The organism is Agromyces sp. Leaf222, from assembly GCF_001421565.1.
Classification (GTDB): domain Bacteria; phylum Actinomycetota; class Actinomycetes; order Actinomycetales; family Microbacteriaceae; genus Agromyces.
Genome location: NZ_LMKQ01000001.1, coordinates 1,650,550 through 1,708,220, shown reverse-complemented (window position 1 = coordinate 1,708,220; position 57,671 = coordinate 1,650,550). Strand labels below are relative to the sequence as shown.

At 71.4% G+C, this 57,671-nt stretch carries 44 protein-coding genes and 2 tRNA genes (2 of these 46 only partly in view); 21 read left to right on the top strand and 25 right to left on the bottom strand.

All coding sequences use genetic code 11. The annotated features are described in order from the left end of the window. A protein-coding gene (locus ASE68_RS07500; RefSeq protein WP_055856911.1) for an AI-2E family transporter crosses the window boundary here: on the top strand, window positions 1-405 show its end. It extends 756 nt beyond the left edge of the window; the window shows 405 of its 1,161 coding nt (coding positions 757-1,161); its start codon lies off the left edge, out of view; its stop codon occupies window positions 403-405. Between the two features lie 119 nt (window positions 406-524). After that, window positions 525-1,256 (top strand): alpha/beta fold hydrolase, encoded by a 732-nt coding sequence (locus tag ASE68_RS07495; protein WP_055856908.1) that lies wholly within the window; start codon window positions 525-527, stop codon window positions 1,254-1,256. 37 nt (window positions 1,257-1,293) lie between these two features. Here the strand turns inward: ASE68_RS07495 and ASE68_RS07490 are convergent, their stop codons facing one another. The 4 genes from ASE68_RS07490 to ASE68_RS07475 all read right to left on the bottom strand — a co-directional run bounded on the left by ASE68_RS07490 (window position 1,294) and on the right by ASE68_RS07475 (window position 6,322). Then, window positions 1,294-2,706: an alanine--tRNA ligase-related protein gene (locus ASE68_RS07490; protein ID WP_200921679.1), complete on the bottom strand. Its 1,413-nt coding sequence runs from the start codon at window positions 2,704-2,706 to the stop codon at window positions 1,294-1,296. A gap of 73 nt (window positions 2,707-2,779) precedes the next feature. Then, window positions 2,780-4,294: an MFS transporter gene (locus tag ASE68_RS07485; protein WP_055860918.1), complete on the bottom strand. Its 1,515-nt coding sequence runs from the start codon at window positions 4,292-4,294 to the stop codon at window positions 2,780-2,782. Between the two features lie 74 nt (window positions 4,295-4,368). Then, entirely contained in the window at window positions 4,369-5,397 is a 1,029-nt protein-coding gene (locus ASE68_RS07480; protein ID WP_055856906.1) for a zinc-binding dehydrogenase, read from the bottom strand. A 4-nt stretch (window positions 5,398-5,401) separates the two neighbouring features. Next, on the bottom strand, window positions 5,402-6,322 hold the full coding sequence (locus ASE68_RS07475; RefSeq protein WP_055856903.1) for an SMP-30/gluconolactonase/LRE family protein: 921 nt from the start codon (window positions 6,320-6,322) through the stop codon (window positions 5,402-5,404). 128 nt (window positions 6,323-6,450) lie between these two features. Between ASE68_RS07475 and ASE68_RS07470 the strand changes: the two genes are divergently transcribed. Then, window positions 6,451-8,166, top strand: coding sequence for a dihydroxy-acid dehydratase (locus ASE68_RS07470; protein WP_055856901.1), 1,716 nt, complete (start codon window positions 6,451-6,453; stop codon window positions 8,164-8,166). A gap of 189 nt (window positions 8,167-8,355) precedes the next feature. Here ASE68_RS07470 and ASE68_RS07465 read toward each other — a convergent pair. Both ASE68_RS07465 and ASE68_RS07460 read right to left on the bottom strand, forming a co-directional pair. Further along, window positions 8,356-8,432, bottom strand: a tRNA-Met gene (locus tag ASE68_RS07465). Window positions 8,433-8,709: 277 nt separating this feature from the next. Next, window positions 8,710-8,783 (bottom strand) — tRNA-Met (locus ASE68_RS07460). Between the two features lie 336 nt (window positions 8,784-9,119). Here ASE68_RS07460 and ASE68_RS07455 point away from each other — a divergent pair. Then, a complete protein-coding gene (locus ASE68_RS07455; protein ID WP_055856896.1) occupies window positions 9,120-10,535 on the top strand; it encodes a glycoside hydrolase family 18 protein in 1,416 nt (471 codons plus the stop codon). Window positions 10,536-10,620: 85 nt separating this feature from the next. Here the strand turns inward: ASE68_RS07455 and ASE68_RS07450 are convergent, their stop codons facing one another. Both ASE68_RS07450 and ASE68_RS07445 read right to left on the bottom strand, forming a co-directional pair. Next, window positions 10,621-13,554 carry a UPF0182 family protein gene (locus ASE68_RS07450; protein ID WP_200921678.1) on the bottom strand — a complete coding sequence of 978 codons (2,934 nt, stop codon included), beginning with the start codon at window positions 13,552-13,554 and terminating at the stop codon, window positions 10,621-10,623. 143 nt (window positions 13,555-13,697) lie between these two features. After that, a complete protein-coding gene (locus ASE68_RS07445; protein WP_055856891.1) occupies window positions 13,698-14,822 on the bottom strand; it encodes a PDZ domain-containing protein in 1,125 nt (374 codons plus the stop codon). Between the two features lie 158 nt (window positions 14,823-14,980). Between ASE68_RS07445 and ASE68_RS07440 the strand changes: the two genes are divergently transcribed. Continuing rightward, complete coding sequence (locus tag ASE68_RS07440) at window positions 14,981-16,411, top strand: zinc-dependent metalloprotease (RefSeq protein ID WP_055856889.1); 1,431 nt, start codon at window positions 14,981-14,983, stop codon at window positions 16,409-16,411. 1,171 nt (window positions 16,412-17,582) lie between these two features. Here ASE68_RS07440 and ASE68_RS07430 read toward each other — a convergent pair. Together ASE68_RS07430 and nudC are read right to left on the bottom strand one after the other, a co-directional pair. After that, complete coding sequence (locus ASE68_RS07430; RefSeq protein WP_082462104.1) at window positions 17,583-19,442, bottom strand: ATP-dependent helicase; 1,860 nt, start codon at window positions 19,440-19,442, stop codon at window positions 17,583-17,585. Further along, window positions 19,439-20,431, bottom strand: coding sequence for an NAD(+) diphosphatase (gene nudC / locus ASE68_RS07425; protein WP_055856881.1), 993 nt, complete (start codon window positions 20,429-20,431; stop codon window positions 19,439-19,441). The genes ASE68_RS07430 and nudC overlap by 4 nt, the downstream gene beginning before the upstream one ends. Window positions 20,432-20,518: 87 nt before the next feature. Here nudC and ASE68_RS07420 point away from each other — a divergent pair, with 87 nt between their 5' ends. Beyond that, a complete protein-coding gene (locus ASE68_RS07420; RefSeq protein WP_082462103.1) occupies window positions 20,519-21,802 on the top strand; it encodes a phosphotransferase in 1,284 nt (427 codons plus the stop codon). A 15-nt stretch (window positions 21,803-21,817) separates the two neighbouring features. Here the strand turns inward: ASE68_RS07420 and ASE68_RS07415 are convergent, their stop codons facing one another. Further along, window positions 21,818-25,267, bottom strand: coding sequence for an ATP-dependent DNA helicase (locus ASE68_RS07415; protein WP_055856879.1), 3,450 nt, complete (start codon window positions 25,265-25,267; stop codon window positions 21,818-21,820). Next, window positions 25,264-28,428 (bottom strand): UrvD/REP family ATP-dependent DNA helicase, encoded by a 3,165-nt coding sequence (locus ASE68_RS07410; protein ID WP_055860913.1) that lies wholly within the window; start codon window positions 28,426-28,428, stop codon window positions 25,264-25,266. Before ASE68_RS07410 ends, ASE68_RS07415 begins: the two co-directional genes overlap by 4 nt. 92 nt (window positions 28,429-28,520) lie before the next feature. Here ASE68_RS07410 and ASE68_RS07405 point away from each other — a divergent pair, with 92 nt between their 5' ends. Together ASE68_RS07405 and ASE68_RS07400 are read left to right on the top strand one after the other, a co-directional pair. Then, window positions 28,521-28,745: a DUF3107 domain-containing protein gene (locus tag ASE68_RS07405; RefSeq protein ID WP_055856876.1), complete on the top strand. Its 225-nt coding sequence runs from the start codon at window positions 28,521-28,523 to the stop codon at window positions 28,743-28,745. A 1-nt stretch (window position 28,746) separates the two neighbouring features. Next, on the top strand, window positions 28,747-29,073 hold the full coding sequence (locus ASE68_RS07400; protein ID WP_055856872.1) for a hypothetical protein: 327 nt from the start codon (window positions 28,747-28,749) through the stop codon (window positions 29,071-29,073). A 97-nt stretch (window positions 29,074-29,170) separates the two neighbouring features. On the opposite strand, the gene ASE68_RS07395 is transcribed toward ASE68_RS07400, so the two are convergent. Further along, window positions 29,171-29,884: a ferritin-like fold-containing protein gene (locus tag ASE68_RS07395; protein ID WP_235480784.1), complete on the bottom strand. Its 714-nt coding sequence runs from the start codon at window positions 29,882-29,884 to the stop codon at window positions 29,171-29,173. Between the two features lie 131 nt (window positions 29,885-30,015). Between ASE68_RS07395 and ASE68_RS07390 the strand changes: the two genes are divergently transcribed. Continuing rightward, window positions 30,016-31,572 carry a DEAD/DEAH box helicase gene (locus ASE68_RS07390; RefSeq protein ID WP_055856866.1) on the top strand — a complete coding sequence of 519 codons (1,557 nt, stop codon included), beginning with the start codon at window positions 30,016-30,018 and terminating at the stop codon, window positions 31,570-31,572. Window positions 31,573-31,692: 120 nt separating this feature from the next. Here the strand turns inward: ASE68_RS07390 and ASE68_RS07385 are convergent, their stop codons facing one another. Further along, complete coding sequence (locus ASE68_RS07385; RefSeq protein ID WP_055856864.1) at window positions 31,693-32,565, bottom strand: PHP domain-containing protein; 873 nt, start codon at window positions 32,563-32,565, stop codon at window positions 31,693-31,695. A 115-nt stretch (window positions 32,566-32,680) separates the two neighbouring features. Here ASE68_RS07385 and ASE68_RS07380 point away from each other — a divergent pair, with 115 nt between their 5' ends. From ASE68_RS07380 to ASE68_RS07365, 4 genes are all read left to right on the top strand, one after another. Next, window positions 32,681-33,706 (top strand): endonuclease/exonuclease/phosphatase family protein, encoded by a 1,026-nt coding sequence (locus tag ASE68_RS07380; protein ID WP_055856861.1) that lies wholly within the window; start codon window positions 32,681-32,683, stop codon window positions 33,704-33,706. A 62-nt stretch (window positions 33,707-33,768) separates the two neighbouring features. Next, a complete protein-coding gene (locus tag ASE68_RS07375; RefSeq protein ID WP_055856858.1) occupies window positions 33,769-35,340 on the top strand; it encodes an aminopeptidase P family protein in 1,572 nt (523 codons plus the stop codon). 187 nt (window positions 35,341-35,527) lie between these two features. Further along, complete coding sequence (locus tag ASE68_RS07370; RefSeq protein WP_055856855.1) at window positions 35,528-36,193, top strand: DUF6636 domain-containing protein; 666 nt, start codon at window positions 35,528-35,530, stop codon at window positions 36,191-36,193. Window positions 36,194-36,400: 207 nt separating this feature from the next. Next, window positions 36,401-37,063 carry a hypothetical protein gene (locus ASE68_RS07365; protein WP_055856852.1) on the top strand — a complete coding sequence of 221 codons (663 nt, stop codon included), beginning with the start codon at window positions 36,401-36,403 and terminating at the stop codon, window positions 37,061-37,063. A gap of 18 nt (window positions 37,064-37,081) precedes the next feature. Here the strand turns inward: ASE68_RS07365 and ASE68_RS07360 are convergent, their stop codons facing one another. Both ASE68_RS07360 and ASE68_RS20520 read right to left on the bottom strand, forming a co-directional pair. Then, window positions 37,082-37,444 carry a TIGR02611 family protein gene (locus tag ASE68_RS07360; RefSeq protein WP_055856849.1) on the bottom strand — a complete coding sequence of 121 codons (363 nt, stop codon included), beginning with the start codon at window positions 37,442-37,444 and terminating at the stop codon, window positions 37,082-37,084. 73 nt (window positions 37,445-37,517) lie between these two features. Then, window positions 37,518-38,312, bottom strand: a complete 795-nt coding sequence (locus tag ASE68_RS20520) for a general stress protein (RefSeq protein ID WP_200921676.1) — start codon at window positions 38,310-38,312, stop codon at window positions 37,518-37,520. Window positions 38,313-38,344: 32 nt separating this feature from the next. Between ASE68_RS20520 and ASE68_RS07350 the strand changes: the two genes are divergently transcribed. From ASE68_RS07350 to ASE68_RS07335, 4 genes are read left to right on the top strand one after another with little or no spacing between them, the layout of a single operon-like run. Next, complete coding sequence (locus ASE68_RS07350; RefSeq protein WP_055856846.1) at window positions 38,345-39,679, top strand: magnesium transporter MgtE N-terminal domain-containing protein; 1,335 nt, start codon at window positions 38,345-38,347, stop codon at window positions 39,677-39,679. Beyond that, a complete protein-coding gene (locus tag ASE68_RS07345) occupies window positions 39,666-40,196 on the top strand; it encodes a DUF1003 domain-containing protein (RefSeq protein WP_055856843.1) in 531 nt (176 codons plus the stop codon). Before ASE68_RS07350 ends, ASE68_RS07345 begins: the two co-directional genes overlap by 14 nt. Beyond that, entirely contained in the window at window positions 40,177-41,367 is a 1,191-nt protein-coding gene (locus ASE68_RS07340) for an Mrp/NBP35 family ATP-binding protein (RefSeq protein WP_055856841.1), read from the top strand. Before ASE68_RS07345 ends, ASE68_RS07340 begins: the two co-directional genes overlap by 20 nt. Before the next feature lie 5 nt (window positions 41,368-41,372). Further along, the gene (locus tag ASE68_RS07335; protein ID WP_157421579.1) at window positions 41,373-42,284 is read left to right on the top strand and encodes a hypothetical protein; all 912 of its coding nucleotides are present in this window, start codon (window positions 41,373-41,375) and stop codon (window positions 42,282-42,284) included. Between the two features lie 33 nt (window positions 42,285-42,317). Here the strand turns inward: ASE68_RS07335 and ASE68_RS07330 are convergent, their stop codons facing one another. Then, on the bottom strand, window positions 42,318-43,841 hold the full coding sequence (locus ASE68_RS07330) for an aspartate aminotransferase family protein (RefSeq protein ID WP_055856834.1): 1,524 nt from the start codon (window positions 43,839-43,841) through the stop codon (window positions 42,318-42,320). A 2-nt stretch (window positions 43,842-43,843) separates the two neighbouring features. Further along, window positions 43,844-45,277: an MFS transporter gene (locus ASE68_RS07325; RefSeq protein ID WP_082462101.1), complete on the bottom strand. Its 1,434-nt coding sequence runs from the start codon at window positions 45,275-45,277 to the stop codon at window positions 43,844-43,846. Between the two features lie 69 nt (window positions 45,278-45,346). On the opposite strand from ASE68_RS07325, the gene ASE68_RS07320 reads away from it, so the two are divergent. Beyond that, on the top strand, window positions 45,347-46,897 hold the full coding sequence (locus ASE68_RS07320; RefSeq protein WP_055856831.1) for a succinic semialdehyde dehydrogenase: 1,551 nt from the start codon (window positions 45,347-45,349) through the stop codon (window positions 46,895-46,897). A gap of 94 nt (window positions 46,898-46,991) precedes the next feature. Here the strand turns inward: ASE68_RS07320 and ASE68_RS07315 are convergent, their stop codons facing one another. Then, on the bottom strand, window positions 46,992-47,381 hold the full coding sequence (locus ASE68_RS07315; protein WP_055856828.1) for a sec-independent translocase: 390 nt from the start codon (window positions 47,379-47,381) through the stop codon (window positions 46,992-46,994). Between the two features lie 89 nt (window positions 47,382-47,470). Between ASE68_RS07315 and ASE68_RS07310 the strand changes: the two genes are divergently transcribed. After that, window positions 47,471-48,103 carry an O-methyltransferase gene (locus tag ASE68_RS07310; RefSeq protein ID WP_055856825.1) on the top strand — a complete coding sequence of 211 codons (633 nt, stop codon included), beginning with the start codon at window positions 47,471-47,473 and terminating at the stop codon, window positions 48,101-48,103. Window positions 48,104-48,333: 230 nt separating this feature from the next. Here the strand turns inward: ASE68_RS07310 and ASE68_RS19820 are convergent, their stop codons facing one another. The 3 genes from ASE68_RS19820 to dapE form a co-directional block, all read right to left on the bottom strand. Beyond that, the gene (locus ASE68_RS19820; RefSeq protein ID WP_067875042.1) at window positions 48,334-48,507 is read right to left on the bottom strand and encodes a DUF3117 domain-containing protein; all 174 of its coding nucleotides are present in this window, start codon (window positions 48,505-48,507) and stop codon (window positions 48,334-48,336) included. Between the two features lie 183 nt (window positions 48,508-48,690). Further along, a complete protein-coding gene (locus tag ASE68_RS07305) occupies window positions 48,691-49,998 on the bottom strand; it encodes a hypothetical protein (RefSeq protein ID WP_235480783.1) in 1,308 nt (435 codons plus the stop codon). A gap of 7 nt (window positions 49,999-50,005) precedes the next feature. Next, window positions 50,006-51,106, bottom strand: a complete 1,101-nt coding sequence (dapE, locus tag ASE68_RS07300) for a succinyl-diaminopimelate desuccinylase (RefSeq protein WP_055856824.1) — start codon at window positions 51,104-51,106, stop codon at window positions 50,006-50,008. A 63-nt stretch (window positions 51,107-51,169) separates the two neighbouring features. Between dapE and dapD the strand changes: the two genes are divergently transcribed. Further along, window positions 51,170-52,117, top strand: a complete 948-nt coding sequence (gene dapD, locus ASE68_RS07295) for a 2,3,4,5-tetrahydropyridine-2,6-dicarboxylate N-succinyltransferase (RefSeq protein ID WP_055856820.1) — start codon at window positions 51,170-51,172, stop codon at window positions 52,115-52,117. Window positions 52,118-52,216: 99 nt separating this feature from the next. Next, window positions 52,217-54,835 carry a penicillin acylase family protein gene (locus ASE68_RS07290; protein WP_200921675.1) on the top strand — a complete coding sequence of 873 codons (2,619 nt, stop codon included), beginning with the start codon at window positions 52,217-52,219 and terminating at the stop codon, window positions 54,833-54,835. A gap of 120 nt (window positions 54,836-54,955) precedes the next feature. On the opposite strand, the gene ASE68_RS07285 is transcribed toward ASE68_RS07290, so the two are convergent. The 3 genes from ASE68_RS07285 to ASE68_RS07275 all read right to left on the bottom strand — a co-directional run. Then, window positions 54,956-56,275: a citrate synthase gene (locus ASE68_RS07285; protein ID WP_082462100.1), complete on the bottom strand. Its 1,320-nt coding sequence runs from the start codon at window positions 56,273-56,275 to the stop codon at window positions 54,956-54,958. Window positions 56,276-56,511: 236 nt separating this feature from the next. Next, window positions 56,512-57,630, bottom strand: a complete 1,119-nt coding sequence (gene dapC / locus ASE68_RS07280; RefSeq protein WP_055856818.1) for a succinyldiaminopimelate transaminase — start codon at window positions 57,628-57,630, stop codon at window positions 56,512-56,514. 1 nt (window position 57,631) lies between these two features. Beyond that, window positions 57,632-57,671 carry the end of a 4Fe-4S binding protein gene (locus ASE68_RS07275; RefSeq protein ID WP_055856815.1) on the bottom strand. It continues 347 nt past the right edge of the window, so the window shows 40 of its 387 coding nt (coding positions 348-387); its start codon lies beyond the right edge, outside the window; the stop codon is at window positions 57,632-57,634.

Here is a 57,671-nt window from a genome sequence, read left to right as displayed (position 1 = left end):
CTCGTGATCCTGCAGGTGCCCCTCGCGATCCCGCTCGCGGTGCTCGTGTTCGTGCTCGCGTTCATCCCGATCGTGGGTGCCACGCTCGCCGGCATCCTCGCCGCCCTCGTCGCCCTCGTCGCCAACGACTGGATCAACGCGCTCTTCGTGGTCGGCGTCGTCGTGCTCGTCAACCAGCTCGAGGGCAACTTCCTGCAGCCGGTGCTCATGGGCCGCACGATGAAGCTGCACGCCTTCGTGATCCTCGTCGCCCTGACCGTCGGCACGGCACTCGGCGGCGTGCTCGGCGCCGTGCTCGCCGTGCCGATCACGGCCGTCGCGTGGGGCGTGATCCAGGTCTGGGACGGCCCGGGGCTGCCCGCCCGCTGGGCACGGGCGAAACGGCAGCCGCAACTCGTCGACTGATCTGCGGGTTCGCATCGCCGGCACGAGCACCCGAAATTACACCCGGCGTCGCAGAAACGTGCTGGCGCTGCGCCGACGCGCAGGCGTAGTGTGCCTCCGAGACGAGCATTGGGGATGCCATGACGGATGCCGCGACGAAGCCGACGATCGTGCTGGTGCACGGGGCGTGGGCCGACGGGTCGAGTTGGGACGCGGTCACGCGTGCCCTGCAGGCGAAGGGGTTCACGGTGCTCGTCCCGCCGAACCTGCTGCGGGGGCTCACTGAAGACAGCGCCTATGTGGCGTCGTTCCTCGCGCAGCGCACCAGCGGTCCGGTCGTGCTCGTCGGACACTCGTACGGCGGCGCCGTGATCACGAACGCCGGCACCGCGGGCGACGTGCGCGCGCTCGTCTACGTCAACGCGTTCATGCCCGACGAGGGTGAGACGGTCGTGCAGCTGCTCGAGGGCTCGAGTTCGGCCCTCGGCGTCGCGGATCCGACGACCATCTTCGACATCGCCGGGTACCCCGGCGCTCCTGAAGGAGCCGCCGAGGTGTTCCTGAAGCCCGAGGTCGTGCACGCATCGTTCGCGCCGGATCTCGACGAGGCGACCCGCTGGACCATCGCCGCCAGCCAGCGCCCGGCCTCGCTCGTCGCCAACGTGACGCCGTCGGGGCCTCCGGCCTGGAAGTCGATTCGCAGCTGGGCCGTGATCGGCACCGACGACCGCGTCATCCCGGCCGACGTGCTGCAGCGGATGGCCGAGCGGGCGGGCTCGACCGTCTCCGAGGTGGCCGCGTCGCACGTGTCGATGGTGTCGCACCCCGAGACGACGATCGACGCGATCCTCGCGGCGGTCGACACGGTCTGAGCGACCGAGGTCTGAGCGACCGGCGGCCTGAGCGACCTCAGACGTGCAGGGTCGTGCTGCGCTGCGACCTGGCGCGCTGGGCGGCCATCTGCTCGTCGAACTCGGTGCGCCAGTCGGGGCTGACGGCGATGCCCTGCCTGACGGCTTCTTCGGTCGAGAGCTCGATCGGGAACCCGAAGGTGTCGGAGAGCACGAACAGCTCTCCACCGGATACGCCGTCGGCGCGGAACGCCTCGAGCTGCCTGAGCCCCTTGCGCAGCGTTCGGCGGAATGCCTGCTCCTCCTTGGCGAGCACCCGCTGCACGTAGTCGGCGTGCTCGCCGACCTCGGGGAAATGCGCCTCGTAGATGCGCGCGATCGTCGGGACGATCGCGGGAAAGAAGTTCTCCTCGAGTCCGAGGTCGAAGGCGAACCTCACGGCCCGGCGGATCAGCCGGCGCATCACGTAGCCCTGCGCCTTGTTGCTCGGCTGCACCCCGTCGACAGCCAGGAACGCCGCACCACGCAGGTGGTCGGCGATGACCCGCATGGCGTGCGTCCGTTCCTCGTACGAGGTGCCGGACAGCTCCTGGAGTCGCTCGATGATCGGCCACAGGAGTCCGATGCGGAAGACATCGGGACTGTCCATCGCGGCCGCGGCGATGCGGGCCAGGCCGCCGCCGTAGTCGACGTTGCGTCGAGGCAGCGGCTCGAAGCCGGATTCGGTTCGCCGGTACTCCATGAACACCGAATTGCCGAGCTCGATGAACCGGCCGCAGTCGCAGTTCTGATGGCAGTGCGCCCCGTAGGCCGGATCATGTTCGACCTGCGGGAAGAGGTAGAAGATCTCGGAATCGGGCCCGCCGGGCTCGCCGATCGGCATCTCCTCGGCCTTGCCGCCTCGGCACCACCAGTTCTTCGAGCCATAGAAGGCGATGCGCGCCCCGTCGGTTCCGACGGCCGCGGCGTGCGCTTCGGTTCCGACGTCCGCCTGACCGGTCGAGACCCCGGCCTCCGAGAACAGCCGAGTCCAGATCGCGGCGGCCTCCTCGTCCTTCGGGATGCCGTGCACCAGGTCTCCGCTGAAGCACGAAACGTAGATGCGCGCAGGATCGAGCCCGACCCGCTGGGTCAGGAACTCCCAGACCTGCGGGATCTGCTCCTGCTTGAAGTAGTCCCCCAGACTCCAGTTGCCGAGCATCTCGAAGAAGGTCGTGTGCCGGTTGTCGCCGACCTCCTCGATGTCCTGAACGCGCAGGCAGGTCTGGCTGTCGGCGAGGCGGCTGCCGGCCGGATGCTCGGCGCCCAACAGGTACGGCAACAGGGGCTGCATGCCACTGCCCGTGAAGAGCGTCGTCGGATCGTCCCTCGGGATCAGCGGCGCCCTGGGAATGACGACGTGACCTCGCTCGGTCATCAGGTCGAGGAACGCCCGTCGGATCTCATCAGCGGTCAACGCGTCAGCGGTCATAGAGCCATTGGACACCATCGATCGCCGCGGGTCGAGAGGTGCGGAGAGTCGGCACCGATGTGTCGGCGAGCGTTCAGTGGCGGGCGTCGGCGGCGGTGACGACCTCCGGCGGCGTGAGCGTGTGCGACGTCGATGCGGCGGCCGCGGCGTACTCGAACTCGGTCGGCTTGCGGGTGATGCCCCGTGCGACGAGCAGCGCCAGTGCGATGCCGAGCACGCACCAGATGCCCATCGCGATCGACGACCACGAGAACGCATCGGCGAGTGCGGCGCTCTCGGAGGCGCCGTCGGCGATCCGATTCGCCGAGACCGAGCCGTAGACGGATGCCACGATCGCCGTCATCACGGCGGCGCCGACGTACCGCGCCATGTTCGAGATGCCCGATGCGGCGCCGACCTCGCGCGGCTCGACGCACGCGGTCGAGATCGAGGAGCACGGCCCGTTCTGCAGGCTCATGCCGGCGGCGACGCCGATGAGCGGCAGTACGAACAGCGCGTAGGTCCACGACTCGGTCACGAACGCGAGGGCCGCGAACGACACGGACATGATGACGAACCCGACCGCGATCGTGGTGCGCACGCCGATCCGGCCCACGATCGGGGTGATGAGCGGCGCGAGCACGACGGCCGCCGCCGCGACCGGAAGGGTCGCGAGGCCGGCCTGGAAGGCGTCCATGTCGAGCGTCGCCGGGTTCTGGAAGTACAGGCTGACGATGAACATGATGCCGTTGACGGTTCCGGAGCCGAGCAGGATCGACAACGTCGCACCCACGAGCACCTTGTTCTTGAGCAGCGCGAGGTCGAGCAGCGGCGCCTTCACGCTGCGCTCCACGAGCACGAACCCGATGGTCGCGCCGATCGTGATGGCGAAGCATCCGAGGGTCTGGATCGAACCCCAGCCCCAGGCGCTGCCGTTCGTGAGCGCGAAGATGAGCGGAGCGAGGATCGCGGCGATGAGCACCGTGCCGGCGAGGTCGATCGACCGCGGCCGCGTCGGGTCGCTCGACTCCAGCACGGCGATGAGCGTCACCGGGATGCAGAGCGCGGCGATCACCGCATCGATCCAGAACAGCCCCTGCCAGCCGAGCGTCGAGGCCAGCAGGCCGCCGACCAGCGGCCCGGCTGCGGCGCCCACCGCGGATGCTGCGCCCCACAGGGTGACCGCGCGCATCTGCTCCTTGCCGGTGCTCGACGCCGACAGGAGGCTCATGCCGCACGCGAGGATGGTCGCACCGGCGGCGCCCTGGATGCAGCGCCCCGCGATCACCCCGATGCCCTCCTGCGAGAGCGCGATGAGCACGCACGAGGCGATGAAGAGGAAGAGGCCGCCGAGGAAGATCTTGCGGCGGCCGAACACGTCGCCGAGCGACCCGGAGGTGACGATGACGGCGGCTCCGACGAGGGAGTATCCGGTGACCGCCCACTGCAGCGTGTCGGTCGGCGTGCCGGTGTCCTCCGAGATCGCCGGGATCAGGATCGACACGGCCGAGGTGTTCGCGTTCACCACCAATGCCGAGACGGATGTCGCGATGAGCGCGCCGAGCGCGCCCCGCCGAGCCGTTGCCGATGTCGTCGCCGTATCCCCCATGAGCATCTTCATACCACCGCGGCGGCCCGATCGGCCGCAGGCGGGCAGCCCGAGCGCAGGTGGACGTCCCGCCCCTACCGGAAGGCGCCGGTCAGGTGAGGGTCGACGTGGATCTTGGGGCCGAGGCCGGCGCCGGCCGGCCGCTCCCCCGCGAGGATGCCGCCGACGTCGTCGAGGCCGACGGTCGCCGCGACGAGCGGCCGTGGATCGACGGCGCCCGAGGCGTAGAGGTCGATCGCCCCGGCGAGTCCGGGTGATGCGCTCAGCACGCCGACGGCGGTGACGTCCTTGAGCGCCAGACTCCTGGTGTCGATGAGGCTCGGGCTGCCGGCCAGGCCGATGTAGACGACGCGGCCGGCCGGCTCGACGAGCTCGATCGCCCTGGCGGGCAGCGACGAGGCGTTCGAGGCGTCGATGACGGCGTCCCATGAAAGCGTCGGCAGGTCGTCTTCGGTCCAGACGCCGTCGAAGCCGAGCATGCCGGCGTGGTCGAGTGATCGACGGGAGCGGCCCAGGAGGTGCACCTCCGCACCCTCTGCGCGAGCGAACATCCCGGCCAGGAGTCCGATGGTGCCCGGGCCGAGCACGAGCACCCGGTCGCCATCGGAGAGGTTCGCGCCGCGCACGGCGCGCAGCGCATTGCCGCCCGGTTCGACGAGCGCGCCGAGGGTGTCGTCGACGGCGTCGGGAAGCGGATGCAGCGCGGTGACGGGCATCGCGAGCTGCTCGGCCAGCGCGCCGGCGAACCCGTTGCGGATTCCGACCTCGTCGCGGAACTCGCACACGTGCTGGTGCCCGGCTCGGCAGCGCCGGCAGGTTCCGCATCCGAGCATCGTGTCGCCCGTGACGCGGCGGCCGATCCAGGTCGGGTCCACGTCGGCTCCGACGGCGACGACGGTGCCCATCCATTCGTGCCCGAGCCGCAAGGGGTACTTCGCGTGCCCCTCGTGCAGGTACTGCATCTCACCGCTGTAGAACTCCACGTCCGTGCCGCAGACCCCGGCACGCCCGACGTCGATGACCACGTGACCGGAGGTCGCGACGGGCGCCGCGACATCCTGAACCTCGAACTCGCGAGGGCCGGTGAGCACGAAGGCACGCATGGGATCACCCGCGCGCTTCGTCGGCGGCCGTGAACCCGGCGAGGGCGGATGTCGCCCACGGGGTGGTGGGAATGCCCCTGGCCTGCACATCGGCGAGGAAGAGACGACCGGCATCCGGGAATCGGCGTCGCTCGTCGGCGCTCAGGTCGCGCGACGCCGTGGTGATGACGAGCCGTTCGAGGCGGTCGCCCACGAACGCGACGCTCGAGACATGCGGGGCCGGCACCCGAACCGTGTCGGCCCGCGTGCCGTCGGGCGTGAACGACCGCACCTCGCCGGCGCCCCACATCGCGACCCAGAGATGACCGCGCGCATCGACGCAGATGCCGTCGGGAAACTCGCCGTCGAAGCCCAGGTGCCTGCGGCGGGCACCGACGCGGCCCGACGCGACGTCGTAGTCGCGCACCCAGATGATGCCGGGGATCGTGTCGGTGCTGTACATCGACGTTCCGTCGGGAGACCAGGCGATGCCGTTCGACAGGTCGAGGTCGGCGTCGAGCGTCGTCAGGGACCCGTCGTGCTCGAGGCGGAGGAGTCGCTCCCCGCCCGCCCGCTCGTCGAGTGCGAGGGTGCCGACGATGAAGCGGCCGTCGGGGTCGCACGCGCCGTCGTTGGTGCGCCCGTCGACACCGGCGGCGACGATGAGCGGACCCTCGAGTCGGTCGCCTCCGGCCGTGACGTACACGAGGCGGTCGTGCGCGGCCACCAGGAGGCCTCCGTCGTCGCCGGGCACGGCGGCCCCGACCCGCCCGGCGAACTCCAGCTGCCTCGTCGGCCGGATCGCATCGCCGTCGAGTCGGCCCTCGTGCACGATGCCGAGCTCGACATCGACCCAGAGCACGGTCGAGGTCTCCGCAATCCAGACCGGCCCTTCGGCGAGCACGTGGGTTGCCGGCGATGCCACTGCGGCGTGGAACTCGGTCACAGGAGGGCCCTCGTCGATCCGCCGTCGACGTGAGGGGGCTGCCGCATCGTCCCGACGGCGGGATCGACCTTGGCGTTCATGGTGCTCCAGATGTTATGCATAACTCCTGACCTACGGAAGAAGACCCCGTGACCGAGCATCGCAGCTCCGAGTGGTACGCCGGCACCGATCGCAACGCCTACATCCACCGTGCGTGGATGCGGCGGGGCCTGCCGGAGAACGCCTTCGACGGCCGCCCGCACATCGCGATCGCCAACACCGCCTCCGATCTCACGCCGTGCAACTCCCACCTCGACGAGGTGATGTCGTCCGTGAAGGCCGGCATCCACGAAGCGGGCGGCGTGCCGTTGAACCTTCCCGTCGTCTCGCTCGGCGAGACGCAGGTGCGTCCGACGGCGATGCTCTGGCGCAACATGGCGGCCATGGCGACCGAGGAGATGCTGCGCGCAAACCCCATCGACGGCGTCGTGCTGCTCGGGGGCTGCGACAAGACGATCCCGAGCCTCCTGATGGCCGCGGCATCCGTCGACCTGCCGGCGATCGTCGTGCCGGGCGGCCCGATGCGGACCGGCACGTTCCGGGGCGCCCCGCTCGGATGCGGTACGGATGTCTGGCGGCTCAGCGAGGAGGTGCGCGCGGGAACCCTCGGCGAGCAGGAGTTCCTGCGCAGCGAGTCCTCGATGATCAGCAGCAAGGGCCACTGCAACACGATGGGCACCGCCTCGACCATGGCGCTCGTCGCCGAGGCGCTCGGCACGATCATCCCCGGGCTCGCCGGGACCTCGGCCGTCGACAGCCGGCTGCTCGAGCAGTCCCACGAGACCGGCCGCCTCATCGTCGACCTCGTCGAAGCCGATCGGCGGCCGAGCTCGTTCCTCACGATGGGGTCGTTCCAGAACGCGATCGTGGCACTCGCGGCGATCGGCGGGTCGACGAACGCCGTCGTGCACCTGCTCGCGATCGCCGGTCGCCTCGGCATCGACCTCACCCTCGACGATTTCGACGCGATCGGCTCCGGCGTGCCCCTGCTCGTCGACCTGCAGCCGGCGGGCCGGTACCTCATGGACGACTTCCAACGCGCGGGCGGGCTGTTGTCGGTGCTCCGCGAGGTACGGGACCTCCTCGACCCGACCGCGTTGACGGTGACCGGTGCGCCCCTCGTCGCCTCCCTCGACTCCGCCCGCATCTGGGACGCCGAGGTGATCCGGGTGCGCGAGGCGCCGCTGCTTCCGGATGCCGGCATCGCCGTGCTCCGCGGCAACCTCGCGCCCGGCGGCGCGATCATCAAGCCCGCCGCCGCCTCACCGCACCTGCTCGCGCACCGCGGCCGCGCCGTGGTGTTCGACAGCATCGAAGACCTCCACACCCGCCTCGACGACCCGGACCTCGACGTGGACGCCGACTCCGTGCTCGTGCTCCGCGGGTGCGGACCCAAGGGGTATCCGGGCATGCCCGAGGTCGCGAACATGCCCCTGCCGAAGAAGCTCCTCGAGCAGGGCGTGCGCGACATGGTGCGCATCTGCGACGGCCGCATGAGCGGCACCGCCTACGGCACCGTCGTGCTGCACGTGACGCCCGAGGCCGCCGCGGGCGGCCCGCTGGCCGTCGTGCAGGACCGGGACTGGATCGCGCTCGACGTCGCGAACCGCCGCCTCACCCTCGAGGTGCCTCAGGAGGAGCTCGACCGGCGCGCGCCGAATCGGGCCACCGTCGACGGCTTCGCCAAACCGGAGCGCGGTTGGGAGCGGCTCTACGTCGACCACGTCATGCAGGCCGACACCGGAGCCGACCTGGACTTCCTGCGGGGCTCGAGCGGCGACAAGGTCTCTCGCGAGTCGCACTAGGGCCGCGCGCGACTCGATGGGCCCACGAGATCGCCTTCGCCCGGGACCGGCTGGCCCGGGATCGACGAGGCCACGATGGGCACGGCCGAAGTTGTGCACGGCCGAAGTTGCGCATGGCCCGAGCGATCGGCACGGATCAAGCGAAAAGGCCGGCCCCGGATCTCTCCGGTGCCGGCCTTTCGCTGTTGCTGGTTGCGGGGGCAGGATTTGAACCTACGACCTCTGGGTTATGAGCCCAGCGAGCTACCGAACTGCTCCACCCCGCGCCGTTGGCCCTGAGATCAGGACCTCTGCCCGAAGCTGGTGATCTGGCTGAATGCTCCGGATCAGGTCTTCGTTGCGCTTCGTCCAGTATACGTGATCGGCGACCCGTCTCCGACCACGGGTGCGGCCTCGGCCCCATTGATCGGCGTCTGCGACTCGCTCCACGGCCGACCCCCGCGCCATCGCGCTCAGGCGTCGCGAAGCCCGGAAATGCAGAAGAGGCCGGGATCGAATTGCTTCGATCCCGGCCTCTTCTTCGCGATATTCATACCGCTTCGGTTGCGGGGGCAGGATTTGAACCTACGACCTCTGGGTTATGAGCCCAGCGAGCTACCGAACTGCTCCACCCCGCGGCACAAGAGATAAACCTAGCATGGCTCTCGAGGGCTCACAAATCGAGGCCGCGCGCACCCTTCGGTGGTCGCGCCAGATGCGCCTCGGATGTCGCGAGTCCGCCGGCACCGGACACCTGACCGCCGGTCGAGCACGACCTCTCGATCGCCGCCGCGTTGCAGCATGTGCACGATCCTGTGCATCCGCTATGGATGCTCGACACCCGCATCGACATTCCGTTGCGGTTCTCCCAGTTTTTGTCAGGAGTCCTTCCAAACCCCGCCTCAGCGTTGGTAGCGTCACGGCAATCGCACGCGCGTCGTGCCGTGCGGGCACACCGATCGATGAGGATTCCCATGCCGAAGCGTCACCTGATCAGAACCGCGGTGCTCACCCTCGCCGCGACCGCGCTCGTCGCGACATCCGCCGTCTCCCCCGCGATCGCGCACGGCGGCGACGACCGAGGCGATCGTGGCAGCCACGGCCACGATCGCGACCAGCACAAGGACAAGCGAAAGCACCCGCGTTCGGCCGGCCCTGAGGACATCAACGGCTACCGCGCCGTCGGGTACCTCATGGCTGACACCCCGGTGACTCGCGACTATCAGATCGAGGACCTCTTCACCACGGGCGCGATCAAGGACATCACGCACATCAACTACGCGTTCGGCAACGTCACGTCGAACCTCACGTGCGAGATCACGAACACGCCTGGTGAGGGCGACGCGCAGAACGACTACCTGCGCCTCGTCACGGCGGCCGACTCCGTCGACGGCAAGAAGGACTCGAAGAACCAGAAACTCGCGGGCAACTTCAACCAACTGCTGAAGCTGAAGCAGAAGAGCCCCGACACGAAGATCCTCATCTCGCTCGGCGGCTGGACCTGGTCCGACAACTTCTACGCCGCTGCGGCCACGCCTGCGAGCCGTGCGAAGCTCGTCTCGAGCTGTATCGACGTCTACGTGAAGGGCAACCTGCCGGTCGTCGGCAAGCAGGGTGGCAAGGGTGTCGCGAAGGGTATCTTCGACGGCATCGACATCGACTGGGAGTGGCCGGTCACGGGCGGCGAGGTGCCGAGCACGAGCCCCGATCCGTCGGTCGACAAGGAGAACTTCCTCGCGCTCATGGAGGAGTTCCGCACCCAGCTCGACGCCTACGGCAAGAAGAGCCACGAGGACTACCTGCTGACGGCGTTCGCTCCCGCGGGCGGCTGGAACGCCGGACAGGGCGGATGGCTCGATCCTCGCCTGTTCGCCTCGGTCGACTTCCTCAACGTGCAGGGCTACGACTTCCACGGCGGTTGGGTGCCGACGAAGACCGGACACCAGGGCAACCTGCACCCCGACGGCACCGAGAACTGGGGCCTCGGACTCGACGGCGCGGTCGGCATGTACCTGAACGCCGGCGCCGCACCTGAGCAGCTGAACGCGGGCCTCGCGGCGTACGGACAGGGCTGGACCGGGGTCACGGTCGGCGACGACGCCTGGCAGTCGGCAACGGCCTCGATCGGCACCAAGCCGTACTACGACCTGCGCAAGGTCGGCACCGGGTACTTCGACCCCGCGGTCGGTGCATCGTGGCGCTACGACGCGACGACGGGCGACTGGTGGAGCCTCGACGACCCGAAGTCGGTCACGGCCAAGGCCGAGTGGCTGACGCAGGCCGGCTACGGCGGCGCGATGTGGTGGGACCTCTCCGGCGACTACCGCAACGAGCTCGGCGACTCGCTCGGCGACGCGCTGCGCGGCGCACCCGAGGGTCCGCTCGACTGACGTCGCGGCACCCGACACCGATGGCCGGCAGGTTCTCCTGCCGGCCATCGGTGTTGCTGCGTTCGACGGGCGTACCCGTCTGCGATCACTCGCCGTTGGTGAGTGCGAGCATCTTCGCGATCGTTTCGGCGAGCTGTGCATCGGCAGCGCCGTAGGCGGCCCAGTCGCCGTCGGTCAGCGCCGCCTGCTTCGCCTTCAGGAATCCGGATGCGTCGCGCAGCAGCTGCTGGAACTCGGGGCTCGTCGCCGCCGAGCCATCGGTCGAGCCATCGGTGGATCCGTCGCCCTCGCCCTCGCCGTCGCCGGGCGTCTCGGGCGTCGCATTGGGATCGACCTCGTTGTCACCGGCATCCGCTCCGGAGTCACCGCCGAAGAGCACGTCGAGCGCGAGGTCGAGCGTGTCCTGGAAGGCGATGTCGTCACCGAAGGCGACGAGCACCTTCTGCAGCAGCGGATAGCTCGTGTTGCCCGTGGACTTCACGAAGACCGGCTGCACGTAGAGCAGGCCGCCGCCGACGGGAACCGTGAGCAGGTTGCCGTTGATCACGTCGGACTGGCCCTGCTTCAGCAGGTTCAACGACTGCGAGACGGTGGGGTCGGAGTTGAACGTCGCCTGCACCTGACCCGGCCCTGGCACGTTGTCGTCTTCTGGGAGGGTCAGCAGCCTCAACTTGCCGTACCCGCCCGCCCGCTTGCCGTCGGTGCTGCCGGCGTCGGCGTCGACCGCGAGGTATCCGCGGAGCACGTTGCGGCTCTGGTCGCCTCGCGCCTCGGGAATGAAGGTCGAGTAGAGCGAGTACGACGGGGCATCCTGCCCGGGCATCTGCATCGTCAGGTAGTACGGGGGCTGCAGGAGGGTCGTGTTGGCGCCCTCGGTCGGCTCCTTCGGGGTGGTCCAGGCGTCTTCACGCGAGTAGAACGCGCCTGCGTCGGTCACGTGGTAGCGCCCGAGCACGGCACGCTGCATCTTGAACATGTCGGCCGGGTAGCGCACGTGGGCCATCAGGTCGCCCGACATTTCGCTCATCGGCTTGATCGTCGCCGGGAACACCTTCTGCCAGGTCTTGAGGATCGGATCCTCGTCGTCCCATGCGTAGAGGTTGACCGAGCCGTCGTAGGCGTCGACCGTGGCCTTGACCGAGTTGCGGATGTAGTTGACCTCGTCGAACGGCAGGGTCTGCGGCAGGCCCTCGCTGTCGGCGATCGCCTCGCTCATGCTGACCTTGTTCGAGTACGGGTACTGGTCGGTCAGCGTGTAGGCGTCGACGATCCAGACCACGCGTCCGTCGACGACCGACGGGTAGGCGTCGGAGTCGGGCGTGAGGTACGGGGCGACCTTGCGCACGCGCTCGATCGGGTCTCGGTCGTAGAGGATCTGCGACGAGGTGTTCACGGCGTCGGAGAGGAAGATCTGCTCGGACTGGAACTTCAGCGCGTAGACGAGCTTCGTGAACACGTTGTCGAGCTTCGGCCCGCCGTCGCCCTCGAACGTGGTCTGGGTCTGCTCGTCGTTCTCGCCGCCTGCTGGATAGTCGAGCTCGACCGGCTTGGTGTCTTCGGGCGCGCCGACGATCGAGTAGTCGGGCGAGGTCTCGCCGAAGTAGACGCGCGGCTCGAACTCGCCGAGGTCGCCGGTCGACGGGATGCCGGACTGCACGAACACCGGCTGGCCGCCGGCGGAACGCTGGTTGCCCGCGGCCGCGACCATGCCGTAGCCGTGCGTGTAGACGATGTGCGAGTTGTACCAGGTCTCGGCGTCGCCGAGGCCCGACAGGTCGAGGTCGCGTACCGCGACGACGGTGTCCTGCGTCTGGCCGTCGATCTCGTAGCGGTCGACGTCGAGCGAGTCGGGGAACTGGTAGTACTGGCGGAACTGCTCGAGCTGCCGGAACGCCGGGCTGATCACGAGCGGGTCCATGAGGCGGATGTTCGCCGTCGTCTCGGCGTCGGCCCGGAGCGCGCCGGGCTCGGCCGTGGTCTGCGCCTCGAAGGGGATCTCCTCGGTGTCGGCGACGCCGTAGGCGTCACGCGTGAGATCGATGTTGCGTTGGATGTACTCGGCCTCGAGCGTGCGCGGGCTCGGGTCGACCTGGAACCGCTGCACGACCCACGGGTAGAGGGAGCCGATGAGCAGGCTCGACACGACGAGCAGGGCGATGCCGACGAGCGGCAGGCGCCAGCGGCCGATGATGGCCGTCACGACGAAGAGCACGGCCACGATCGCCGCGGCGACCGCGAGGATCTGACGGCCGGGGATCACCGCGTGCACGTCGGTGTACGCCGCACCCGTGATGAGCGAACCCGTCTCGGTGACCGTGGCGTACTGGTCGAGCCAGATGCTGACGCCCTGCAGGAGCAGGTAGAGGCCCGCGGTGAGCGCGATCTGCACGCGCGCCGACTTGGAGATGACGACCTCTCGGCCGCTCACTCGGATGGCGCCGTAGAGGTAGTTCGTCGCGGCGACGAGCAGCAGCGAGAGCAGCACGACGGCCGACGCGAATCCGACGATCGAGCGGTAGAACGGCAGCTCGAACACGTAGAACCCGAGGTCGAACCCGAACTGCGGGTCGGTCGAGCCGAACGGGGTGCGGTTCAGCCACGTGAGCGTGAGGTCCCAGCGGCTCGAGGTCGAGACGCCGGCGAAGATGCCGAGCACGACGGGCACGCCGTACATCGCGAGGCGACGCAGGGGCTCGAAGACCTCCTGGTAGCGATCGAGCTGCGAGTTGAACTTCGCATACACGGGCCGCGTGCGGTAGGCGATCTGGATCGACGCCCACACGGGAACGGCCATCGCGAGGAAGCCGATGACGAAGAGCACGGTGCGCGCGACCCACTGCGTGGTGAGCACCTCGAGGAACCCGAGCTGGTCGTACCAGAGCACGTCGGCATAGAGGCCGGTGAACACGAAGAATGCGATCACCAGCACGGCCAACACCCCGATCGTCAGGGCGATCGGCGCGCGGCGGCGCGAAGTCCTCGGTTCTTGCGGCTGTGCTGCTGACACTCTCGGCCTCATGTTCGGTCGCGACGGGATCGAACCTCCATCCTACGTTCGCAAAACCGGGCATCGGCCGCGAGAACGGCGCCCTCGGCTGGGAAGTTCGTAACGAAACCGGAGCGACGGATGCCGCGTGCCGCATGTAGCGGCGGCGGCGCAGCTCAGGACGTCGCGCAGGTGGCGAAATCGCCCAGGTCGGCGCCCTCGCCCGCGGCCTCGACGATCTCGCGGGCCTGGTCGAGCGTCTCGACGGCGAACACGTCGAGCCCGTCTGGCACGTTGCCGACGACCTCGTCGCAGTTCGACTCGGGCGCGAGGAAGACGGTGGCACCGGCATCCTTCGCCCCCCAGAGCTTCTGGCGGATGCCGCCGATCGGACCGACGGCGCCCGGGGCGTCGATCGTGCCCGTGCCGGCGATGATCTCTCCGCCGGTCATCGCACCTGGCGTCAGCTCGTCGACGATGCCGAGCGCGAACATCATGCCCGCGCTGGGGCCGCCGACGTCGTCGAGCTGCAGCTCGACGTCGATCGGGAACTCGTAAACCATGCGCACGCCGACCCCGAGCACGAACGTGCCCCCGTTGTCGCTCGGCGTGACCTCGACGGTGACCTCGTCGCCGTCGCGGAGCACCAGGAGCTCGGCAGGCGTGTCGCCGCCGTTCTGCTGCACGGCCGCGCGCAGTTCGTCGATCGAGAACACGTCGACCCCGTTGACCTGCTCGATGACGTCGTCGTCTTCGAGCTTGCCCTCGGCGGGGCTGCCCTCGGCCACGCCCGACACGGTGACGTCGCGGGGGAAGTCGTACCCGAGCTCGACGAGCGCCGCCGCGATCGCGTCCTGCTGCGAGTCGACCATGGCGGCCGCGTTCTGCGCGTCGCGGTCCTCGTCGGTGACGCCCGCGGGGAAGATCGCCTCGACCGGGATGACGGACTGGCGCTGGTCGAGCCAGGCGGTCATGACCTCGAACCAGCTGGGCGTGGCGCCGGGCCGCCCCACGACCGAGACGGTGAGCAGGTTGAGCTCGCCCTCGGTGGGGTACGTCTTCTCGTCGGGGATGGCGATGAGCGGGATCTCCTCGCCGTCGTGCTCGGCCGTGCCGAGCGTGTCGTAGACCGGGCCGGGTCGCTCGATCACGTACGGCGACGGCAGCAGCGCGAAGATGACGGCGACGACGACCGCGACGACGGCAGCCCATCCGCCGAACCGCTCGCGGAACGAACGCGGCCCGCTGACGCGGGGCGGCTCGCCGAGGCTCGGCGAGGGGTCATCGGCGAAGAGTGCCATCGGTGCTTCCTTCCGGACGGTGCAGACGCCGAGCTCACCTGGCCGTCGCGCCTGTTCGCGACGGGCGGACACCGGGAACGCCCAGCTTAAGCCATTTCCCAGCCTGGCGTCCGCACCTCGGCGCTACGGTGGAGAGAACTTGACAGGAGGTGGCTCACGTGGCCGATCGGGACGACGAGCCTGGCGACAAGAACTCCGAGGAGGAGTTCCGCGAACTGCTGAAGAACCTCCTCTCGGGCGGGGGCGGCATCGATCCGACCCAACTCGCGGGCGCTGCCGGCCTGCCCAACGATCCGGCGAGCGTCGCCGCTCTGTTCAGCCAGCTCCAGCAGGCCATGAACAACGCCGACGACGGCATCGACTGGAGTGCCGCGCTGCGCCAGGGCGAGCAGCGTGCGGCATCCGCCCAGGTGCAGATCACCGACGACGAGCGCGCGCGTCTCGACCAGGCGCTGCAGGTCGCGTCGCTCTGGCTCGACGAGGCCGTCGAGTTCGGCCGTCTGCCCGACTCCCCCGAGCTGCTCACCCGCAGGGGCTGGGTCGCCGCGACCATGCCGATCTGGACCCAGCTCGCCGAACCGGTCGCCCTCAGCATCGCCGACGCGCTCACCCGCGTCATGCGCGAGCAGGCTCCCGAAGAGATGCAGTCGATGATCGCCGGCGCGAGCAAGCTCATGCGCGGCATCGGCGGCGCGATGTTCGCCATGCAGCTCGGCCAGGTCGTCGGGCAGCTCGCGTCCGAGGTGGTCTCGGGCGGCGACGTCGGCATCCCGCTGCAGGCCGACGGCCGTGCGGCGCTCATCCCGCAGAACGTCGCCGAGTTCGGTTCCGACCTCGACATCCCCTCGACCGAGATCGAGCTCTACCTCGCGGTGCGCGAGCTCGCACATGCGCGCCTCTTCCGGCACGCGCGCTGGCTGCGGCTCAACCTCATCAGCGCGATCACGGCGTATGCGCGCGGCATCGAGATCGACACCGAGCGCCTCGAGCAGCTCGCCGAGGGCTTCGACCCGTCGAACACCGAGGAGCTGCGCCGCGCCGTCGAGTCCGGTGCCCTGATCAGCGCCAAGAGCGACGCGCAGCAGGACGCGCTCGACCGGCTCGAGACCCTGCTCGCGCTCATCGAGGGCTGGGTCGACCAGGCCACGGCCGATGCGACGAGCCGCCTGCCGAAGTCCGACGCCATCGCCGAGACCATCCGCCGCCGCCGCGCGACGGGCGGCCCGGCCGAATCCGCGTTCGCGACGCTCGTCGGCCTCGAACTGCGACCCCGCCGCATGCGCGAGGCTGCCGCGATGTGGCGAGCCGTCACCGAGGCCGTCGGCATCGAGCAGCGCGACGCGCTCTGGGCGCATCCCGACATCCTGCCGACGAGTGAGGACCTCGACGACCCGAGCCGGCTCATCGCCCGACTCACGGGCGCCGAGTCCGCCGCGAGCGAGGCCGACGACGAGTTCGACCAGGCGCTCGAGGCGCTGCTGCGCGGCGAGACGCCTGCGGCTCCCGGCGAGGGCGGCGAGGAACCCGAGGGGCCCGGCGCCTCCGACGGTTCCGGCCCGCGTCCCGACGACGGGCCCTCTCCGGTCTGAGCGAGACCGCGTTGCCGGTCGGGCCGTGAGGTGCGGGCCGTGAGGTGCGGGCCCGGCCTGCGTTTCGCGGCCCGACCCGCCCGCGTTCGCAGCCGCCAGCGGCGGCACGGTGCACGTTTTCAGGACCACATCGGTCATGGCTGCATATTGCAGGGATGACCGATGTGGTCCTGAAAAGGTCGACCACTCATCGGGCATGACGGGTGACGAGTGCCATTCGTCGCGCTCCCGCTGCCGTCGCCAGGTGCCGTCGCCTGTGGACGGATGCCACGGCGACCGCCGGTGATCCGGCATGCTCGCCGCATGACCCTCCGGCTGGATCCCGCGCTCCCCCTCGTCTGGCGGACGCCAGACGACCTGCAGGTCGGCGCGGCAGCGCCCGTCGCCGTGTTCGAACAGGCCGGCGACCTCGAGTCCGGGCTCATCGCGGCGCTTCGGCACGGCGTGAGCCTCTCGACGCTCGTCGCGATCGGCTCGGGCCTCGGCGCGACGCCCGAGCGAGTGCACGAGTTCGTCGACCGACTCGAGGCCGGGCTCGTCGACGGGTCGCAGATCCGGGCGGGTTCCGCCCCGGCAGCATGCGCGTCACCGTCGGCCTCGGCGGCGCGATCAGTGCGAGCGGATGCCGCGTCCGCACGACCACGCACGGTCGGCCTCGATGGCTCGGGCCCGCTCGCCGACCTGCTCACCGCGAACCTCGCGGTGCTCGGCCACGAGGTGCTGCACTTCACCTCACGCGCGCTCGAGCCGTCCGACCCCGTGCAGGATCTCCCGGAGCCCGACCTCGTCGTCATCGTCGCCGCATGGGCCGTCACTCCCGCCCGTCACCTGCCGTGGCTCCGCCGCGACCTCCCGCACCTCGCCGTCGTCAGCGACGACGCGGGCATCCGCGTCGGTCCGTTCGTCGAGCCCGGCCGCGGGCCGTGCCTGCGCTGCCTCGACCTCGCAGCACGCGATGCGGATGCCGCGTGGCCGGTCATCGCCGCACAGCTCGCCGGACGCCCGGCCCCCGTCGCCTCGCAGCGCCTGCTGTTCGACGCCGCGGCCCTCGCGGCGAGCGTCGTCGACGCGAGGCTCGCCACACCGCTCGCCACACCGCTCGCCTCACCGCTCGGCAGCCGGCTCGGCGGCTCGCTCGACGCGGCCTCCGAACGCCTGACCGCGGCATCCGTCAGCTTCGACCGGCGGGGCTCCGTCGGTCGGCGTCGCGCGCACGCTGAGCATCCGGCGTGCGGGTGCCGAGCTCCTGCAGGAATCGCGATTCCTCGCGCACTGCCCGCTGCTGCCCGCCGAGGCGCGCCCAGCTCAGCGACAGCCGCCGACGTGCCCGCGTGACGCCGACGTAGAAGAGGCGGCGCTCCTCGTCGATCGCGTCGAAGCCCTTCGCGTAGGCGATCGGGAGCATGCCCTCGGTCAGGCCGACGATGTGCACCTCGTCCCACTCGAGGCCCTTCGCCGAGTGGAGCGTCGCCAGGGTGACGGCCTGCACGGTCGGCTCGTGCTGCGCCTCGGCACGTGCCCGAAGATCGTCGGCGAACGCGCGGAACGTCGTGCCGGCCGGGGCGTCGTCGACGAGTCGGGCGAGCGCGTTCAGCGACTCCCATCGCCCGCGCACTGCGCCGGGCCCGTCGGGCGCCTGCGCGGTCCATCCGAGTGATCGCAGCACGTCGCTCACCGACTTGAAGAGGGGTTCGTTCGCGATCGTCAGCGCCGCCGCCCGCAGCGCCTGAACGGCCTGACGCACCTCCGGCTGATCGAAGAACCGCACGTTGCCGCGGATGCGCGAAGCCACGCCGACCTCGTCGAGGGCGTGCTCGAGCATCGCCGACTGGGAGTTGACGCGCATCAGCACGGCGATCTGCTCGGGCGCCGCACCGGCGTCGATGCGGTTGCGGATCACGGTCGCGACCCCGCGCGCCTCGGCGAGCTCGTCGGCGTACGACGTGATCACGGGCTCCTCACCACGAGCTCGGGCCGAGGAGGAACGTGGGGCGGCGACATCCGGAATCGCGTTCGTGGTCGTCGACGCCGCGATGGCGGCGCCGCCTTGCGGCTGCTCGCCTGGGACCTGATCGACGGGCGGCTCAGCCGAGACCGCGCGGAGTTGCAGTGCGCCGTTGCGCCCGCGCATGAGCCGATTCGCGGCCTCGACGATCGGCTCGGTCGAACGGTAGTTGCGCTCGAGACGCACGACCGTGGCATCCGAGAACCGGCGCTCGAAGCCCAGCAGGTACTCGGGCGTCGCGCCCGCGAACGAGTAGATCGTCTGGCTCGCGTCGCCCACCACGCAGAGCTCGCTGCGATCGCCCAGCCAGAGGTCGAGCAGGTGCTGCTGCGCCGGCGAGACGTCCTGGTACTCGTCGACGACGAAGTGCCGGTAGCTCTCGTGCACCTGCATGGCGACGGATGCCTCGGCCTCGACCATGCCGGAGGTGGCGAGCAGCACGTCTTCGAAGTCGAGCTGGCGCCGCTCGTCCTTGATGCGCTCGTAGGCGGCGACGAGGTCGCGGAACTGGTCGGCGCCGAGCGACCCCGGCGCTCCCCGAACGGCCAGGCGGGCCTCGTAGGCCTCCGGCGTGAGCAGTCCGACCTTGCGCCACTCGATCTCGGAGGCCACGTCGCGGAGCGTCGGCTGGTCGACGCGCAGGCGGATCGACTCCGCCGCGGCACCGAGGAGCCGACCCTTGTACTCGAGCACCCGCGGCGCACTGCCGCCGACGACGAGCGGCCAGAAGTGGTTGAGCTGCGCAAGGGCCGCGGCATGGAAGGTGCGCACCGGTACCCCTCCGGCACCGAGCATGCGCAGGCGCTCGCGCAGCTCGGCGGCCGCACGCGACGTGAACGTGAGCGCCATGACGCGCGCCGGGTCGTACGTGCCGCTCGCGACGCCGTAGGCGATGCGGTGCGTGATCGCCCGGGTCTTGCCCGTTCCGGCACCCGCGAGGATGCACACGGGACCGAGCAGCGCCTCGGCCGCGACGCGCTGCTCGTCGTCGAGATCCGCGAGCAACGGGTCGGATGCCGCGCTCACGCGCCCCAGCCCTGCGGCGAGGACTCGATCGGGCCGCCGTACCACTGCTCGAGCAGCCACCCCGCGATCGAGGTCCGACCGGGGAACCCGACCTCGGGAAGCGAGGCCGCGAGCTCGTCGCGGCTGAACCAGCGCAGTTCGAGGATCTCCTCGCCGTCGGGCGCGACGGCGGCAGCGGCCTCGGCCGAGACGGCGCGCGCCGTGAAGCCCAGCATCAGGCTCGCGGGGAACGGCCACGGCTGCGACGCCACGTATTCGACGTCGACGACCTCGAGCCCCGCCTCTTCGCCGACCTCGCGCACGACCGCGGATTCGAGCGACTCCCCCGGCTCGACGAATCCGGCCAGCAGGGAGAACCGGTTGGACTGCCACATCGCGTTCGAACCCAGCAGCACCCGGTCCTCGGAATCGGTCACGAGCACGATGACCGCCGCATCGGTGCGAGGGAACACCTGGCCGCCGTCGTTCGTGCACCGGCGCGACCAGCCGGCCTCGATCGGCTCGGTCGGTGCACCGCACCGCGGGCAGAACCCACTCGAACGGTGCCAGTTGACGATCGCGGTGGCCTGCGTGAAGAGGCCGGAGTCGCGATCGGAGAGCATCGGCGCAGCCTGGCGCAGGCCGACCCACCGGGCCTCCTCGGGTTCGAGCCGCGCCGCGGCCTCGGCGCCGATCACCCAGGCCTCGATCGGCGAGCCCGCCACCGCGGCGCCCTCGTCGTCGAGGGCGCGACCGAGGTAGCAGCGCAACGATGCCGGCTCGAGACCGGCTGCAGCCAGGGCCGACGAGATGTCCGTGGGCCGGCGCAGGTCGAGCACCGGCGACACGGCCTCGACCCGTTCGGTGAGCAGCGCGCGGCCATCGTGCAGCAGCAGTACCCGCGCGTCGGCATCGACGTCGAACCGGTCGCCGCGATCGGCGGATGAACGCCCGACGCCGTCTCGATCGAGGCGCGCCCGAGCGAGGGGCGGGGGTGTCGATTCGCGCACGGCGCCTCTTTCTCGCGTCGGGACGGAGTCGGCGGCAAGGCGTGGCGCTCGCCGCGGCAACCGAGTCACCTGCTTAAGCTGTTGGCCATGGCCAGACCCACTCTCACTCTAGCCGCGTTGGCCACGGCGGCGGTTCCGGGCCTCGAGGTCACCGCGGCTCGTGCCCACACCAGAGGCTCCGGCGGCGCCTTCGACGCCGTCGAGCTGCACGCGGCCGACGGCAGGACCCTGCTCATCCGCGCGCCCCGAACGCAGGGCGCCGAGACCGAGCAGTCGGCAGACCTCGTCGCCCTCAGGGCGATGACCACCGGCATCCGCTCTCGCCTGCCCTTCGCCGTGCCCGCCTTCGTCGGACAGGCGCCCTTCGGCGGCACCCGTGCGGTCGTCACCGAGTTCCTGCCCGGGCAGGTTCGCACCGCAGACGACCTCACCGCGGATGACCGCATCGCCGAGTCGGTCGGCACGTCGATCGCGGCGATCCACTCGCTGCCCTCGGGGTTCGTCGGCGATGCCGGCCTGCCGCGCGAGAGCGACGGCGAAGCCCGCGACTCCATCGTCGAGCTCATCGGACGCGCCTCCGACACCGGTCGACTGCCCGCAGCGCTGCTGCGACGGTGGGAGGAGGCCACCGACGACGAGTCGCTCTGGCGGTTCCGCACGACCGTCGTCAACGGCGCGCTCACGTCCGACTCGTTCATCGTCGACGACGAGCGCGTCTCTGCGGTCATCGGATGGTCGGCGCTCGCCGTCGGCGACCCCGCCCGAGACCTGCACTGGCTGCTCACCTCCCGCGGGCCCTCCGCCGAGCGCGCGCTCGAGGCCTACGTCGTCGGACGCGGCGGCGGCGCCGACTCCGCCCTGCCGCAACGTGCGCTGCTCTACGGCGAGCTCGAACTCGCCCGTTGGCTGCTGCACGGCGTTGAGCTCCGCGACGAGTCGATCATCGACGACGCCGTCTCGATGCTCGACGACCTCGTCGCGAGCGTGCACGACCGCACGACCGAGACGCTCTCGCACCAGACCGGGCCGATCCTCACGGTAGACGGCGTCGAGCGCCTGCTCGACGAGACCCCGCGCACCGGGCCCGCCCGCGATGCCTCCGGTCGCGAGCAGGGCTCGGCGTTGCTGACCGACAGCTACGACTTCTCGGAGTTCGAGCTGAGCGAGCGCGGCGAACGCTCACGTCCGTCGGCCGATGCGACGGCGCCCATGCCGCTGGACCTCAGCGACTGGGGCGACGCGGCACCCGGCGGCGCCTCGGGTGGATCAGGCGGCCCCGGTGGCTCAGGCGGCCCCGATGGCTCCGGTGGCTCCGAAGCCGCGGCCGACTCCGAGACCGAGGAACGCCCGATCGGACGCACCGGCTCCTGAGCAGGCGCACGCAGCTCAGGTGGTGACCGCCGCCGCCCACGCGCTCCGCAGCGCGGCCTCGTCGTAGAGTTCGTCGGGCCTGATGACGCGATCGTCTTCGACGAAGTAGAACACCGCGTCGACCTCGTCGGGTGAGACGCCCGCCCATGCCGCGTAGGCCAGGCGGTAGAGCGCGAGCTGGGTCTGCTTGAGCTCGAGGTCGCGAGCGTTGCGCGGTGCGCGACCGGTCTTCCAGTCGACGACCTGGTAGCGGATGCCGCGGGCGGCGAGTTCGCCGCCATCGGGCACGTCGTAGACGGCATCGAGCTTGCAGACGAACACGTGCTCGTCGATCGGCAGATGCAGTTCGATCTCGACCTCGCGCGGACGACGAGCGCCCCACTCCGACGCCTCGAACGTGGCGCGGAGTGCGGCGAGTCGATCGGAGTCGGTGGCCGTGGCCTGCGGATCGCGGGCGGCGAGCGGCTCGCCGCCCGGCGCGCCGTCGAGTGCACCGAGACCGCCCGCTGCGACGCCGCCGACGGGGCTGAGACGTTCGGCCTCGTCGATCGCGCCGAGCAACTCGAGGCCGAACAGCCCGTCGTCGACGGCGGCAGCAGCGGACTCCCCGGTGGACCGGTGCTCGACCCACTCGTGGAACAGGGTGCCGAGGCGCGTGGCTCGGTAGGGCCGTTGCGGCATGGGTCGACGCAGTTGCGAGGCAACGGCTTCCGGGTCGTCGAGGTAGTCCTTGAACCGCGATGCTGGAACGCGCGACGGGATCGGCGTCGGCCCTGGCCCGGCCTGGCGACGCCGCCGTTCCTCGATGAGCAGGGTCAGCTCGGACGAGAGCTGCGGCCCGATGCCGGCACCGCTCGGACCGTCGGCGGCGAGCCTCACGGCGTCGGCTGCGCGCACCACGCCCGGACGGCGCGCCCCGAGCGGGTCGAGTGGCCACTGCACGCGCGCGTCGGCATCGGCGCGCGGGTTCTCGTCGTCGGCCGGTGCACTCGGCAGCAGATCGGGCTCGATGACGCCGGCGACGGCCAGTTCGCGCAGGAAGGCGCTCGGCGGCCGTGCCGTCTTCTGGGTCGACCACCACGAACCGCTGAGCAGCAGGTCGGAGCGGGTACGCGTGACGGCGACGTAGGCGAGGCGTCGTTCCTCGTCGGCGTGGCGTTCGCGGTTCTCTTCGGCGAACGCCGTGACGGCCTCGTCGAACTCGCGCTGACTCTGCACGCCGCGCCAGCCGAGCTCGGGCAGTTCGTCGCGGTCGCCCTTGAACTCGTTCGGCAGCTCGCCGAACGCGAGCCAGCCTTTGGCCGAGCGCGGCTTGGACGGGATCTCCTGATCGACCATGCGCGGCACCGCCACGACGTCCCACTCGAGGCCCTTCGAACCGTGGATCGAGAGCACCTGCACGGCGCCCGGCTCCGGCTCGTCTTGACGCGGCGCGAGCCGGTCTCGTTGCTCGGCCTCGGTCAGCCAGCCGAGGAAGGCCCCGAGCGTCGGATGCTCCGAGTCGTCGGCGAAGCCGGCGAGCAGTTCGTCGAACGCCTCGAGGCTCGGCCGGCCGAGCGGCTGGTCGGCGTTCGCGGCGACCTCGATGTCGAGGAGCAGTTCCTGCTGCACGAGGTGCACGAAGTCGATGAGGCCGAGCCCTGCCCGCCGACGGAGCGCCTGCAGCTGGGAGCCTGCGCGGCGGAGCCTGGCCAGGCCGGTCGCGCTGATGCCCGCGAGCGCCCGATGGTCGTCGGGGGCCGTGAGCACGAAGTCCAGCGCGTCGACGATCGACGGCGACTCCTCTGCCGCGGTCGACGCCCGGAGCTCACGTCGCACGTCGTCATCGAGACGACGGCGAGCGAGGTCGCGATCGACGAGCCAGCGGGCCACGTCGCGGAGCCCGTTGAGGTCGGCCGGACCGATGCGCCAGCGGGCGCCGCCGAGCACGCGCACGAGTTCGGCACCGGCGGTGGGGTCGTGCAGCACTCGCAGTACGCACACGAGGTCGGCGATGACGGGTTGGTCGAGCAGCCCGGCCATGCCGAGCACGTGAACGGGTACACCATGAGCACGCAGCGCATGCGTGAAGACATCGACGTTCGCGAAGGTGCGACAGAGCAGAGCCCCGCTCTTCTGCGCCGCCGCATCCGATGCCGCTGCCGGCGCGGACGCCACCTGGTGCTCCGGCCCGGATTCGGCACCGGACGCCCTGCCCCTCGCTGCGAGGCTCGCATCGCCCGCGGCGCGGCCACTGCGACCGCTGCGCCCGAGCCGCTCGGCGAACCAGCGCGCGACCTGGTCGGCCTCGTCGTCGATGGTCTCGCCCCAGGCCACGTCGAGTCGGCCGGCACCCGCGAACGGCGAGGGCGCGAGCGGCGCCTTCGGAATACCGGCGTCGAGCGAGGAGATGAGGGTGTTCGCCGCATCGAGCACGATGCGCGGGTTCCGCCAGCTGGTCGACAGGTGGTAGACCGACGCAGCGCCCTTTCCGAAGTCCCGGTCGAACCGCGCGAGGTTGGCGGCGCTCGCGCCGCGCCATCCGTAGATCGACTGGTCGGGGTCGCCGACCGCCATCACCGGATGCCCCTCGAACAGCGAGGCGAGCAGGCGCGTCTGCACGACGCTGGTGTCCTGGTACTCGTCGAGCAGCACCGTGCGCGAGCGCTCGCGGTGCTCGACGACGACATCGGGATGCTCGACGCAGATCTGCAGGGCGAGCGCCACCTGGTCGGAGAACTCGACGTAGCCGCGCTCGCGCTTGGCCGCGGCATAGGCGTCGGCGAGCTCGAGCAGGGGCGGCAACGCATCGACCACGCCCAGCGCCCCGACGAACGAGTCGAAGTCGGTGCGCTTGCGCGGGGCCTCGATCGGCAGTCCGCGCATCGCGAGGAAGTCACGGGCGAAGGCGCGCACGTCGCGGCTGTCGGCGACGTTCTCGGCGAGCGCGCGGCTCAGCGACAGGGCCGCGCCCGTCACCCGGTCGAGCGAGGCGTCGAGTTCGATGAGCCGGTCGTCGGCCGAGGCGCTCACGACCGATCGCGCGAGGAGCCAGGCGGATGCCTCGCCGAGCACGGTCGCGTCGGGCTCCCGCCCGATGCGCATGGCGTGCTCGCGGTAGATCGCGCTCGCGAACGAGTGGTACGTGCTCACGGTCGCCGACTCGAGCGGGTCGATGACGAGCTCGGCGATGCCCTCGTGCACGAGCTGCGCCACCCGCTCGCGCACGCGCTCGGCGAGCTCGCCCGCGGCCTTGCGGGTGAAGGTGAGCCCGAGCACGTCGGCGACGCCGACATGGCCGTTGGCGAGCAGCCACACGACGCGGTTGGCCATGGTCTCGGTCTTGCCGCTGCCTGCACCGGCGACCACGATGCTGGCGCCGTGCGGGTCTGCCTCGATGACCGCCTGCTGTTCGGGGGTCGGCAGGTGCAGGCCGAGACGCGTGGCGATCTCGGCGGCGCTCAGGCGATTCGGGAGGCCGCTCATGCGGAGACCGCCGGCACGAGGTGCACGCGGTACTGCCATGAGCCGAACCGCGACCGGTGACCCGGTTCGGTCGTGCCCTCGAAGCTCGAGCCGGCCATGACCCTGCCCACTTCGGCGAGTCGGTCGCGGAACGCCGCATCGGCCTCGTCGTCGAAGGGCTGCTGGGCGCGCTCGGTGTAGGCGAGCCCGCGCGAGGGCGTGGCGACGTAGACGAGCTTCGCTCCCCCGAGCACCCCTGCCGAGGGCACCGCGCTCTCGCGAGCGGCGAGCTGGTAGGCGGCGAGCTGCGGATGCGCCGCCGTCTGCGCGAACGTCGGCGCCGTGCGCCCGGTCTTGATGTCGACGATCACGGTCGTGCCGTCGGGCGAGGCCTCGATGCGGTCGATGGTGCCCGTGATGCGAACCCGGTCGATGGTGATGGTGAACTTCCCCTCGGCGCCGAGCAGCAGCTTCGCATCGTCGTCGAAGGAGCCGAGGTACTCGGCGGCCCCCTCGGCCATGCGCCTCGCCCCTCGTCGTTCGCGCTCGGCGACCCAGCCCGCCTCGAAGCGCACGCCCTTGAGCCGCTCCTCGACGGCCGCCCAGATCGTCTCGACCCCGGTCTCGCCGTCGTCGCGCGCGCCGATCTCTTCGACCACGGCGTGCACGATGGTGCCGATCGACGCGGCCACGCCCGACGGCGGAGACGCGATGTGGTCGACGAACCATCCGAGCGGCGACTCCTCGACCCGGTCGATCTGCGACGGCGACACCTGCACGGATGCCTCGGGATCGCCCTCGAGGTCGACGAGCGGTGCCTCGTTCGACAGGCCGGCCAGCCCGTACCACTCGTTCGGATCGGCGCCGGGCACGCCCTCTTCGGCGAGCAGCGCGAGCGCGGCGGCGGACTCGGGATCGCCCGTGACGGCCTCGCGCCGGAGCGCGCCGACGAGCGGGCGGAGTTGCAGCGGACGCCGCCGCGGCCGCACGCGCTCCCGGGCGTAGCCCATGAGCACCGACGGCTGCTCGTCGTCGTTCGAGGTGCACGCGAGCACGACCTGGCGTCGAGCTCGCGAGACCGCGAGCACGAACATGCGCAGCTCGTCGTCGCGCACCGAGGCGCGGACCTCGGCCGGGCTCTCGACCCCGGGCAGAGGCGAGCCCGATCTGGCCGCCTGCGTCACTCGCGGCAGGAGCCCGGCGTGCAGCAGCGTTCCGCGGGGGCGGAGGTTCGGCCACACCGCGTCTTGGAGCCCGGCGACGACCATCACGTCGAACTCGCGCCCGACCACGCCCTGCGGCGTGGTCACGAGCACGGTCTCGGCCGTGCGTCGGGGCGCCAGCGAGTCTTCGGGCAGCTCGCTCGCCAGCACCTCGTCGACGAAGCGGACGGCAGGTGCCCCCGGCTCGCGCTCGACGAATCTCGTCGCGGCCGAGAAGAGCGCGACCGCGGCATCGAGCGAGCGGTCGGCCTCGTCGGCGAGCACGCCAGTGCCGGCGGCCTGACGACCCCACTCGGTGCCGAGCCCGCCGCCCTCCCAGAGCGACCAGAGCACCTCTTCGATCGTGCCTCCGCCCCGGGCCACCTGCACGGCGCCGTCGAGCACTGCGGCGAGCCTGGCCGCCCGTCGCCCCGGTGCGGCGTCGATCGTGACGAACCCGCCGGGTGCCGAGAGCGCGTCGACGAGCAGTTCGTCGCCCGTGCGGGTGCCGCCGGCGGCGAGCTCCTCGTGTCGCAGGGCCAGTCGCAGCCGTCGCAGCCCGATGCCGTCGAGGCGGCCCAACGGGCCGGTGAGCAGGGCCACCGCGAGGTCGGCGGTGAGCGGCTCGCGGCCGAGCACGAACGAGCACGCCGTGAGCAGGGCCGCGGCGGCCGGTGCGTCGCGGAGCGCGAGTCCGGTCGCGGCGCCCGCGGTGGGCACGTCGGCGAGCGCCAGCGCGCGTTCGACCGCGGGCACGTCGCCGCCGGAGCGCAGGACGACGGCCATCTGCGACCACGGCACCTCGTCGAGCAGGTGGCGCTCGCGCAGCAACGACGCGATCGCGAGGTGCTCGGCCGCACTCGAGGCCGCCTCGATGCCGAGCACGGGGGCGAGCGGATCGGCTGGCGCGTCGGCTTCGGCGCCCGCGAGCGCCGCCGACCGGTGCGTGCCGCCGAGCGCGGTGCCGATGTGCGCGCGCACGCCCGACACGATCTCGGCGATCTCGGGCCTCCCCCGGTGCACGGTCGGCAGTTCGATGCGCTGCACGGGCGCACCGTCGAGCATCGAGCTCAGCGAGCCGAGCAGTTCGGGGCGGCCGCCGCGAAACCCGTTGCTCGCGACATCGGGATCGCCGATCGCGACGATCTGCACGCCGCACGCGGCGAATGCGGCGATGAGCGAGGCCGACGCCTCGGTGGTCTCCTGCGCGTCGTCGACGACGAGCATGCGCAACCCGGCGAGCGGGCCGAGGGCCGCTGACGCCTCGGGGTGGACCCGGCTGCGGCGCACGATCGAGGCCGCGAACGCGCCGAGCTCGGCGGAGTCGAACTGGTTGGGCCGCACCTGGTCCTTGACGTCGGCGTACTCGGACATGAACGCGGCGGCGGCCACCCACTCGGGGCGCCCAGCGGCCTCGCCGAGCCGGGCGAGGTCGTGTTCGTCGACGCCGAGCTCGACCGCTCGCATGAGCAGGTCGCGGAGCTCGGTGCGGAAGCCCCTGAGCACGCGCACCTCGGGGGTGAGCGGCTCGGGCCATTCCGGGCCGAAGCCGTCGCGGATGCCGCCCTCGACGAGGTCGGCGACGATGCGGTCGTGCTCGCCGCCCGTGAGCAGCGTCACGGGCGCCGCGGTGTAGGCGCGCACGAGCTGGAAGGCCATGGAGTTCGCGGTGCGCGCGAGCGGGCCGCGGGTCGTCACGCCCAGCCGCACGGCGATGCGATCGCGCAGCGCGGTGGCCGTCGAACGGCTCGCGCAGAGCACGAGCACGTCGTCGACCCCGTAACCGAGCCGGGTGACGCGGTCGGCGACGAGCTCGACCGCGAGCGTCGTCTTGCCCGACCCGGGAGCGCCGAACACGGCGTGGTGCACCCCTTCTGAGATGCGCCGGACCAGGCCTGCCGCGAGGCCCCCCGCCCGGGCCGCGGAATCGGGTGCGACGAGCGTCGCATCGGGCTGCGACGGGGCGGTGGAGCTGGGCATGCCCACACGTTAACCCGTTCCGCCGACAGTGAACGTGCCCCGTGCCCCGCGAGCCGTGTCATAGTGTGGTCGCAAGGACAGAAAGGCCCACTGTGGACGTACGGATCGGCATTCAGAACTCCCCTCGCGAACTCGGTTTCGAGTCGTCCCAGTCGGCAGAGGAGGTCCAGACCCAGGTCGCCGCAGCCCTCGAGGGCGACGCGAAGTCGCTGAAGTTCGTCGACTCGAAGGGCAGCGTCTACCTCGTGCCCGCCGCCGCACTCGCGTATGTCGAGATCGGCTCGGAGGAGTCGCGTCGCGTCGGATTCGTGGCCTGACATGGAACTGCTCTTCGTCGTGCTCGGCGGGGCGATCCTCGGCCTCGGCGCCCGCTACCTCCTGCCGCTCCGGCACACGCACGGCGTGCTGCTGATCCCCTCGATCGGCGCAGGCGTCGCCGCGATCGTCTGGGTCGCGCTCACGTGGCTCGGCTGGGCGTGGGACGGCGGCTGGATCTGGGTCGTCTCGCTCGTGGTCGCCGCGCTCGCGTCCGCGGCATCCGCCTACCTGATCGGCCCGAAGCGCGAGCGAGCGGATGCCTCGCTCTTCGAGCGCCTCTCGCGCCCGGCAACGGCGACCCCGACCGGCGCGGTGAAGGTCGGCTGACCTCGCGAACCAACGTGACGGCGTCCTCCTCCGGGAGGGCGCCGTTCTCGCGTGCGAGGGCACCGGCACGACCGGCCCGCCCGTGACGCCGTGAGGGTCAGGCCGTGAGGCCGAGCGCGTCCATGCGTCGCGTGTGGTCGGCGATGAGCTCGGTGAAGATCGGCTCGACGCGCTCCTCGAGGCCGCGCGCCTCGGACGCGTGCAGTGCCGAGCGGGCGATGAGCAGCGTGTCGCCCACGAGGCTCCGGCCCCAGAGGGCGAGCCGATCGGCGAGGCCCGGCTGCCCGGCGATCGCGAGTCCGAGCTCCCGCTCGAGCACCGCCGCAGAGCCCGCCTCGTCGAGGATCGTGCGCACCCGGCGCGCGAGGTCGGCGTGCAGGCCGTTCGAGAGCCGCGAGAAGTAGCCGTCGAGCATTCCCGACGTCACGTGGATGGCGAGCAGCAGCTCGTGCCAGTCGCCGCTGCGCCAAGCCTCCTGGAGCCGCTCGGTGGCCGGCGCGAACGGCGCCATGACGTCGACGGGCTCGACGCTGAGCTGCCGCAGTTCGGCGATCAGCGCGTGGTGCTTGCGCAGTGCGACCCCCGCAGCGGCGCTCAGCCCCTCCTTCGACCGGAGGTCCGGCGCGGTCTGCACCGCGAGCGAGAGCCCCTCGAAGAAGACGAGCTGGATGTAGGCGGCCTGGCCCAGGAAGGGCACCGGCTCGGGCACCAGCTCGGTGAAGTCCACCCGGGTGAGCTCGGTCGGCGCGACGCGCGGTCGCTGCCGCGGCGCCTCGGGGCGGGCAACGCGTCGATTGATCCAGGACACCACGGCACACAGCCTAACCGAGGCGTTCAGGCTCTCTCCGATAGGCTGGAGGTCGCATGCGGGCATCGGACCCGCAGCCGTGCGCCTGAGGACAAGCAGCGCGCACCTCTCCAGCTGAACCGACAGGCAGATACTTGACTACTTTCGCAGAACTCGGCGTCGCGTCCGACATCGTCGACGCGCTCGCAACCAAGGGCATCTTCGATGCCTTCCCCATCCAGGAGCAGACCATCCCCCTCGCCCTCTCGGGCCAGGACATCATCGGGCAGGCGAAGACCGGCACGGGCAAGACCTTCGGGTTCGGCCTGCCGATCATCCAGCGCCTCGGCGACGACCCCGAGCCCGGCGTCAAGGTGCTCGTCGTCGTGCCGACCCGCGAACTCTGCGTCCAGGTCACCGAAGACCTCGAGCTGGCGACGTCGAACCGGCCGACCAAGGTCGTCTCGATCTACGGCGGCAAGGCCTACGAGGGCCAGATCGAGCAGATCAAGGCCGGCGCGCAGATCGTGGTCGGCACCCCCGGGCGGCTCCTCGACCTCGCATCGCAGCGGCTCCTGTCGCTGAAGAACGTGCAGGAGGTCGTGCTCGACGAGGCCGACAAGATGCTCGACCTCGGATTCCTCTCCGACATCGAGAAGATCTTCGCGCAGACCCCCGCGGTGCGCCACACCATGCTCTTCTCGGCAACGATGCCCGGCCCGATCGTCGCGCTCGCGCGCCGCTTCATGTCGAAGCCCATCCACATCCGGGCGACCGACCCCGACGAGGGCCTCACGCAGGCGAACATCAAGCACCTCGTCTACCGGGCGCACTCGCTCGACAAGGACGAGGTCATCTCGCGCATCCTCCAGGCCGACGGCCGGGGCAAGACCGTGATCTTCACGCGCACCAAGCGCGCGGCCGCGAAGCTCGTCGAAGAGCTGAACGACCGCGGCTTCAACGCCGCCGCCGTGCACGGCGACCTCAACCAGGACCAGCGCGAGCGCGCGATGGCCGCGTTCAAGGCCGGCAAGAAGGACATCCTGATCGCCACGGATGTCGCGGCACGAGGCATCGACGTCGACGACGTCACGCACGTGATCAACCACACCATCCCCGACGACGACAAGGCGTACCTGCACCGCGCAGGCCGAACGGGCCGAGCGGGCAAGACCGGCATCGCCGTCACCTTCGTCGACTGGGACGACCTGCACAAGTGGGCGCTCATCAACCGCGCGCTCGAGTTCGGTCAGCCCGAACCGGTCGAGACCTACTCGTCGAGCCCGCACCTGTTCACCGACCTCGACATCCCCGTCGGCACGAAGGGCCGTCTCAAGCCGGCCTCCCCGGTCGCAGCTCCGACCCGGTCGAGCACGGCAGGCCGCACCGAGGGGCGCAGCGAGGCCCGAGGCGACGGCCGTGGCGAGGCCCGCCAGGGCGACGGCGAGCGCGCACCCCGCAGCAGCCGTTCGCGTCAGCGCACGCGCGGCGGCGTTCCGGCATCCGGCGCTCCGTCCGTAGAAACGGGCTCCAGCTCGTCCGCTGCGTCCGAGGCCGGCGAGGCCACGACCGCGACCGTCCGCGAGCCGGGCACCGGCACGCACGACGGCGGCGGCAGCGAGCACCACGACGGCAACGCGGCTCCTCGCCGTCGTCGCCGGCGTCGCGGCCCGCGTCCGGCCGGCTCGGCGGGCGCTGCGCCGCAGGCCTGACCCGGTCGCACGACCGACCCGCACGAAGGGGGCGGATGCCACGCGGCATCCGCCCCCTTCGTCGTCTGCGAGCACCCCCACCGCGCAGCCCCGCCCGCGCAAGCCGGTCCGCGCAGTCGGCTAGGGCAGCACTGGCGCCGTGCCGGTGCCCTCTTCGAGGATGCGGGCCACGACGTCGGCGCGGGTTCGCTCCTGCCCGAGGCGGTTCGGCTTGCCCGTGCCGTGGTAGTCGCTGGAGCCCGTGACGGCCAGGCCGAACTCGCGTGCGAGGGCGTGGAGCCGCGGCTTGGACGCCGGTTCGTTCTCGGGGTGGTCGATCTCGAGGCCGAACAGCCCGGCGTCGACGAGCTGCCGAAGGCGCGCATGCGACACGACGTGCTCCTCGCCGCGGGCACCCGGGTGGGCGAGCACCGGCACGCCGCCCGCGGCGCGGATGAGTCGGACCCCGGTGAGCGGATCGGGCGCGTAGTGCGGCCGCGCATACCCGTGGCGGGGATGCAGGATGCCGGCGAACGCCGCCGACCTCGTGTTCGCGTGGCCGCGCGCGACGAGCGCGTCGGCGATGTGCGGGCGACCGACGGTGGCGCCGACCGCCGTCTGGGCGAGCACGTCGTCCCACGTGAGCGCGTAGTCCCGAGAGATGCTGCGCACGATCTCTTCAGCGCGCGTGAGCCTCGATTCGCGGATGCGCGTGGTCTCGGCCAGCAGCGGCTCGTCGAACGGGTCGATGAGGTAGGCGAGCACGTGCACGCTCGTGTACTGCTCGCGCGTCGAGAGCTCCATGCCGGGGATGAGGGCGACGCCAGTCTCGGGCACGGCGGCGGCGGCCTCGGCCCAACCGGCGGTCGAGTCGTGGTCGGTCAGCGCGATGGCCGACAGCCCGACCTCTGCCGCCTCGACGAGGAGCGCAGCGGGGGCGCCCGTGCCGTCGGAGACCGTCGAATGCACGTGCAGGTCGGCCTCACCGATCACGGATGCCGCCGACGAAGCCATGCCCCCATGCTAGGCCGCGCCGGCGACCCTCCGCCGCGGGTGCCGGACTCGGGTCGGTCCGCGACGCCGAGCACCCTCGCGGCGACGCCACAGCCTCGTGGCCTAGCTTGGTGGGATGCTCCCCCGCATCCTCGGCTGGCTCGTCGTCCTCGTGTCGGCGGTCATCGCAGCCATCCTGCTCTGGCCGCAGGGGTTCGGCCTCCAGAACCAGTGGATCGCCGCCCACATCGTCGCGCTCCGCGGCTCGGCGGCGCTCGTCGCGATCGTCGCCGCGGGCGTGTTCGGCCTGCTGGCGATCCCGCGCCGCGTGCGCCCGTTCGCCCTCGCCATGGTGCTCGTGCTCGCGGTCTTCGCGGCGGGCAACGTCGCGGTGCTGGCTGCGCGCGGCTTCGGCGGTTCGGATGCCGCGGCGGCCGCGACATCCGACACCGTCACCGTCTTCTCGTGGAACACGCTCGGCGAGGTGCCCGACGCCTCGACGATCACCGAGCTCGCCCTCGAGGAGGGGGCCGACGTGGTCGTGCTGCCCGAGACCACGGAGCCGCTCGGCGAGGAGGTCGCGGTCGCGATGCGCGAGGGCGGGAGCCCGATGTGGGTGCACACGGTCTCGTTCGACGACGTCGCGAAGGCCCGGTCGACGACGATCCTGATCTCGCCCGAGCTCGGCGACTACGAGGTGACCTCGGCCCTCGTCTCGGGCCCGCCGGGCAACACGAACACGCTGCCGTCGGTCGTCGCCGATCCCGTCGCGGGTGACGGCCCTCGCATCGTCGCGGTGCACGCGGTCGCCCCCATCCGCTGGGAGCTGCGCAACTGGCGCAGCGACCTCGACTGGCTCGCCGAGCAGTGCGCGGGCGAGAACGTGATCATGGCCGGCGACTTCAACGCCACCGTCGACCACTTCGCCGGTCGCGGCGTCGACGGCGGCGACCTCGGCCGGTGCGCGGATGCCGCGGTGCAGGGCGGTGCGGGCGGGCTCGGCACCTGGCCGACCGACCTGCCCGAGGTGCTCGGCAGCCCGATCGACCACGTGCTCGCGACGCCCGGCTGGAAGGTCGACGCGTTCCGCGTGATCGGAGAGGTCGACGGCGCGGGCAGCGACCACCGCCCGATCGTCGCGACCCTCTCGCGCACGGACTGAGGCGGCGATCCATCCCCCGCCGACCGATGCCGCGGGGCGCCTCCGGTGAGAGAATGGGGCACATGACCACGAGCGACACCTCCACCACCGAGACCACGGCAGCCGCGACCAGCGCCGACGAGAGCGGCCGCAACGCGAACCGTTCGACGACGCCCGGGTCCGATGGGTTCAAGGACTTCATCAGCAGCGGCTGGGCGACGCGCGACGAGGCGCTGCCAACGGCCCGCGAGCAGGCCTCGTTCGCCGCGGCCCGTCGGGCCCGCGTCTCGGCGGCGTTCACCGGCATCCGCCTGGTGATCCCCGCGGGCGACATGAAGCAGCGCGCGAACGACACCGACTACCCGTTCCGCGCGCACTCGGCGTTCGCGCACCTGACCGGCTGGGGCTCCGACTCCGAGCCCGGCGCGGTGCTCGTGCTCGAGCCCGAGAGCGGCGAGGGACACGTCGCGACCGTGTACTTCCGCGAGCGCGCGGGCCGCGACTCCGAGGAGTTCTACGCGAACCCCGCGATCGGCGAGTTCTGGATCGGCGCACGCCCCTCGCTCGAGCACGTCGCGGCCGACCTCGCGATCCGCACGCGCGGGCTCGACGAGCTCGACACCGTGATCGGCAGGGTCGACACGTCGACGCTCGTGCTCCGCGAGGCCGACGCCGCACTCACCGAGCGCATCGACCACGCCCGCATCCGCTTCGCCGCCGAGGAGGCGCTGTCGACGAACGCGCAGGACGCGCCCTTCTCGCTCGAGTTCGGCGGCGACCACGAGCCCGACGCCGAACTCGCCCGCGTGCTCTCCGAGCTCCGCCTCGTGAAGGACGAGTTCGAGATCGGCGAGATGCGCGCGGCGGTCGACGCGACGCAGCGCGGCTTCACCGAGGTCTTCGAGGAGCTGCCGCGCATCACGTCGGAGGTGCGCGGTGAGCGCGTCATCGAGGGCGTGTTCGCCACCCGGGCCCGCCTCGACGGCAACGACGTGGGCTACGGCTCGATCGCGGCCGCCGGCCCGCACGCGACGATCCTGCACTGGACCCGCAACGACGGCGCCGTCGTGCCAGGCGACCTCGTGCTGCTCGACGCGGGCGTCGAGCTCGACTCCTACTACACGGCCGACATCACGCGCACGTTCCCGGTCAACGGCACCTTCTCCGACGTGCAGCGCCAGGTGTACGAGGCCGTGCTCGAGGCAGCGGATGCCGCGTTCGCCGTCGTGCGTCCCGGCGCGATCTTCCGCGAGGTGCACGCCGCCGCGATGGCCGTGATCGCACGCAAGACCGCCGAGTGGGGCTTCCTTCCGGTCTCGGCCGAGGAGTCGCTGCGGCCCGAGAACCAGTTCCACCGCCGCTACATGGTGCACGGCACCAGCCACCACCTCGGACTCGACGTGCACGACTGCGCGCAGGCGCGTCGCGAGATGTACATGGACGGCGTGCTCGAGGCCGGAATGGTCTTCACGATCGAGCCCGGGCTCTACTTCCAGACCGACGACCTCACCGTTCCGGCGGAGTTCCGCGGCATCGGCGTGCGCATCGAAGACGACATCGTCGTCACGGCCGACGGCGCCGAGAATCTGTCCGCGGGCATCCCGCGCACGGTCGCCGAGGTCGAGGCGTGGGTGCAGGGGGCGCAGCAGGCCTGACCCTCGCGGGCGGTGCCGCCCAGACGGTGCCGCCCGCTGCCGTCTTCATTGCGCCGCGAATGCGGCATCACCGGTCGAATGCCGGCTCGTGGCTCGTCGCTCGTCGCTCGTCGCTCGTCGCTCGTCGCTCGTCGCTCGTCGCTGAATCGTGACATTGTGCGGCCCGTGGGACGAATAAGTTCAACGTGTGACCCGACACCACGCAGCAGCGGTGCTGCTTGCCCTCCCCTGCCTGCTCCTCCTCACCGGATGTGTCGGAGGCGCGGCCGCCGAGGCCGGGAACGGCGATGCTGCGTCGAGCTCGGCGGCACCGACGCAGCCGGCGCCCGTGCCGACGTCCGTTCCCACCCCCAGTCCCAGTCCCACGTCGGAGCCGACGCCCGACGCGACGCAGTTCGCGATCGTCGATCCGGCATCGTACGACCTCGCCGCCTCACCGCTTCTCGCCGGCACGGAGGCAGGGGACCCCGGCAGGGGGTTCGAGTTCGACTCGCCCTCCGGAAATCTGCACTGCGGAATCTACCGCCAGAGGTCCTCCGAGGATTTCCTCTATGGATGCCGGATCGATGAGAAGGACTGGTCGTTCCCCGACGCCGACCCGAGCGATTTCTGTCACGGCATGGAGGTCCGTTGCGGTTGGGGGATCGAGTCCGACGGCGGCGAGACGCCGCGTCCGCTCGCCAAGAGCGACGCCACCTACTCGCTGCATCCCGTCGATTGGGTACTCCCGTACGGGTCTGCGATCGTCGTCGGACCGATCACCTGCGAGTCGACGGACACCGGTGTCACGTGTCGAGACGCCGACCATGCTCACGGTTTCACGATCTCGCACTCCCGCAACCGGATCTGGTGACGCTCAGGCCGTCGACGACGCCCGGCGCCCGGCGCCCGGCGCCCGGCGGCGGCATCCGAGGCACCGAGAACCTGTCCGCGGGACCCCGCGCACGGTCGCCGAGGTCGAGGCATGGGTGCAGGGGGCCGCACGCCCGTGATCGAACCGTGATGCGCGGGCGGGTCGCACCGCTGCGCCCCGGCCCGAGCATGCCCTAGATTTCCGATCATGACCCGAAACCCGTTCGGCGACGCGTTCCGCATCGCCGCCGTCGCCGGAGCCTCGGCGGCGCTCGCCCTGCTGCTCAGCGGATGCGTCGCGGCCCCCACGGCCGCCCCGCTCGAGACGCCCGCCACGACGATCGCACCCACCGAGACGGCCGTCGGCGACGCCACCGAGGCGGCCCCGTCCCCCGAACCGGTCGAGCCGGCCGAGCCGGTCGAGCCGGTCGAAGTGGATCCCGCGCGCTTCACCACCGAGTACCTGCCGGACACGTCGTTCGGCGTGGGCGACGGAACGGTCAACTGCCAGATCACCTCCGACTGGGAGTTCCCCGATGAAGCCGCCTGGGGCTGCGCGGTATCCCTCGGCCAGACCTGGCGCTGGGAGGACACCTCCTTCGCCGAGTACTGCGCGCAGCTCGGGGAGCTCGGATGCCGCAACGGACTCGTCGTGCGCGGTGACGACGCCCCGATGCCTCGTCGAAACACCGACGCCGCGTTCGGCGGCATGCGGGCCGCGCACATCCTCGCCGAAGGTGAACGCATCACGGTGGGCACGGTGTCGTGCCAGTCGACGACCGACGACGGCGTTCGGTGCGAGGACGCGACCAGCGGCCAGGGCTTCGAGCTCTCGCCGACGGCCATCGTCGTGGTGACGTACGGCGAGTGAGGTTCGTCCGCTGACGCGTCAGGCGGTCACGCCGCGTCGCCCCGCTGCCGTCTTCGCAGCGCGGCGGGCCTGCCACCAGGCCCAGAAGCGGGCGAGCTGACGCTTCGTGAAGGCCGCGAGGCGGCGCGCCCAGGCGAACTCGGTGCCGAGGATCGCGAGTCCGAGGAAGACCACGAGCCATCCGGGCCCCGGCAGTGGCACGAGGGCGAGCCCGACGACGGCGACGGTTCCGCCGAGCACGCCGACGAGCACGCGGTAGGTGCGCCGCAGCGCCGGGCGGTCGTGGATGCGCCGACGGATGCCGCGCAGCACCCGCCGGATCGGGCGGTCGTGGCGTTCGGCCTCGTCGATCTCGCGTGAGAGTTCCTGCTCGGTCACCATGGAGACACGATATATCGCGAGTCCCCGCTCGTCGGCCGAACTCAGCGACCTCGCAGCAACGCCGGGGGGCCGCTCAGGCGTCGCCGCCGGACCGCCGCTTCTCGCGCTCCGCACGTCGGGCGGCGTCGAGCGCCTCGCCGTACGTGAGGCCCTGCGGCTCCGCCGCGCCGGCGTCGGGCGCGACCTCGGGATCGGACGCCGAGGCGTCAGCGGCGACCGCCGGTTCGGCGGCCCCGCTGTCGGTGGCGGCAGGATGGTCGGCTGCCGCGGCATCCGACATCTCCCCGTACTGGCCGGCCGATGACGAGCGGGTACGCGACGACGCGAACGGCTGGGCGGGCGACGCGGCACCGGGCGTCGGCAGGGCCGGCGCGGGCGCCTCGGTCACGCCGAGCACCTGTCGGGCGCGTTCGACGTGCGCGGTCTCGGCCACGATCGAGTAGCTCGTGGCGAGCACCTGCGCGACCGAGGTGAAGTCGCGGCGACGGCGGTTGACCGAGTACGAGACCACGCTGAAGATCATGCCGAAGCCGGCGCCGATGAGCACGGCCGAGATCAGGATGCCGACCGAGGACGGCGTGGGCGCGAAGATGAAGAACAGCAGGCCGAGGAACGTGCCGAACCAGGCGCCCGAGAGCGCACCGGCACCGGCCGCACGGCCCCACGTGAGCTTGCCGGTGATGCGCTCGACGCTCGTGAGCCCCGTGCCGACGATCGCGAGCTCCTTGAGCGGGAACTCGGCCTTCGCGAGCGCGTCGACACCCGCCTGCGCCTCGGCGTAGGTCTCGAAGCTCGCGACCGTCTCGCCCTGCGGCAAAGTCGGGAAGGCTCTGGACATGCGGCCGCCGAACGGCGATGGGGTGCTCACCTCCTCATCCTCCCACGGGCTAAGTTGGTACCGTGAGCGCAACGAGAGTCTTCGTCGCCCGACTCGCCGGATGCGCCGTCTTCGACCCCGCCGGTGATCGGGTCGGCAAGGTGCGCGACGTCCTCGTCGTGTACCGCCGCAACGACCCGCCACGGGTGGTGGGGCTCATCGTCGAGGTTCCGGGCAAACGCCGGGTGTTCCTCTCGATCGGTCGAGTCACCTCGATCGGCGGCGGGCAGATCATCACGACCGGCCTCATCAACCTGCGCCGCTTCGAGCAGCGCGGCGGCGAGGTGCGCGTGATCGCCGAGATGCTAGGCCGCAAGGTGTCGTTCAACGACGGCTCCGGCGAGGCGTCGGTCGAAGACGTCTCGATCGAGGAGCGCGAGCCGGGCGAGTGGGAGGTCGAGCAGCTCTTCGTGCGCCGGCCGAAGGGCGCATCGCCGTTCTCGAAGGGCCAGTCCGCCTACGTCACGTGGCGCGAGGTGCGCGAGCTCGCCCCGTCGGGCGAGGCGCAGTCCGCCGAGCAGCTCATCGCGACGTACTCCGAGCTGAAGCCCGCCGACCTCGCGAACACGCTCCTCGACCTGCCGGTGGCGCGCCGCCAGGAGGTCGCTGAAGAACTCTCCGACGACCGCCTCGCCGACGTGCTCGAGGAGATGCCCGAGTCCGACCAGGTCGAGATCCTCTCCGGCCTCGGCGACGACCGCGCCGCCGACGTGCTCGATCACATGCAGCCCGACGACGCCGCCGACCTCATCGCGCAACTCCCCGAGGAGCGCGGCGAGCACCTGCTCGAGCTCATGGAGCCCGAAGAGGCCGAAGACGTGCGCATGCTGCTCTCGTACGGGCCCGACACCGCCGGCGGTCTCATGACGACCGAGCCGATCATCGTCTCGGCCGATGCCACGGTGGCCGAGGGGCTCGCCCTCATCCGCCGCCACGACCTGCCTCCGGCCCTCGGTGCGGCCGTCTGCGTGACGCTGCCGCCCTACGAGGCCCCCACCGGGCGGTTCCTGGGCGTCGTGCACTTCCAGCGCATGCTGCGGTATCCCCCGCACGAACGCCTCGGCACCCTGATCGACCAGGGCCTCGAGCCCGTCGGCGCCGGCACGTCGGCCGCCGAGGTCAGCCGCATCCTCGCGAGCTACGACCTGGTCTCGGTGCCGGTCATCGACGAGAAGCACCGCCTCGTCGGCGTGGTCACGATCGACGACGTGCTCGACTACCTGCTGCCCGATGACTGGCGAAGTCATCCCGAAGACGACGACGAGGTGAGCAAACGCGCGACCGCCCGCGCACAACTGACGACCGGGAGCATCCCGATCCCGAGCACCGCGAGGAGGGCAGCAGATGGCACGCGCTAACAACGCCGACGAACGGCGTTTCGACACTCCGAAGGGCAGTCGGCGTGCACCCCAGTTCCGCCGGAGCGGTGACAACGACCGGTTCGGGCGATTCACCGAGTGGGTCGCGCGAGGAATGGGCACGCCGGGCTTCCTGCTGGGACTCTCGGTCTTCGCCATCGGGTGGATGCTCTGGAACACCTTCGCCCCCGAGAACATGCGCTTCGACTCCGTCGCCATCGGGTTCACGGCACTCACGCTCGTGCTGAGCCTGCAGGCGTCGTACGCCGCCCCCCTCATCCTGCTGGCTCAGAACCGTCAGGACGACCGCGACCGCGTGCAGATCGAGCAGGACCGCCAGCGCGCCGAGCGCAACCTCGCCGACACCGAGTACCTCGCGCGCGAGGTCGTCGCCCTGCGCCTGGCCATGCGCGACCTCGCGTCGAAGGACTTCATCCGGGCGGAGCTGCGGGCCGTCCTCGAAGAACTCGATCGAAAAGACGACGAGGATGCCGCGAATGCCGCACCCCGCTCCTGAGGCGGCCGACCCCGCCGAGCTCGAGGCCGCGGTCCGCCGAGCCCTCGAGTCCGTCATCGACCCCGAGATCCGCAAGCCCATCACCGAGCTCGACATGCTCGAGTCGGTGTCGGTCGACGGCGCGCGCGTGCAGGTCGTGGTGCGACTCACGATCGTCGGCTGTCCGGCATCCGACCGCATCGAACGCGACGTGCGGCAGGCGGCCGAGACGGTCGCGGGCGAGGGCATGGCGGATGTCACGCTCACCGTCATGACGCCGGCGCAGCGAACGGCGCTGACCGAGCGCCTGCGCGGCGGCAAGGCCGGTCGCGGCAATCCGTTCGGCCCCGGCACCCTCACGCACGTGATCGCGGTCACGAGCGGCAAGGGCGGCGTCGGCAAGTCCACGCTCACGGCGAACCTCGCCGTCGCGCTCGCGGCACGCGGCCTGTCGGTGGGGCTCATCGACGCCGACGTGCACGGGTTCTCGATCCCAGCGCTGCTGGGGCTCGTCGACGACGAGGGACTCGCCGCCCGGCCGACGCAGGTCAACGACATGATCCTGCCCCCCGTCGCCCACGGCGTGAAGGTCATCTCGATCGGCATGTTCGTCGAGCCCGCGGAGCCGGGTTCGCGCGCATCCTCGGTCGCGGTCGCCTGGCGCGGACCGATGCTGCACCGCACGCTCAACCAGTTCCTCACCGACGTCTACTTCGGCGACCTCGACGTGCTGCTCGTCGACCTGCCGCCCGGCACCGGCGACATCGCGATCTCGCTCGGGCAGCTGCTGCCGAATGCCGAGGTACTCGTGGTCACGACCCCGCAGCCCGCAGCGGCCGACGTCGCCGAGCGGTCCGGCGTCGTCGCGCGGCAGACCGGCCAGCGCATCATCGGCGTCGTCGAGAACATGGCCGGCCTCGCCGGACCCGACGGCACCGTGCTCGATCTCTTCGGGTCGGGCGGCGGCGCCGAGGTCGCACGACGCCTCTCGGCCGGGCAGGCCGAGGCCGTGCCGCTCATCGCGAGCGTGCCGCTCAGCATCGCGCTGCGCCAGGGCGGCGACGAGGGCACCCCGGTCGTCGCCGGTGCCCCCGACGATCCGGCCGCCGTGGCCATCGAACGCGTCGCCGAGGTCATCGCGACCCGGCCGCGCCGGCTCTCCGGTCGCCGGCTCGACGTCTCGGTGCGGTGATCCCGATGCCGCGCGCCGCCGCCCATCGCGCCGGCGGGCGTCTGCGCGTGGCGCTCGTGCCGAGGGCTGCGCTCGTGCTGCTCGCCGTCGTCGCGACGGCGGCGTGCACGCAGCAGCCGGCCGAGCCCGAGCCGACCGCCGCGCTGCCCGACGGCATCTCCGCGAGCGTGCTGCAGAGCCGTCAGGACGTGGTCGACGGCCGCCTCGTGGTGCAGCTCGACAACGGCACGGGTGACGAGCTCGAGTTCGCGTCGTTCGACGTCGAGGCGCCCGGCCTGGAGCCCGGCCTGCACTTCGACGGCCCGCGCACGATCGCCGACGGAAGGTCGGTGCAGTACCGCGTCGACGTGACGCCGGCGCGATGCGACGGCGACGCCGGTCCGGCCGAGGTCACGCTGGAGGTGACCGGGGTCGACGGAGGCACCGCGGTGGGCACCGTTCGCGCCGACGACCCGTACGACACGCTCCCCCGCCTGCAGAACAGCGGATGCCTCGCCGGCGCCGTCGAGTCCGTCGCCTCGTTCACCCTCGCCGACCGCCTGCGGTCGACGGCGTCCGGCGTCGACCGCCGCGCGTTCCTCGACATCGCCGTGCAGCCGACGGGCGCGGCATCCGGATCGGTCGACCTCTCCGAGGTGCTCGGCACCACGCTGCTCTCGGCGGAGGACGGGCTGAACTGGTCGACCACGAGCGCCCACGTCGAGGCATCCGATGACCCGTCGACGATCTCGCTGCCGGTCCGGCCCGCGCGCTGCGACCCGCACGCGGGCGCCGAGGACAAGCGCGGCACGATCCTGCCGCTCGTCGTGACGACGAGCGAGGGCTGGTCCGGCCAGTACGAGGTGCGCGCGTCGGCCTCGCTGAAGGAGGACCTGTTCGCCTACTTCACCGAGCGGTGCGGCCTGCCCTCGAACTGACGGCGCGACACGCCACGCTCCGCCGCCGAGGCGTCAGCGCGGCTCGACGACCCGCGCCAGCAGCTCCACGAGCAGGCGCCCGGTGAGCTCCGAGGGCAGCGCCTCGACGAGCGCGAGCACGGGCGCCATCTGCGCGGGCAGCCCGCCGCCCTCGCCGCCGAGCAGGCCGATCGCGCCGAGCAGGCCGGCCGCGGTGTCGGAGTCGAGCCCGCCGGATGCCGCGAGCAGGGGTTCGATGCCGCCGGGAAGCGCATCGGCGAGGCCGGCGAGCACGAGCGAGCCGTCGACCTGCGGCACGCCGCGCACGGCGTCGGCCGCGGCGACGAGCGCCTGCGAGAGGTCGTCGACGACGCCTTCGGTCACGGGCGTGATTGTGAGGTGCGTGGTGTGCGGCAGCCGCGTGCCGTCGGCCTGCACGAGCCCCGGCTGCAGTTGCAGGAACCAGCCCGAGCCGCGCGCGGCATCCGCCCAGTGGTGCGGATCGACGCGCTGCTCGGGAGCGACCGACTCGTCGGTCGCGACCGCGAACAGCGGACCGGTCGGCACGCCGACGACCCGAAGGCCCTCGATGCCCTCGACGGCCTCGCGGAGCACCGCGGTGGCACGCGCGGCCTTCGCCGACAACCCGGCGAACCCCTGCTCGCCCAGCACCTCGATGATCGACCAGGCGGCCGCGAGCGGACCGGCCGGCTTGGACCCCGTCATCGTCGGGTTCACGACGGGGTAGCCCGGCCACCCGGTCGTGCGGAAGTACTGGTGACGCTGACGGTCGCGGCCGCGCGTGAGCAGCACCGAGACGCCCTTCGGCGCGTAGCCGTACTTGTGCAGGTCGGCCGAGAGGCTCGTGACACCGGGCACGGCGAAGTCCCATGCGGGCAGGTCGTCGGGCCAGAAGCCGAGCGCGAAGCCGCCGATGCAGGCGTCGACGTGCAGCGCGATGCCGCGCGCACGGCAGACCGCCGCGACATCCGCGACCGGGTCGAGGCTCGCGAACGGATACGACGGGGCCGAGACCACGACGAGCGCCACGTCGTCGCCGAGGCGGTCCTCGATGGCGGATGCCGCGAGCGTGCCCGTCGCCGGATCGACGGGAACGAGGTCGAGCACGAGCCCGAAGTACTCGGCCGCCTTGTGGAACGCGGCGTGCACCGTGATCGGGGCGACGATGCGCGGCATCCGCGGCGTGCCGACGCGTACCGCGCGCCAGGCGTCGCGAGCCGTCTTCACCGCGAGCAGGCAGCTCTCGGTGCCGCCCGAGGTGACGGTGCCGACGACGACCTCGGCCGAGTCCGTGCCGCCGGACTCGCCGTGGAACACGCGTCGGGCGAACCCGACGACGCCCGCCTCCATGGCCGCGACCGAGGTGAACGTCGTCGGGTCGAGGCCGTTGACGGGCTGTACGAGCCGCGCGGCCGAGGCGGAGAGCTCATCGAGCTCGGCGAGGCCGGAGTCGTACACGTACGAGAGCACCCGGCCGCCGTGCGTTGGCGCGTCGCCCTCGCGCAGGGCGGCGAGTTCGGCCAGCACGTCGGCAGGGTCGCGTCGGAAGTCGTTCATGGTCACACCGTCTCCTCCGTGTCGTTCTCTGTGTTCGGCCGCGACGCGGGGGCGCCGGCAGCCCGGGCGGGCGCAGCGGCGACGGCCGCGGCATCCGCATCGATATCGTCTCGTCGGAGTCCGTAGCGGGCGAGCGGCACGAGGCTCAGGAACACCAGCACCGCGGGCAGGGCGCTGAAGCTCACGGCGATGCCCGCGACGGCGGCGGCCGGCTGCACGACGACGGTCGAGCCGGTCGACTCGAGGTAGCCGGTGAGCGCGAGCACGATCGTGAGCACCGTCGCGCCGAGCGCCATGCCGGCGGTCTCGCCGGCGGTCCAGATGCCGCCGAAGCTGCCGGCGCGGCCCTCGCCGTGCTTGCGGGCGTCATGCGAGATGACGTCGGGCAGCATCGCCATGGGCAGCGTCTGCATGCCGGCGTACGCGGCGCCCGCGAGTGCGACGGGCACGTACACCCAGGCGCCGGGCGCCCAGATCATGCCGACCATGCTGAGCGCCGCCAGCGCGAACAGCAGGCTCGCCCACTGGAACGCACGCTCCTTGCCGATGCCCCTCGAGATGCGGCTCCACAGCGGTGCGCAGAGCACCGCGGGGGCGATGAGCGCCACGAACAGCAGCGTCAGGGCGTCTTCGCTCCTCAGCACCCAGACGGCGACGTAGTTCGCGCCCGCGAGCATGACGCCCGTGGCGAGCCCCTGCAGCACGAAGGTGGCGAGCAGCGCCCGGAAGGCGGGGCTGCGTCGCAGCGCGGCGAAGCCCTCGGCGTAGGCCGAACGGATGCCGCGGCGCGGCGCCTGCACGCCCGGCAGGCCGCGCGGGGCCGTCGACACCGCGACGAGCATGCCTGCGCCGATGACGAGCCCCGCGACGACGGCCATCACGAGGTAGCCGATCGCCTCGTCGTCGCCGCCCATGCGCCGCAGCACCGGCCCGCCCGCACCGAAGAGCAGGATCGCGAGGCTCAGCACGACCACGCGCCACGACAGCAGCCGGGTGCGGGCGTCGTAGTCGGAGGTGAGCTCGGCCGGCAGCGCGATGTAGGGCACCTGGAACAGGCTGAACGCGGTGGCCGTCGCCAGGAACGCGAGGAACACCCAGACCCCGGATGCCGCGGGCGCGAGCCCTACGGGCACCGCGAACGTCAGCACGAACCCGACGGGCAGCGCGACGGCGCCGACGCGCATCCAGGTGCGGCGCGAACCGGTGCGGGCGAGCGCGCGGTCGCTGTGCTCGCCGATCCACGGATCGATGACGACGTCCCACACCTTCGCCGCCGTCACGACGAGCCCGGCGAACAGCGCGGTGACGCCGAGGGTGTCGGTCATGTAGAAGACGAGGACGAGTCCGGGCAGCGTCGCGAAGCCACCGGTTCCGAGGGAACCGATGGCATATCGGGTGACGACGCCGCGGGAGAGGGGGCGCTCCGTTGCGGTCATGGAGGCAGTGTAGTGCGCTGCGCGAACTCGGTCCGACCGAAGTGGGTCAACTGTCCTAGACTGTGCCGCATGCGTGCCACCCTGGCCTCCCCCGACCTGTTCGCCCGCCTCACCGCCGAGATCGTCGCTTCGGGCGACTCCACGGTCGAGGTGCCGACGCCGTCCACCGGCGAGACGCTGCATGCGCTGCCGCAATCGAGCGCCGCAGACGTGCACGATGCGGCCGCCCGCGCCCGCATCGCCCAGCTCGCGTGGGCCAGGGCGGGCTTCGCCGAGCGCCGCCGCATCCTGCTCCGCGCGCACGATCTCGTGCTCGAGCGGCGCGAACTGCTGCTCGACCTGATCCAGCTCGAGAGCGGCAAGACCCGCGGCCAGGCCTTCGAGGAGGTCTTCCAGGCCGCATCCGTCACGCGCTACAACGCCGTGATGGCCCGCAAGGTGCTCCGCGGCGGACCGCGGCGCAGTGGCATCCCGACCGTGCTGACCGCGAGCGTTCGCTACCGCCCCAAGGGCGTCGCCGGCGTGATCACGCCATGGAACTACGCGCTCAGCCTCGCCGCGATGGACGTCGTGCCCGCGCTGGCAGCCGGCTGCGCGGTCGTGCAGAAGGCCGACGACCAGGGCGCGCTGTCGATCCTCGCCCTGCGTCGCGCGTTCATCGACGCCGGCGTTCCCGAGGCCCTGTGGGCCGTCGTCACCGGCCCCGCGGCCGAGGTCGGCGAAGCGGTGACGGATGTCGCCGACTACATCTGCTTCACCGGCTCGACCGCCACGGGGCGCAAGGTCGCCGAGAAGGCGGGCCGCCGCCTCGTGGGCGCCTCGCTCGAGCTCGGCGGCAAGAACGCCCTGCTCGTGCTCGACGACGCGGATCCCGTCGACGCCGCCCGTGGCGCCGCGCACGCCGCGTTCTCGGCCATGGGCCAGCTCTGCGTCTCGGTCGAGCGCTTCTACGTCGACCGCAAGGTCGCGGGCGAGTTCCAGCGCGAGCTCGTCACCCGCCTGCAGGGCGCCGCACTCGGCTCCGAGCTCGAGTACCGGGCCGACTTCGGGTCGCTCACGAGCGCGGCGCAGGTCGCGCGCGTGCAGGCGCACCTCGACGACGCCGTCGCCAAGGGCGCGACCGTGCTCGTCGGCGGCAGGCCACGCCCCGACCTCGGCCCGTGGTTCTTCGAGCCGACCGTGCTCACGGGCGTCACTCCCGAGATGAGCGTCTACGCCGACGAGACCTTCGGCGCGATCGCGTCGCTCTACCTCGTCGACGGCGACGCAGAGGCGATCGTCGCCGCGAACCAGAGCCAATACGGCCTGAACGCCTCGATCTTCTCGCGCTCGCTCCGACACGCGTCACGCGTGGCCGATGCCCTCGAGTCGGGCAGCATCAACATCAACGAGGGCTACCGGGGGTCGTTCTCGGCCGTCGCGGCACCGATGGGCGGCGTGAAGCAGTCCGGCGTCGGACGCCGCAACGGCCGCGAGGGCCTGCTGCGCTTCGTCGAGCCCATCACGGTCGCCCGCTCGACCGGCCTCGTTCCGCTGCCCCGCACGGGTCCCGAGTACCGCACGCTCGTGCCCGTCATGGTGCTCGTCGCGCAGGCGCTGAAGGCGATCCGTCGCGCCTGACGCTCAGCCGCGGCATCCGTTCGCCTCGTCGCGCGCGACGGATGACGGATGCCGCGGCTCAGGTCGCTGCGGAGCCTCAGGTCGCTGCGGAGGCTCAGGTCGCTTCGGAGTCGAATGGGGCCTGGTCGCCCGCACCGAGGGCCTCGCGCTTGCGCTTGCGCTGCAGGTAGGCGGAGTTCTCGTTGACGGCGGCCCTGGCGACCACGGGCGTCGCGGGGGCGGCGAACGGGTCGGCGTCGCTCAGCGCGTCGCGGATGATGCGGCGCGGATCGTACTGACGAGGGTCGAGCTTCTGCCAGTCGACGTCGTCGAACTCGGGACCCATCTCCTCGCGCATGCGGTCTTTCGCGCCGTTCGCGAAGTCGCGCACCGACCGCACGAACTTGCCGAGCTGCGCTGCATAGTGCGGCAGGCGTTCGGGGCCGAGCAGGAAGACGGCGATCACCCCGATGATGAGGAGTTTCTCGAACGTCAGACCGAACACCGTTACAGGATAGTCGGCGGCGAGGCGTGCGAATCGCACACTCGGCTGGCCGTAGGCTTGGCAGCTGAGAGAGTGCCGGGAGCCGCATCGTGTCCGAACGTGACCTGAACTGGAAGTACGTCGACGAATCCGTCGTCGAGAGCGAGGCCGTCGCCCGCGCGCGCCAGCAGTCCGTCGAGCTCGGCATCGACCCCGTCTCGCCCGCCGTCGGCGCCCAGCTCGCGGTCATCGCGGCCGCCGCACGCGCCGAATCGATCATCGAGATCGGCACCGGCGTCGGCGTCTCGGGCCTCTGCATGCTCCAGGCGGCCCGCGGTGCGCTCCTCACCTCGATCGACACCGAGAACGAGTACCTGCAGGCCGCACGCGAGAACTTCGCGGATGCCGGCGTGGCCGCCGCCCGCGTGCGACTCATCGCCGGGCGCGCGAGCGAGGTGCTCCCCCGCATGAACGAGAACTCCTACGACGTCGTGTTCATCGACGCCGACGCCGGCTCCGTGATCGAGTACGTCGAGCACGGCCTGCGGCTCGCGAAGCCGACCGGTTCGGTGCTCGTGGCCCGATCGCTGTGGCGCGGGCGCGTGGCCGACCCGGCCCGCCGAGACGACGAGGCGACGGCGTTCCGCGCGCTCATCACCGAGCTCGCGGCCTCGCCCGCCGTGGCCACCGCGGTCTCCCCCGCCGGCGACGGACTGCTGCAGATCGTCAAGCTCGGCGCCTGACGCGCGACCTTCCGCCGCAGGGCCCCGGTCTGCCGCGCCTACGACGTGCCGCACCCACGGCGTTGCTGCGCCGCGAACTGCCGGGCGACGACACGCAGAGACGACGGATGCCGCGCCACGACCTCGTGACGCGGCGTTCACCGCTGCATGGCGCAACGCCGAAGCGCTCCGCCGGGCATGCCTCGAGCCGAGCACCGCGATGCGGGCTCGGCTCGAAGCGAGTGGAACTGTCAGGCCGGGTTGACGACGCCACCGAGCACGTCGTAGAGCTCCTTGGCCTCAGCATCGTTCACCGAGACGACAAGGCGTCCGCCGCCCTCGAGCGGTACCCGCACGATGATCAGCCGACCCTCCTTCACAGCCTCCATAGGCCCGTCTCCGGTGCGTGGCTTCATGGCCGCCATTGAGCTACCCCTTTCGTGGCTGTACCTTCCCATTATCCTTCATCGGAAGCAGTCCTGAGAAATCGCCGTGAGGCTGTGGATGACGCGGGACGACCCGCAACGCCTCGAAGCGACGCACCCGCGGCCCGGGCGGCGACCACGGCGCGGGTGACGGCGCCGACCGCACCGCGGCTCGCGGCCGGCTCACGGCGGCGTCCAGTCGCGGCCGTCGATGCCCCACGCGATGAGCAGCCACCCGACCTGCAGCGCGAGGAACACGATGACGATCCCCCACCGGTACCACCTGGCGCGCGGGATCGCCGCCGCCCCGAGCAGCGGGAAGAGCGGAGACGTGATGCGGAACACGCTCGACTGCGGGAAGAACACCGCGAGCAGGTAGAGCGCGTAGCTCGCCGACCACAGTCGGATGTCGATCCCGAGGCGCCGCACCGCCGGCGTGAGCAGCAGGAGCCCGAACGCGAGGATCAGCGCCACGACCGCGAGAGATCCGAGCGGCTGCCCGAGCCACCATCCGCCGGACTCGAACCAGGCCGTGAACGGCACGAGCTCGCCGTACCCGATGTACGCGGCCCGCCAGGCGAGCTCGGTGTCGGTGTAGGCGTGCAGGTCGCCCGTGCCGATCGCGGCCACGAGCAGCCATCCGAACCCGAAGACCACGGCGAAGGCGGTGACGGATGCCGCGAGCACGCGTTCTCGCATCGGGAACGGGTCGTCGCGCCGCCGCCACCAGCGCAACAGCCAGTGCAGGCCGAGGGTCAGGGCGAAGGCGAGCGCACCCGGCCTCGTGAAGGACCACAGCGCGATCACCGGGAACAGCCAGCCGTACCGTCGATCGACGAGGAGGAGCAGGGCTGTGGCGAGCAGCAGGTAGCCGAGCGACTCGGCGTAGCCGAACTGCATGATCGGCGACACGGGCGCCACGCAGAACAGCACGACGGCGAACATCGCCCGGTCGGGTTCGAGGAACCGCGACATGAGCCGGTGGAACACGAGCGCCGCCCCGAGGCCCGCCGCGAGCGACACGATGACCGAGGCGACGTTCCAGGGCACCTGGAACCAGGTGAGCATGCCCACGAAGGCCGGGTAGACCGGCATGAAGGCCCACGCGTTCTCGGCCACATGGCCGTCGGGCGTCTGCGGCAGCTCGCTCGGATACCCCGAGAGCAGGATGATCTGGTACCAGCGGGCGTCCCACATGTTCGCGAACTCGAAGTAGCCGGGCTTCGCGGCGGTCCAGGGGTTGGCGCCCTGCACGCTCGCCAGTGCGAGCACGAACACCGTCGTGATCGCGCGCGCACCGGCGAAGACGAGCATCACGCGCAGCCACCACGGCGCGAGGCGCCACCGCACGCGCGGCGACCATCGCGTCGCGCGGAACGGGTCGGGCTCCCGCTCCCCTTGGCGGCCGGCCGTCACCGTGTCCGGCCCGGGTTCGCGCGGGGGTTCGCGCTCGGGCTCGCGGGCCGCCGCGTCGGCGCTCACGTCGGTCATGCGGGCGTCACGCGCCGGTCAGCCAGGAGCGGAGTCCCACCTCGCACGCGACGATCGCGTCGAGGCGCACGCGCTCGTCATCGGTGTGCGCGAGGCTTGGGTCGCCCGGCCCGTAGTTCACGGCGGGCACGCCGAGTGCGCTGAAGCGCGCGACATCCGTCCACCCGTACTTCGGCCTCGCCTCGGCGCCGACCGCCGCGAGGAACCCCTGCACGAACGGGTCGTCGAGCCCTGGGCGGGCGCCGGCCGAGGCATCCGTCACCGTCAACTCGTACTCGGGGAAGAGCGCCTGCATGGCCTCGATCGCGTCGTCGATCGATCGGCTCGGCGCGAAGCGGTAGTTGACCGTGAGCACGGCCTCGTCGGGCACGACGTTGCCGGCCACTCCCCCTCGGATGCCGACGGCGCTGAGGCCCTCGCGGTAGGCGAGCCCCTCGACGTCGACCGTCTCGGCCTCGAAGGACGCCAGCCGCTCGAGGGCGGGCGCGAGGGCGTGGATCGCGTTCACCCCCATCCACGGACGGGAGGTGTGCGACCGCGTGCCCGTCGCCCGCAGCTCGACGCGGAGCGTGCCGTTGCATCCGCCCTCGACCTGCCCGTTCGAGGACTCGCCGAGGATCGCGAAGTCGGCCTCGAACAGGTCGGGTCGCGTCTCGGCGAGGCGCTTGAGCCCGTTCAGGTCGGCCTGCACCTCTTCGTGGTCGTAGAACATCCACGTGACGTCGTAGGCCGGCTCGGCGAGCTCGACCGCGAGCTTCAGCGCGACCGCCACACCGCCCTTCATGTCGGTCGTGCCGCGGCCCCAGAGGTAGTCGACGCCTCCGTCGGTCTCGAACCGGGTCGGCACGTTGCCGTTGATCGGCACGGTGTCGAGGTGCCCGGCGATCACGACGCGCCGCTCGCGCCCCAGGTTCGTGCGCGCGACGATCGTGTCGCCGTCGCGGTGGAGCTCCAGGTGGGATGCCGCGGCGAGCGCCTGCTCGACGAGGTCGGCCAGCACGGTCTCATCGCCCGACACGCTCGGGATGTCGCAGATCGCCCGTGTGAGCGTGACGGAGTCGGCGGTCGGGTCGAGCGCGGGCGGCGTCATGGCGGTCTCGGCTGGCATGCCCCGATTCTACGGACGCGACGCCCCGCGTCATCCGCCCCGCCGCATCGCTACCCTTGGAGCATGCCTGCGAACGATGCCGCCCACAGCCCCGCCCGCACCGCCGCCGCCGCCGGCCTCACGACCATCGCCGGCGACGGCACCGTGCTCGACGCCTGGTTCCCGGCGCCGGGCCTCGGCGACGAGGCGACGCCGCTCGCCGAGGAGCACGCGGCCCTCGCGGGCGCCGACGCCCGTCGCAACGTGCGGGTCGAGGTCGTCGAGCTCACGATCGACCTCGATGCGGCGCCAGCGTCGACCGCCGACGCGTACCTGCGCCTGCACCTGCTCTCGCACCTCGTGGCCGCGCCGAACACCATCAACCTCGACGGCGTCTTCGGGCACCTGCCCGCCGTCGTCTGGACGAACGCGGGCCCGGTGCATCCGGCGGACTTCGACCGGCTGCGGCCCGCGCTGCAACGTGCTGGCATCCACGCGACCGGGCTCGACAAGTTCCCCCGCCTGCTCGACTACGTCACCCCCGAGCGCGTGCGCATCGCGGACGCCTCGCGCGTGCGCCTCGGCGCGCACCTCGCGCCGGGCACGACGGTCATGCACGAGGGGTTCGTGAACTTCAACGCCGGCACGCTCGGCACGTCGATGATCGAGGGGCGCGTCTCGCAGGGCGTCGTCGTGGGCGACGGCTCCGACATCGGCGGCGGCGCCTCGATCATGGGCACGCTCTCGGGCGGCGGCACCCAGCGCGTGGCCATCGGCGAGCGTGCGCTGCTCGGCGCGAACTCGGGCATCGGCATCTCGATCGGCGACGACACGGTCGTCGAGGCCGGCCTCTACGTCACCGCGGGCACCAAGGTCGCCCTCCTCGGCGATGGCGACGGGCGAACCGTCAAGGCCGTCGAGCTCTCGGGCGTGCCGAACCTGCTGTTCCGCCGCAACTCGGTCAACGGCCGGGTCGAGGTGCTCTCGCGCGACGGCCACGGCGTGACGCTCAACACCGCCCTGCACGCCTGAGTTCCGAAGGGCCGTTCGCAGGGCCCGCGCGCTCCATTACAGTTGTGCCTCAGGTCGCCGGGTGGCGGCCATCGCCGTGGGCGAGCACGAAGGAGTGACGTGGGCACCGACGCACCCAGAACCCGACACCACAACTGGCTGAGAGCGCTCACCTGGCTCCTGGCCGTCGTGCTCCTGCTCGTCGTCGCGGCGGCCGGCCTCGGCTGGTGGACCGTGCAGCGCTCGTTCCCCACGACGAGCGGGCGCATCGACGCACCTGGGCTCATCTCGCCCGTGAGCGTGTACCGAGACGACGCCGGGATCCCCCAGCTCGTCGCCGACAACGACCACGACCTGTTCTACGCGCAGGGCTTCGTGCACGCGCAGGATCGCTTCTGGGAGATGGACTTCCGCCGCCACGTCACCGCCGGTCGACTCGCCGAGCTCTTCGGCGAGTCGCAGGTCGGCACCGACACGTTCATCCGCACGCTGAACTGGCGGGGCATCGCCGAGCAGGAGTACAGCCTGATCGACGCCTCCGCCCGCGCCTACTACGAGGCCTACGCCGAGGGCGTGAACGCCTACCTGGCCACCCGCAGCGGCGCCGAGCTCTCGCTCGAGTACGCCGTGCTCGGCCTGCAGAACCCCGGCTACTCCCCCGAGCCGTGGACCCCCGTCGACTCGATCGCCTGGCTCAAGGCCATGGCCTGGGACCTCAGGTCGAACCTCGGCGACGAGATCGACCGGGCGCTGCTCTCGACGACGCTGCCCGCCGAAGAGGTCGCACGCCTGCATCCGGGCTTCGACTGGTCGACCGCACCCACGATCGTCGACGGACTGCCCGCGGCCTCCGCACCGGCCTCGACGGGCGCGGCGACGCGGCTCGACGGCGCCGAGGGCGGCGACACCGACGCCGGCGACACCGCATACGTGGCCGCGCTCACCTCGCTGCGCGCGACCCTCGACGCGATCCCCGCCCTGCTCGGCCCCGAGGGCAACGACATCGGGTCCAACTCCTGGGTGGTCTCGGGCGCGCTCACCGAATCGGGCATGCCGCTCCTCGCGAACGACCCGCACCTCGGCCCGACACTGCCCTCGATCTGGGCGCAGATGGGCCTGCACTGCGCGGAGCTCACCGACGACTGCACCTTCGACACGGCCGGCTACACGTTCTCGGGCCTCCCCGGCGTCATCATCGGCCACAACCAGCGCATCGCATGGGGCTTCACGAACCTCGGGCCCGACGTCGCCGACCTCTACCTCGAACGCGTCACCGGCGACACGTACGAGCTCGACGGCGAGCAGGTGCCCCTCGAGGTGCGCCAGGAGACCATCGAGGTCGCCGGCGGCGCCCCCGTGACGGTGGACGTGCGCTCCACGGGGCGCGGACCGATCGTGACGGGCATCAGCTCGGACTTCGCCGCCGTCGCTGAGACGTACCCCGCGGCATCCGGCGCCCCAGAGGGCACCACCGAGCTCTCGCTGCAGTGGACCGCGCTCACCCCAGGCACGACAGCCCAGTCGATCTTCGCGATCGATCGCGCCCGCGACTGGGACGAGTTCCGCGCCGCCGCGTCGCAGTTCGACGTGCCCGCGCAGAACCTCGTCTACGCCGACACCGAGGGCAACATCGGCTACCAGGCGCCCGGCTCGGTGCCGATCCGCAAGCACGGCGACGGCACGCTGCCGCAGCCCGGTTGGACGAGCGACGTCGGGTGGGCCGGCGAGGTCGCGTTCGACGACCTCCCGAACGTGCTGAACCCGCCGCGCGGCTACCTCGTGACCGCCAACAACGCCGTGGCGAACGGCGGCCCGTTCCTCACGGCCGACTGGGACTACGGCTACCGCGCCACCGCCATCGAGCGGCTGCTGCGGGAGCGCATCGACGCCGGCGAGAAGCTCACCGCCGAGGAATTCACGCGCATCCAGCTCGACACGAGCGACGCGAACACCGCCGCATTCCTCCCCGTGATCGCCGAGCTCGACCTCACCGGCGACGCCGCCCGTGGCGCGAAGCTGCTCGCCGACTGGAACGGCCATGCCGACGCCGACAGCCCAGAGGCCGCGTACTTCGCGGTGTTCTGGCGCACCCTGCTCGCGGACATGTTCGAGGCGCTGCCCGAAGCCACCCGCCCGACCGGCGGAGACCGCTGGTTCGAGGTCGTCGGCACGCTGCTCGAAGAGCCCGACGCCTCGTGGTGGACCAACGAGCGCCTCGGAGTGACCGGCCGCGACGCCATGCTCGCCAACGCCCTCGACGAGGCGTGGAACGAGGCGTCCGGCCGCATGGGCGGCAACCCCGAAGCCTGGCGGTGGGGACGCCTGCACACGCTCACGCTCACCAACCAGAGCTTCGGCACCTCGGGCATCGCGCCGATCGAATGGCTGTTCAACCGCGGCCCGTACGAACTCGGCGGCGGATCGTCGATCGTGAACGCCACCGGATGGGATGCCACGCTCGGCTACGGCGTCGACTGGGTGCCCTCGATGCGCATGGTCGTCGACCTGGGCGACCTCGACGCCTCCACCTGGATCAACCTCACCGGCGCGTCGGGGCACGCGTTCCATCCCAACTACACCGACCAGGCACCCCTCTGGCAGCACGGCGAGACCCGAACCTGGCCGTTCAGCCTCGAGGCGGTTCGTCACGCGGCGAAGGACACGCTGAACCTGCGTCCGGTGCCGGGCGTGGCGCCCGCGACGACGGCTCCCCCGACCGAGACACCCGCGGCGGAGTAGCGGCCGGCGGCACCGACACGAACGCCGAAGGGGCGCCACGCGAACGTGGCGCCCCTTCGGCGTCTCGGTTGCCGCGGCATCCGACCCTGCATTCGCAGGCGACGGCGCCGTGGCGCGCGCTCAGGCGCCGGGGTAGCGGCGCTCGGGCTCGCCCACGTACAGCTGCTGCGGGCGACCGATCTTGGTCTGCGGGTCGAGGTTCATCTCACGCCAGTGCGCCATCCAGCCGGGCAGTCGGCCGATCGCGAACAGCACGGTGAACATGCGGGTCGGGAAGCCCATGGCCTTGTAGATGACGCCCGTGTAGAAGTCGACGTTCGGGTAGAGACGACGCTCCTTGAAGTAGTCGTCTTCGAGCGCGAACTGCTCGAGCTCCTTGGCGATGTCGAGCAGCGGGTCGGAGACGCCGAGGCCGGCGAGCACCTCGTCGGCCGACTGCTTGACGAGCTTCGCGCGCGGGTCGTAGTTCTTGTAGACGCGGTGCCCGAAGCCCATGAGCTTGACGCCGTCTTCCTTGCGCTTGACGCGCTCGACGAACTTGCCGACGCCCTCGCCCGAATCGCGGATCTGCGCGAGCATCTGCAGCACGGCCTCGTTGGCGCCGCCGTGCAACGGGCCCGAGAGGGCCTGGATGCCGGCCGAGATCGATGCGTAGAGGTTGGCCCCCGTCGAGCCGACGAGGCGCACGGTCGACGTCGACGCGTTCTGCTCGTGGTCTTCGTGCAGGATCAGCAGGCGGTCGAGCGCCTTCGAGAGCACCGGGTCGATCTCGTACGGCTCGGCCATGTTTCCGAAGTTCAGCCGCAGGAAGTTGTCGACGAAGCTCAGCGAGTTGTCGGGGTACAGGAACGCCTGGCCCAGGCTCTTCTTGTGCGCGTACGCGGCGATGACCGGCAGCTTCGCGAGCAGGCGGATCATCGTGAGCTCGACGTCGTCGGGGTCCTGGCCCTCGTAGTACGTCGACAGCGCCGACACCGCGCTCGAGAGCACCGACATCGGGTGCGCCGTGTGCGGCAGTGCAGAGAAGAACCGCTTGAGGTCTTCGTGCAGCAGCGTGTGACGGCGGATCTTCTCGTCGAACTCGCCCAGTTCGTCGGCGCTCGGCAGCGACCCGTAGAGCAGCAGCCAGGCGACCTCGAGGTACGTCGACTGCTCGGCGAGCTGCTCGATGGGGTACCCGCGGTAGCGCAGGATGCCCTGGTTGCCGTCGATGTAGGTGATCGCCGACTGCGTCGAGGCCGTGTTCACGAACCCGTAGTCGAGTGCGGTCAGCCCGGTCTGTCGCGTCAGCGTCGACAGGTCGATGCTCGAGGCGCCGTCGACGGCCGCCCGGATCGGGAACTCCGCGGTACCACCCGGGAAGTTCAGGGTCGCCTGAAGGGGCTTCTGGCCTTCGGCATTGTTCACGACGTCGCTCACGGCGCCTCCTGTGATCGTCATGTGCGGTCACCTGCTTTCCGTTTCGCGGCGTGGTTCGGCCGCGACCCGAACTACAGCCTAGACGCGGCCGGGGCACACTGTCGCATCCGCCAAGACAACGGGCGAGGAGTTGCCGGTTTCGACAGAAGGGGGCCCGATCGACCCGTCGACGGCTGTGTCACCCCACAGTCAACGCGACGCTCGCGGGCTCGAAGGGCCGAACTCGAGGTGATGCGCCCCGGTCTGCGCAGGGCGATTCAGGCGACGGATGTCGCGAGCCGCCGCGCTGCAGCGGCGACGCGCTCGTCGGTCGCCGTGAGCGAGAGCCGCACGTGGTCGGGGTAGTGATCGCCGTAGAAATGGCCGGGGCCTGCGACGATGCCGAGGTCGGCGAGCCGGCCGATGGACTCCCACGCGTCACGACCTTCGGTGGCCCAGAGGTAGAGCCCGGCCTCGCTTCGATCGATGCGGAATCCGGCTGCCTCGAGCGCAGGGCGCAGCACGTCTCGGCGGGCGCGGTAGCGCTCCTTCTGCTCGGCGACGTGCACGTCGTCGCCGAGGGCGGCGACCATTGCGGCCTGCAGCGGAGCGGGCAGCATGAGGCCGGCGTGCTTGCGCACGTTCGTCAGCTGCTCGATGAGCAGCCCGCAGCCGGCGATGAACGCCGCCCGGTAGCCGGCCATGTTCGACTGCTTGCTGAGGGAGTACACGGCGAGCGTGCCGCTGCGGTTCTCGCCGCTCACCCGCGGGTCGAGGATGCTCGGCACCCGCTCGGAATCCCACGGGGCGTCCCAGCCGAGCTCTGCATAGCACTCGTCGCTCACGATCGTGGCACCGAGCTCTCTCGCCCTGGCCTGCGCGGCGCGCAGTTCGTCGACGTCGAGCACGCGGCCATCGGGGTTGCCGGGGCTGTTCAGCCACACGAGCTTCGTCTCGGCCGGCCATTCGGCAGGGTCGTCGGAGGCGAGCGCATCGGCCCCGGCGATGGCCGCACCGATCGCATACGTCGGATACGCGGCACGGGGATGCACGACCACGTCGCCCTCGCCGACGCCGAGCATCAGCGGCAGCAGCGCGACCAGTTCCTTCGAGCCGATCGTCGGCAGCACGTTGCGCTCACTGAGCCCGGTGCCCACGATTCCTCGACGACGCTCGAACCACTCGACGATCGCTCGGCGCAGTTCGGGCGTGCCCACGGTCTGCGGATAGCTGTGCGCATCGGTCGCGGCCGAGAGCGCGTCGCGGATCACCGCGGGCGTCTCGTCGACGGGCGAGCCGATGGAGAGGTCGACGACGCCGTCGGGGTGCACGGCCGCGCGCTCCCGGTACGGGGTCATCAGGTCCCACGGGTAGTCGGGCAGCGCGCCGAGCGCCATCTCAGTGGGCCTGCGGGGGCAGCACGGAGATGACGGGGTGG

Coding starts and splice junctions, on each gene's coding strand:
- ASE68_RS07375 (WP_055856858.1), top strand. CDS start 33,769: ATGACCACGAGCGACACCTCCACCACCGAGACCACGGCAGCCGCGACC.
- ASE68_RS07345 (WP_055856843.1), top strand. CDS start 39,666: ATGGCACGCGCTAACAACGCCGACGAACGGCGTTTCGACACTCCGAAG.
- ASE68_RS07380 (WP_055856861.1), top strand. CDS start 32,681: ATGCTCCCCCGCATCCTCGGCTGGCTCGTCGTCCTCGTGTCGGCGGTC.
- ASE68_RS07455 (WP_055856896.1), top strand. CDS start 9,120: ATGCCGAAGCGTCACCTGATCAGAACCGCGGTGCTCACCCTCGCCGCG.
- ASE68_RS07340 (WP_055856841.1), top strand. CDS start 40,177: ATGCCGCACCCCGCTCCTGAGGCGGCCGACCCCGCCGAGCTCGAGGCC.
- ASE68_RS07420 (WP_082462103.1), top strand. CDS start 20,519: ATGGCCAGACCCACTCTCACTCTAGCCGCGTTGGCCACGGCGGCGGTT.
- ASE68_RS07385 (WP_055856864.1), bottom strand. CDS start 32,565: ATGGCTTCGTCGGCGGCATCCGTGATCGGTGAGGCCGACCTGCACGTG.
- ASE68_RS07485 (WP_055860918.1), bottom strand. CDS start 4,294: ATGGGGGATACGGCGACGACATCGGCAACGGCTCGGCGGGGCGCGCTC.
- ASE68_RS07285 (WP_082462100.1), bottom strand. CDS start 56,275: ATGACGATCACAGGAGGCGCCGTGAGCGACGTCGTGAACAATGCCGAA.
- ASE68_RS07490 (WP_200921679.1), bottom strand. CDS start 2,706: ATGACCGCTGACGCGTTGACCGCTGATGAGATCCGACGGGCGTTCCTC.
- dapD (WP_055856820.1), top strand. CDS start 51,170: ATGCCTGCGAACGATGCCGCCCACAGCCCCGCCCGCACCGCCGCCGCC.
- ASE68_RS07360 (WP_055856849.1), bottom strand. CDS start 37,444: ATGGTGACCGAGCAGGAACTCTCACGCGAGATCGACGAGGCCGAACGC.
- ASE68_RS07415 (WP_055856879.1), bottom strand. CDS start 25,267: ATGAGCGGCCTCCCGAATCGCCTGAGCGCCGCCGAGATCGCCACGCGT.
- ASE68_RS07335 (WP_157421579.1), top strand. CDS start 41,373: ATGCCGCGCGCCGCCGCCCATCGCGCCGGCGGGCGTCTGCGCGTGGCG.
- ASE68_RS07480 (WP_055856906.1), bottom strand. CDS start 5,397: ATGCGTGCCTTCGTGCTCACCGGCCCTCGCGAGTTCGAGGTTCAGGAT.
- ASE68_RS07410 (WP_055860913.1), bottom strand. CDS start 28,428: ATGCCCAGCTCCACCGCCCCGTCGCAGCCCGATGCGACGCTCGTCGCA.
- ASE68_RS07365 (WP_055856852.1), top strand. CDS start 36,401: ATGACCCGAAACCCGTTCGGCGACGCGTTCCGCATCGCCGCCGTCGCC.
- ASE68_RS07325 (WP_082462101.1), bottom strand. CDS start 45,277: ATGACCGCAACGGAGCGCCCCCTCTCCCGCGGCGTCGTCACCCGATAT.
- ASE68_RS07400 (WP_055856872.1), top strand. CDS start 28,747: ATGGAACTGCTCTTCGTCGTGCTCGGCGGGGCGATCCTCGGCCTCGGC.
- ASE68_RS07320 (WP_055856831.1), top strand. CDS start 45,347: ATGCGTGCCACCCTGGCCTCCCCCGACCTGTTCGCCCGCCTCACCGCC.
- ASE68_RS19820 (WP_067875042.1), bottom strand. CDS start 48,507: ATGGCGGCCATGAAGCCACGCACCGGAGACGGGCCTATGGAGGCTGTG.
- ASE68_RS07450 (WP_200921678.1), bottom strand. CDS start 13,554: ATGAGGCCGAGAGTGTCAGCAGCACAGCCGCAAGAACCGAGGACTTCG.
- ASE68_RS07330 (WP_055856834.1), bottom strand. CDS start 43,841: ATGAACGACTTCCGACGCGACCCTGCCGACGTGCTGGCCGAACTCGCC.
- dapC (WP_055856818.1), bottom strand. CDS start 57,630: ATGGCGCTCGGCGCGCTGCCCGACTACCCGTGGGACCTGATGACCCCG.
- ASE68_RS07305 (WP_235480783.1), bottom strand. CDS start 49,998: ATGACCGACGTGAGCGCCGACGCGGCGGCCCGCGAGCCCGAGCGCGAA.
- ASE68_RS07495 (WP_055856908.1), top strand. CDS start 525: ATGACGGATGCCGCGACGAAGCCGACGATCGTGCTGGTGCACGGGGCG.
- ASE68_RS07445 (WP_055856891.1), bottom strand. CDS start 14,822: ATGGCACTCTTCGCCGATGACCCCTCGCCGAGCCTCGGCGAGCCGCCC.
- dapE (WP_055856824.1), bottom strand. CDS start 51,106: ATGCCAGCCGAGACCGCCATGACGCCGCCCGCGCTCGACCCGACCGCC.